Source organism: Paenibacillus sp. Paensp38 (assembly GCF_059491915.1).
Genome location: NZ_CP168516.1, coordinates 1,039,560 through 1,097,230 on the forward strand (window position 1 = coordinate 1,039,560; position 57,671 = coordinate 1,097,230).

Sequence of the window (57,671 nt, forward strand, 5' to 3'; positions counted from 1 at the left end):
ATGTAGTGACGAAGGACTCATATTCGCTAGTTTGGACAATTCCTCAATACGCAACGGCTTATCATAATCCTGCTTAATCCGCTTTATGACTTCTGCAATTCGGTTGGAATGGCTACCGGCCATGACCAGTTGTTTTAAGGATTCCCCCTGATTACCCTGTAAAATCCTATACAGTATCTCACGAATGACTAATGGAGCAAGCACCGGAACATCTTGCGGGTTTTCCAAAAGATGCACTAGCCTTACCACGGCATCCAGCAGTAGTGAGTTGGTTTGACTTACATACAAGCCTCGTCTGGAATCAGGCATGGGGCTTGTGGGAAAAGCAGATTCCTTGATCAGGTCCAAAACCTGATGCGGATCAAAATTGAGCCGGAGGCACAAATAAGGAGCTTCTGATGACGCTTGGATGACCTGCCCCGAGATCGGCAAATCCACCGACACAACAAGGTAGTCGGATGTGCCGTAATGGTAGCTTTCCTCTGCGAGCATCACGACTTTTCTGCCTTGTGCCACAATACATAAGGCAGGTTCATGGACTTGATGTACCGGAACGGTTGTATTTGAACTTCGGACGAAGTGAAGCGAAGGTATGGCTGTAGTGAGAACTCCGTCCTGATTTGAAAATCGTTCTATAAGCCTTGCCAATTCGGCTTGTTTTTCCATGGTAGAACCCTCTATTTTGGTTGCCCCCATCTTGACACATCCCTTCTTTCAACGTAGCCCGTTTTCATTTTCAGTAGTTTATTACATATTAAGGGTCTTTGGAGGATTAGGCAATAATTTGCTCTGATTCTTCTACCAGCCCGATGGACATTCCTCTCATAATAAGATGCAGATACAACACCTAATGAGCAATTGAGAAAAAAATAGAAGTGCAAAGGAGTGGGAGTCATGGAGAGTAACAAAGCGGAAAAAAGTGTACACGCTTCGCAGCATCCCTGTATAGGGATGTGGGTAACTGAAGACGGAAATATCCGTCACGAACTCTTGCCTAATGGCCGTTATGATGAAGCACGGGGTCAAAGGCAAAGTGCCTATACAGGCAGCTATATCATCGTAGAAGATGACTATATCGAGTATGTGGACGACACCGGATTTACGGCAGATGGTGAATTCAAAGATGGTGTCTTGTATCATGCAGGGATGGTTTTTTACAGGGAAGAGAAAAAGTAATCTATTTTATCTTTTTTCAGTGACATTTTAAACTAGAGGAGGAATAAGCATGTTGGATATTAAAGGGAAAGTCGTAGCTATTACGGGGGCAAGCAGTGGGATCGGTGAAGCTACTGCCCGTTTACTTGCTCGCCATGGGGCTCATGTGATATTAGGGGCCAGACGCACAGAGCGACTGGAGGCTCTGACATCCGAGATTCGTTCTAAAGGTGGATCGGCTGATTATCAGCAACTGGATGTGACGAAGAGGGACCAGATGGAAGCGTTCATTAACTACGCGGAAAAAACATTTGGGCGTGTGGATGTCATTTTGAACAATGCGGGAGTGATGCCTCTTTCAAAATTAGAGGCCCTGAAGGTAGAGGAATGGGATCGCATGATTGATGTAAATATACGAGGCGTTCTGCATGGGATTGCGGCAGGGCTTCCGATTATGAAAAAGCAAGGATTTGGTCAGTTTATCAATATCGCCTCTATTGGCGCGTATAGTGTAACCCCGACTGCAGCGGTGTATTGCGCTACAAAGTATGCGGTTCGGGCGATCTCTGAAGGATTGCGCTTGGAGGTGGGGGGAGATATTCGTGTGACGCTGGTATCGCCGGGAGTAACTGAATCTGAGCTTGCTGACAGTATTTCAGATGAAGAGGCCCGGCAAGGAATGAAAGAGTACCGTCGTATTTCGATTTCGCCTGATGCCATAGCCCGTTCCATTCTGTATGCCATGGAGCAGCCAGCGGATGTAGATGTTAATGAAATTATTGTCAGACCCACGGCAAGCCCGAATTAATGCTATGGCATCCATGATTCTCCCTTTACACTCAGATCATTTTTTCCTCCATTCTTTTATGGATGGGGGATTATTTATAAGATGAGAAAGACCATCATTCACACCACAGAGTGTAAAAAGGCAGTGTCTTTAGAAGAAACGGGTTTACTTTTACAAATGTTTGTGATAACTTTATTTCGACAAACATCGAAATTAAGACTGAAACAGAAGGGAGCCGAACAGGGTGAAAGATACAACGGAAATGCAACAAGCTGTAAAAATATATAAAGCACTTGGAGAACCAACTCGTCTCAAGATAGCACTTCTGCTAAAAGAGGAAAGTGGCCAATGCTGCTCTGTGCTGGGCGAGAAGCTGAACAGTGTAGCTATTTCAACGCTATCGCATCATCTGAAGCAAATGGCAGAGTCGGGGCTGCTCACATACCGTAAAGAGGGGACGTTTATCTATTACAGCTTGGATGTGGAAGCAGCGCAGAAATATGCCCCGTTCCTGATGACATAATTTTTTTTAGTCTTAATTTCGATATTTGTAAAAATATAAAAACAATATAAGAAAAGAGGCGTTATTTAAAAATGCAGAGCACGTGGAAAGTGTATATTTTGGCCATTGTTAGTTTTTTGGTAGGCACATCCGAATACATTATCTCAGGCATTTTGGATCAGATTGCGACAACCATGGGGATTACGGTGTCCGCAGCGGGACAGTTGATTACAGTCTTTTCTCTTGCTTACGCGATTGGCACGCCGATTCTGATGGCAGTAACCGCTAAATGGGACAGACGCAAGCTGCTCCTGAGTTCGCTCGGATTATTTGCAGTAGCTAATGCCCTCTCCTTTATTCTGCCGGGTTTTGGAATGTTTATCGCCGCACGTATTCTTATGGCCCTCGGGGCGGGGATGGTTGTGGTTACAGCACTGAGCATTGCTGCGAAGATTGCTCCAGCCGGCAAGCAGGCCAGTTCTATTGCTACAGTTACTATGGGTTTTACAGCCTCGCTGATTATCGGGGTGCCGCTTGGAAGAATGATATCTTCTGCATCATATGGCTGGAAAACCGTATTTCTCGGCATCGCTTTGACAGCGATTATTGCTTTGATCGTTATCGCTATGACAATCCCTCGCTTAAAAGGAGATCAACCGATTCCCTTACTACAGCAATTTGCTCTTCTGAAGAAGCCTGAAGTTGCTTTGGGATTGGCGATTACCTTCTTTTGGGGAGGGGGATATTTCCTCGCGTATACTTACATTTCACCGTACTTGCTGAATGTATCAGGTGTAGGGGATAATATGCTAAGCTCAGTATTACTTGCCTTCGGGATTGCCAGCCTGATCGGGTCGAAAATCGGTGGATACAGCGCAGATAAAAAGGGTATTTCCTTTACATTATTCGGGGGCATGGTGTTGCATGTCTTTTCCTTGCTTTTACTTCCTGCCGCCGCTCATTCCCTGATCGCAGTATTTGCTTTATTGATCCTTTGGTCGTTCGCTGCCTGGACAACTGGACCTACTCAACAATATAACTTGGTCACTCTTGTGCCTGAATCTTCCGGTGTGATGCTGAGTCTCAATCAGTCTACGATGCAGCTTGCCATGGCGGCCGGAGCTGGGATCGGTGGTGTAGTTGTTGGTCAGGTTTCGCTGGCTTCCATCACCTGGTTTGGAGCAGCAGGGGTCGTTATAGCTATTGTGGCTGTATATTTACTTTCACGAAGATCCTCAGTCCACACGGAATTGGGTGTTACGGAGTAAAGCTTATAGATAAGTGAAAAGGAGGCCCAGTGATGAAGGTGACATTGTGGTCTTCTTTGATTTTGAATGAACAATAATATGCTCTCTTGCAGTAGGAGGGCTTATTCAAACGTAATATCAGTGATTTTGCCGGCTTCCTTAAAGCCGATATTTTTATAAACTTGATTGGAAACCGAATTTTTTAAATCTGCATATAGCATGGGTACTAAATGCTCATTTTCCAAAATCGAACATAGCTCGGATACCATTCCGCTGGCAAAACCTTTCTTTCGTAAATTAGGCGGGGTATACACAGCATTAATGCGAGCATGTCTCGGCGAGCGGTGAGCAATATTAGCCATGGACACAGGCATGTTATTTACAATCCAAAGATACAAATTTCCTGTCCCGATGGTCTTCTCCGCAACCGATATTTGACTAACCGGATCAATAAAACTACCTAAAGCTTCTTCTGAAAAACCAGCTAGAAACTGGGCAACTAATTGTACATCCTCTGGGATGGATTGTCGGATCATTCCCTCAACGCCCGAGGGCTTTTTATATTTAGGACAGAAATAAGATTCCATGACCATATGGGTATGTACCTGAGCAGCATGACGACGTTGTGCGTAAGCATTTGCGAACTTCTCGACTGTTTCGGCATCACCACATACACCTGATAGGGTGGTTCCTTTTAAATAACGTAAGAGTTCTCCTATATAGGTCAATTTATGATTATCTGTGATTTGTTGTGAGATCCATAACCAGGCCTTATGTCCGGGTGATTGAGCAAAGACCATATTTTTATCGGACGTTTTGAGGCATGTTGATCCTTCTGACTCACAAATTCGATGGATCAAATGGTATCGAACTTCATCAGCCAAAAATAGATTTTGATTTAATATATCGTCGTTTGGGACTAGTTGCTCAATCATGACTCTGCCTCCTAATGAGCTGTGACCTAAGCACTTGTAAAGTGCTATGAAGCTATGAAGATTCGGTTGTTATATCTACTAGGATTTAAACTTCCGCGCTATACGTTTCTTATTTTTTTGTCGCCAAATCCATCTTTCGATAAAGTTTTTTTCTTTTCTTTCCTGAAGTGTTTCCTTCATACCCTTAATAAGAAATTCGGATCTTCGCTTGTCGTTTCTGCTAATTTCACGTAGTTCCTCAATAAATTTATCGTCCATGTCCGCATCTCCGTTAGTTCAGGATTTTCCAAATTGCTAAGCTAGATTATACAGAACATATGTTCCTTTTTCAAGTCTGCATCGCTCTATTCAATCACATAACCATTTTTAGATGGATGCTGCGAGGCCCGCGCCAATCGGATGGTGAGGCATAAGATAAGTTGAAAGGAGGAATTACAACATGGACAACAAAGCATATGTATCTCAAACGTATCCACGTCTTACAGTTTACAACGAAGAAAATTTTCGGGGTTCCAGGAGAGTATTCAGAGGAAACCTAGGCATTCGTAATACCGATAACATTCTCGACGGCATCGAAAGTCTGCGTTTCTTTTCTACCAGCAGCAATGCTACACTGGTACTCTTTACAGGCACGCGGTTTAGAGGTAACTTCCGTGTGTTTAGAGGCAATCGCAGCATCGCCGACCTGGATGATCTGATTCGTGGGAATGATGTGGAATCTATTATCTCTACCAATCAACGTTTGACGTTGCAACAAATCCGTAATATCCGCAGTAGCGGTAGACTTCCATCTGGCTACCGAATCATCTAACGGCCTTATTTCGACTTCATAACCATTTTACAAGACTGTTTCAGGAGCTTGCAACTTTCGGGCTTTTGGGACAGTCTCTCTATTTGCACACGCGACCCACATATTTGAATGATGAGAGGAACTGTTTGGGAAAATGGACCTTGTTAGTAGTCAACACCAACTCAATATTTATGAAAATAAATAAAGGAGGACATACGATATGCCCTCCTAATGACGTATATTGTATTTACTTCAGTTCCCAATTCGTTGCTTTGATCACGGCTGCATCTGCGTTCTTAAGATCTGTTTCGCCAGAAGCTAAGAGAGAACTCCATTGTTTCACACGATTCTTACCATTGGGAGGTTGGTTATAATCGTTGGTATCGACAACCAATGTACGCTTAGCATAGAAGCTAGTCATGAAATTCTTCTCATTCGTACTACTGCCTGAACGTGAGAGGATTCCTTCAAGACTACCTGAATCACCAGTAGCGCCTTGATTGAGTGCTGTGTCGACAAATGATCCAATCGTTAGAGCAGTATTAAATCCGCGTTTATGTGCTTGCTGTACACTATATTCGATATAGGTGTCATAGAACGTACGCCACATGGCTTCTCTCCAAGCTTCATTGTTTTGGAGAGCGTTGATCTTCTTCTTGATTACACTATCGCTATCGCTGAGCTTTAGAATCGAACCATTCATCTTCCCCTTTAGACCAGCACGTGTTAATCCACCTGCAATGGAAGGGTTGCTAGCTCCACTAGCAGCATCAAAAGCTTTAAATAAGTACGGGCCATCTGGTCCCGTATCATTTGAACCGCCTGTTGTTGCTCCAAAGATACCAATGGTGTACCCACGATTATCGCCGATATCTTCAGCATAGCCATAGAATTCAGTCCATTTCAAAGAATCTTGCTCTGGTTTGTTCACTAGCTTCATAATATTATCCCACTGCTCACCGTCGAGTCCTGTATTAGCCTTCAGGAACTGAAGTGTTGAAGGTGAGAAATTAGCATCATGGTCAATAGCTGTAACCGCTGCTTGGCTAGTAGCTTCTTCGCTAGTAAGGGATAATGGCTGTATACTAGCTTCATTTGAGTTGTCGAAGCCCTCATTTAAATCGATCGTTTTCTGCACCGGAGTCCCATTCTCTTCAGCAAAAGCCTTGCTAGGTGAAGAGCCGGACAAGCTAGAGAAAGAAGCGACTACAGTAAAGCTTAGCAAGATCATAAGGAACTTTATTTTATACATATAACTCCTCCTATAAAATGTAATTGTGAAAGGCTAAAAGCGTAGATTTCCATCTAACTCGAATGGATTTAGCAAGAGTATAGATAAGAAGCATAGGATTGAATAGAGCTTAAATAACCGTTTTTTTCGAAAATTATGATTTATATGTGAATAAATGGACCAAGTTGTTCCTAGATTCCTACAGACCATAAGTGCAAGAATGAGGACGAAACAAAGATAGCCTCTTGATAAAATGAGTTACATCACATATCAGGAGGCTATATTTATGAACAAAATCCAGCAGTTTCATGCACTTCACACATTAGAGGAACTTTTATTTTTAGGGAACGCCTGGGATCTGCTATCTGCGGTGGCTCTGGAGAAAGCAGGTTTTAAGGCGATAGGTACGACGAGTTGGGGGATTGCCAATACGTTTGGATTTTCAGATGGAGAGCTTATTGATTTTGACCAGCACGTAAGTATTATTCGGACGATTGTTGAGCATGTTCAGATTCCAGTGTCGGCAGATATTGAAGCAGGATATGGAGAGGACACGGCAACGATTGTTGAGCATGTTTTAAGGGTAGCCGATGTGGGAGTTGCAGGGATTAATATTGAGGATTCTTTGAAAATGCAAAAGGGACTTCGAGAAGTGGGTCTGCACAGTAACCTATTGTCCAAAATTAGAGCGGCCTTGGATGCGCGTGGGTTTCAAGCGTTTTTTATAAACGCAAGAACGGATACATATTTGCAGATGAATACTCCACTTTCAGAGACCATAGAGCGGGCCAAAGCGTATGAGGATAGTGGTGCGAGCGGAATTTTTGTTCCAGGATTAAAGCGTGATGAAGAGATCAGGGAAGTTGTGTTTAATATACATGCTCCGCTTAATGTTTTATCCCTGCCGGGTCTGACGAATGTCCACCAGCTTCAGCAGTTAGGAGTTAAACGGTTTAGCTTTGGAAATGCATTTTCTGATAAGATAATAGTTGCTTTGCAAAAGAATGCAGAACAGTTGATAGAGCTACAAGATACATCACATTTATATGAGGATTTTGCAAAATCCTTGAGCTAGATGAATATGAACTATAGAAAGGACGGAGCATTCGATCATGGCTAACCTTAGTCTTTCTTTTGAAGAAATGTGGGAGAAAATTATAGCGTGTGATCGTAAGTATGACGGGTTGTTTTTTACCGCTGTGAAAACAACCCACATATACTGCCGACCTTCCTGTCGATCCAAAAAGCCGAAGAAAATAAATGTGGAGTTTTACTTTGATTTGGACAAAGTGGAAAAGGCGGGTTTTCGTGCTTGCAAAAGATGCCAGCCCCATACAGACCATTCGCCGTATATCAGACTTGTGCAGAATGTGGTAACCTTTTTGGTTAATCATTACAAGGAAAAACTTGTATTGCAGGATATTGCGGACCATATCGGAATAAGCTCCTTTTACTTGGATCGGATCTTTAAACAGGAAACCGCCGAAACCCCGCGCACGTATTTGGAAAAAATAAGAGTAGATAAGGCAGCCTATCTTCTTAAAAGTACAAATCTTACGAATCTTGAGATTTGCTATGAGACGGGCTTCCAAAGTCCCTCCCATTTCTATAAGGCGTTTCGTAGCTTGAACCATTGTTCTCCTAGTGAGTATAGAAAGTTGAGCAGGGAATAGAAAAGGAAGGAGGTTGTATCCTTTTATGAGCGAACTATACGTAATGAAGTATGTATCGCCGATTGGAGAGGTAGAGATACAGGGCACAAATGAGGCTGTCTATTCTATTATGTTCTCTAATCGGAATGAGCCCTTAACGAGGGCTATAGAAGAGGTTCCAATCCAAGTATTAGCGGAATGCACTACCCAGCTTGACGAGTATTTTAAAGGTGAGCGCTTTGAGTTTACGTTTCCTTATGCCCTTGAAGGTACGGATTTTCAGCAAAAAGTATGGAATGCGCTGGTGTCCGTGGGGTACGGTAAAACAACAGCTTATAAAGATATTGCTCTTGCTATTGGAAATGAAAAAGCGATCCGAGCCGTAGGCAGTGCTAATGGAAAAAATAAGCTGAGCATTGTGATTCCATGTCACCGAATTATCGGTTCCAATCAGAAACTAACGGGCTATGCAGGAGGGCTATGGAGAAAAGAATGGTTGCTCCAGCATGAAAAGCGTTGTCTGAGGCCCTAAGGAGGGTTCGTAGATGAGAGACATATATTTGAAAGAGTTTAAGCCGGAGAACTGGGCCAACATGGTTCAGGTCTATCAGGAGCGGTATGCACAGGTAGATCCGGCTATAAGAGCAAAAGTGGCCAAAAGTAAAATTCCCAAGGAGATTCAGATTGTGCTGCTGCCCGATATGGGGGAGTATTTGCTGATTTGGATGGATCGAAAAGTCCCCGCACTCGGCAACGAAACACCGTCGGATTATTTGAAAAGCGAAGAAGGGACTAAAGCACTGAAGGCGGCTATATTACGTATGCCACGTTGAAGAAGCGGACCAAGGAGATACATATGAACATTGAACAGAGCGCGAATGATGGAAAAAGTGAGTTCCTATATCCATAACTGTAATCAGATGGAATGAACTTCATCTAACCCTATGCTATGATTTACCGACAAGAATATAGATTTAAAAGGGGAAATAAGAATGAAGCTCAAAAAAATGATGTTCCTACTTTCGTTTTTAACGATATTTGTAGGGTTGATCACTTTGTGCACAGAAAGTGTTCAGGCTGCCAATTCGACAGTATTCAAAGATGGAGATAAGCTTAAGCTTATTCTTGATGATGGTAATGGAGTAAACAGAGTGTTTAAATTTGATCTCCCGTTTACGATTAAGCCTGATACACCAATTCGTCTGTATAGCAACAACATTGAAATTCCTTCTGGTGACTTTACGATCGATTATGCCAACTCCACAATTACGATTGCGGATTCACGACCAGCACCTGGGCCAGGATCAGAAAATCATATAGAACTTCCTATAGCTATAACTATGAAAGGGACTGTGCAGTCAGTCGATGAATCTACAGTAACTCCACTTGCGGAGGAGCCGAAAGTAACGCAGCCTGAGGTGGAGACCAATATAAAAGAGATTCCCACTCCCAGTGAACCCAAAGTTGCTCAACCTGTGGATGAACCGAAAGTAATTGAACCGCAAGTAACCCAGCCGATCGAGGAGCCTAAAGTGGACCAAGCGGTTGATGAGTCACCGGAAATCCCTTTGTCTATCCCATCTGGAGAAAATTTTCCGGGTACATTTACAATCAACTCTTCAAGTACATCATTTTCAGTTCGTTTGAAGATGAAAAATATTCAACCCACGTACACTTCATATGTTATGGTCAAAAATGCGGATGCTCAATTAATTAAACGGATTCAGTTCGATCCGGAAACAACGTTTAGCTACCCTTTGAGTAACCTGAATTTATCTACAGGTGGATATTACTTTTATATCAAAATGATCGATCAGTCGGGAAATTCGGCAGCGTCTGTACCCCAATTTGTTCCTATAAATAATAACAAGGCTCAGCAGGTTGAGGTGTTTATAGACGGTAAACTGCAACAATATGAGCAGCCTGCGACCTCTATTAGCGGAAGTATGCTGGTGCCATTTCGTGCCGTTTTTGAGGCGCTTGGGGCGAAAGTGAAGTGGGATGGAGCTACCAAGACCGTTACTGCAACCAAAGGAAATACAACGATCAAGTTAACTGTAGGCTCCAGGGATGCCTATATCAACGGAAAATTAGTGCGTCTCAATGCGGCGCCAAGACTCATTAACGGCAAAGTAATGGTTCCTATTCGCTTTGTTAGTGAGGCGCTGGGTGCGAAGGTAAAGTGGAATATTGCTGCTCAGAGCGTTGTGATTTTCCTTGCTCCACCGCAGGTTTTGACAACCAGCGAAAGTGAACAATTAATGGAGGAAAATGAAGATGCTTCCTCATCACAATCCAATCCAACGATTCTGAAAAAGATATCCACCACCTTCTCCAAATCTACGGATATTGTGTTCGTCATAGATGTTACGAGTAGTATGACAGGGACGCTGGATTATGTGAGACAGAAGGTGAAAGGCTTTGTTGATTCCGTTCCAGCAGGTTCTCATTTTGCTGTCGTAGCATTTCGGGATATCAATCTGAAGGCAGATAAAGATTTAGAATTTTTGGAGTTTACGACCGATAAAAATAAGTTAAAAGGTAACTTGAATATGCTGCGCCCTTCCGCTGGCGGGGATTTGAAGGAATCGGGATTAGAGGCTATTCAGTTAGCTATAAGTAAATTTCCCAAAAATTCTAATTCCAAAACAATCATATTCATTACAGATGCACCAGTTCATGATAAGAATACAGCCCTGGGTAAAGCCCGTTTTTCTGTGGATGAAATCAACGAGCAATTACAGAAAAATGATGTTATTTTTAATGCAATCGTGCCTGCAAATGGACTAGCCAACAAACAAATGAAAAAGCTTGTAGATTCCAACGAAGGGACTTTGTATGATATCAAGGAGGCCAAGCTGAATTTAGCGAAGTAGGTTTGTCCAAACTCAAATAAAGCCGTTAAAGGGAGCCGATGCCAGGCTCCCTTTTGTTATCACAAGCGACCTGTGATGAAAGAGTTCTAATGGGCTGAAAGCTCACTCTCCGTCACCCATTTATGATTTTTGACAGGCTCTCCCCCTGTAGTCGGCGTATAGTCTACCATATATACGGTCGTTGGCTCGGCGGAATCAATGGTAGCCTTAGCCCCATCCATCCCCTTCATATGATCTGCTGCAAGGATAACCTCTGTGCCCGGTGCATAGGGCTCACTACTTGCATCCTTAATCTCTTCATGAATAACCCACTTATGATTATTCACTTTTTCTCCTCCAGTGGTTGGTGTATAGGAGACTGTATAAGCAGTAGTCGTATAAGCACCCGCAATCGTGGCCGTAGCCCCATTCATGCCGGCCATATGGTCAGCTCGTATAGTCGCTTGACTACCAACTTTGAAGGCTGGATTTTCAGCTTCTTTTAATCCGACAGGAAGCTCACTGGAAGTGGAATGGTTCATCTCCGATGTGTCGTGCTGTTGACTGCTGTTTGCCGTATGCTCCTGGTTCGGCGCGTTACTGTTCCCGCACCCACTCAAAATCATCATGACTGTACCAGCGAGCAAAGCCCATTGCATTCTCATATTTAATAGCTCCTTTAGGGTTTTATTTTCATATTCAATTATACCCCTAGGGGGTATAATTGAAACGGAATAATATTACAAACTTGTGAAGTGTTTTTGCCTACAAGGGGATCGTCTGTGTGATCCCTTATTTGTTATGCAGAAGATGCGTAATTAAATGTTGTTGACAGTGAATAAAAAATCATTGTAATATCTATAAAACGCATCAAGTTACTTGGTATTTTGAGCGACTGTAAACATTCTAACTCACCAAAAGTAGATGATATCAAGGAGCAGGGGGAGACATCAAATGAAGAAACCATGGATTTCATTTATATTGCTGCTGGGAGCAGTCGTGCTTTTTATTTCAGGCTGCGGCAGCAAGAATACGTCGGGCAATGCTGCGGGTGAAGAAAAGAAAACACTGCATATCGGCTTTAATCCTGGTCCATATAGCGATCAGTTTAAGAATGGTGTGGCTCCATATTTGGAGAAGAAAGGATATAAGATTACATATAAAGAGTTTACAGACGGTGTTCAGCCCAATGTAGCCGTGGCTAAGGGGGATATTGATGCTAATGTATTCCAGCATTCGCTCTATCTGGATTCTATGAATAAGCGGGAGAATATTGATCTGATTGGTGCTGTGCAGGTCCCAACTCCTCCAATGGGATTGTACTCCAGCAAGCATACCAGCCTTGACGAAATCAGTGAGGGAGCCCAAATCAACCTGCCCAACGAGCCAGTCAATATGCTGCGTGCGCTGAATATTTTGAAGGAAGTAGGTTGGATTACGTTAAAGGACCATATTGATCCATTACAAACCTCGGTGAACGACATCACCTCTAATCCGCATCATCTGCAATTTGTTGCTACCGATCCGGCACAGGGGCCACGTGTACTGAAGGATGTTGATTTTGCGGCTATACAAGGGAACTTTGCTGTATCGAATGGAATAAAGCTGACCTCGGCATTAAAGCTTGAAAATATGACAGATCCGTTCACGAACGTGGTCGCTGTGGACAGCAAGAATAAGGATAAGCCCTTCGTCAAAGACATTATTGAAGGATATCATTCAGATGAATTCCAAAAGTACATCCAATCGAACCCTGATTATGAAGGCTACAAGTTGCCAAGCTATTTCAAATAATATGGGGTATTATCTTCTGCGGGCTGACGTTGTCAGCCTGTATCTTATGGATAGAAGGTGGATATGAACGTGATTTTTTCATCCTCTGATCTCGTCAAGGCTCTGCCTGACAACTATTTTAGCGCAATAGATGACAAAGTGAATCTGTATAAAAGTAAAGGAATAGATGTAATTAATCTGGCAGCCGGCAACCCGGATCAGCCAACACCGGCGCATATTATCAGCGCTTTGAAGGAAGCGGTTGATCAACCGATCAATCAGGGCTATCCGCCTTTTCATGGAAAAAAAAGCACGCTGGAGGCTGTCGCAGCGTTCTATAAACGGGAGTATCAGGTGAAGCTGGATCCTGACCGGGAGATTGCCATATTCAACGGCTCAGCCATAGGCGTAATGGGGATTCCACAGGCGCTGCTGAATCCCGGTGATTGGTTATTGACCACCGATCCGGCATATCCCCAATATTATTCCGCTGCTGCGCTGGCAAGAGCCCATATTCATACGATTCCGCTTGATGAGAAGCTTGGTTTCTTGCCTGATTATACAACCGTGCCGGAGGAAATCGCAGAGCAGGTCAAATTGCTCATGATTAATTATCCGAACAATCCGACTGGAGCCGTAGCTACTGCAGACTTTCTGACGAAGACGCTGGATTATGCCGCTCGGTATCAGTTTCCAGTTATGAATGATTTTGCTTACGGTGCTCTTGGATTTGACGGACATAAGCCGATTAGTTTATTGCAAATTCCCGGCGGCAAGGAGTATGGCGTCGAGACGTATACAGCTTCCAAAACGTATAACATGGCTGGATGGCGCTTCGGATTTGCGGTTGGAAATGCGTCTGTTATTGGTGCGCTCAAGCATTATCATACGCATGCCTACAGCACTGTTTTTGGCGCGGTACAGGATGCGGGAGCTGTCGCATTGCTGGGCACCCAGGAGCCAGTACAGGAGCTCGCGGCGTTATATGAGCGGCGCCGTGATGTTCTCATTGCAGCGTTACGAGGTATTGGCTGGGATGTAGCTGCTCCCCAAGGGTCTTTTTTTGCCTGGTTCAAGGTGCCGGAGGGGCATACATCGGCTTCCTTTGCAGACTCTTTATTGGACGAGGCGCATGTTGCGGTCGCTCCTGGAGAAGGCTTTGGTCGTGCAGGAGCTTCTTATGTGCGGGTCAGTCTGGTAAACAGTGAGGAAAGGCTGCTGGAGGCGGTGCAGCGCATCGCAGCGACGGGTGTTTTTCAAGTATAAGCCGGAATACAAGGAAGTTATTTTGCTGCAATCAGGAATTGGCAAAGCGAACGCTGCCTCGACTACGGCCCTGCTGATTGAGCGTTTTAGCCCAGAGCTTGTCATTAATACCGGGTCTGCGGGTGGGCTCGATCCAGCGCTGCTTGCTTTTGCGACAGAAGCGCTGGCGGAGACCAGGATTGAGGGGAAGATCGTCAAGGGTTTGATTACGACGGCAGACTCCTTTATCTCCCAGGCTGAGCGCGCCCATTTTATCCGTAGCCAGTTTGGTGTTCCATTTTTGGCTGCGGCTCTTGTAGCCGCATATGATAGAGACAAGCTTTGATATATTCAATGGCACTATTCAGGAACGTTTTTTCTTCGACTTGCCATGCTGGTTAATGAGAGTTCGAAGTTGTTTCCCGGCTTGGTTCAGCTCCATATCGTTCAACACATAGTCGGTGCTGACTTCCCAGGTGCTGTGGTCATTCAGATGAAAAATAAAGGCGGGAAAGCGAGGGCGCAGCCATTTGCGGATGGAGGCCCCTTCGAATTCGACTTTAGTGATTGCAGCCCACGGGACAGTTCGAATACCATCTGAAATGCTGTGCTCGTCAAAGATGAACAGGTAGGTATCCTTACGAAGCGTTCTGCTCAAACAAACCACGAGATAGCTACCGAAAAAAGGAAGTCCGACAATGGCGGACGTAATAAAGAAGAAGATTTGTAGAGCTGAGATATCTTCGTCGATAAAAATGAGCAGTAGCAAAAACAGACAAATAAGCACAAACATCAAGCTGCCCATGGCTTTCCAAAATGCCAAAGATCTTCGATATACAATTTTATCCACGGAATACCGCCTCGTCGGGAACAAACGCCTGAATGAAATAAGTTATTCGTTCTCTCCAGTCAGCTTCGGTCACACTTTCAATTCGCAGACATGGAGTGGCCTGCATATTCAGTTCTGTATTTCTTACAATCCACATATCATTCATTCCTTTAAGAACAAATAGCAGATTTGTAACAGAAGGACCATCTTCATCCGTATCCGTGTATACCATTTGGCTCAAATTATCAAGGCTACACTGATTACGATCAAAATCCTCCCGCCAGTCTTGTATCATTTGTTGAGCCGACTCATGAAGCTTCCACGTTGTCATTTGCTGCATGGTGAAGTTGGATGAGGTTAACTCATTCCACTGTTCTTCGGTCAGATCGACGTATCGGCTGTGCGCATTGAAGTTCGGAGCAGACAGGCCGAACAGTTGATCAATGTCGTGATGCCAGTCTTCTGGAGAAGACCAGCGAAAGAAATGGAGTTCATTGTGACTGGAGAAATGATACAGAAAACGTTCATTTCCATGGTGTATCGTTAACGTATTTTGCTTATCTTGTTGCTCCTTAAAGCCACGTAGCATCTGACGACTTTGTACCAGATGAGCTAAAATTTCAACAATGAACGCATCAAATTCGAGCTGTTGTTGCTCGTCATCCCGTTGTTCCATCAAACCCTTGGATATCAGGCTATGCGTTGCGGCATGAAAAAGTAGTTCCCAGCGATCTTCGGTTAGTTCCCCGTAATAAGATTGGAGCAGACCAGAAGCCATATCTTCTGCGCCCAATGCGGTCAAGGCAAAGCCTAGCTCCTCAAGCGTTAAAATTACCGTTTGTTTGTCCATAGTCAGGCTCCTTCTCCATCTGTTAGGTGTGTATATTATTTGAATAATTTGCTGGCCCAGCGTATCCCTTTTTCGGCAAATTTGGCGACTTTTCCGCCTGCCCAGCTTCCCACTGTACCGCCGACGTATGCCCCGACGGCTGCGCCGACCGGACCACCGATAGCACCGCCTATGGACCCCAAAACGACAGCGCCGCCATAAGTTGCGGCGGTTTTAATCGCTACGTTAGAAGCAGATACAGCTACATCCGTTCCGGTAAGCTTCCCGCTTTTCCATTTTCCAGCCAGACTGATACCCTCGCCCACAATATTCATGGTGGCATTAATAGGGTAGAGCTTTTTGGCAATCATACCGGGAATTTGGCGGGTGGCTATGCCGTAACGTCCTTTTTCCACCCCGGCGATGACGTTCCGTGTCCACTGAGGAAAGCTGTTGGCTTTGTTGAATCCGAGGCCGAGCTTACCCATTTGAAGCTTTCCAGCTAAACGATCGAAGCCCTTTAAACCCTTCATCACAATACCCGGTTTGGCGAATTGGCGGTTTAGGCTTTTGCCTAAATTACGCATAAAAGTATTGTTACCCTTGCCTTTCACCCATGCCGCATTATGTATAACCGCTCGAGTGGGATTCTTCAGACTTCTCTTGAATTCTACTGTTTTGGTGAGCACAAGTGTGGAAGCCAGACCGCTATAGATCGCTGTTCCGGCAAATCCTAGTTGCCCGCGCCATTTGTTGGCCTCTGACAGGCTGTTAATGGCTATATCTGCTGGATCGGGTCCTTTTTTCCCGGAAGTTGCCCCTTCGCTGTTGCTGATCTGTCCGCTGTGATCTCCTTTGGTAATCCCCGTGTCTGCTTGGGTGTCTGTTTCCTTGAATTTTACTGCAATGGAACGCAGCTCTGTGCTGACAGAACTGACAGTTTGAGTGAAAGCATCCATTTGTCCACGAGCTTTATGAAAATCCTGATAAAAGCGCTGCTGTGTTGTTCCTGCCCAGCTATTTTCCAACATCTGAATATGCTGTGACAGTTGTCCGCAAATTTGTGTCCCCAGCTCACGTGCCTGTGCGAACTGCCTGGAAACCGCTTCTAGTTTCTCAGGAGGAACCATAATTTTAGCCATGATGTCCACCTCGGATGATTAAAATAATTACTTATATTTTAGTGAATCCAGTGGGGGTTAGCAAAAAAAGGAGGGGGTTTTAGTGAAAAATAAGTCATTTGTATGAGTTCATGAGGGTGCATAAGGGAGAATAGTAGGAGGTGTATGATCCGAAGTTCTTATAGTCATTCATAACGAAACGAAAAAAGCCACTCTTTTCAAATGGAGCTTTCCATTAGAAAGAGAGGCCTTCTTGCGTAGAGACTAATACATATTTCGCGTCGGTTTAATTACTTAGCGGAATCTGCTTGGACAGCTTTTCAAACTGCTGCAAGTGAGGAGTGACCTTGGCAGTAATACCTTTGAGATACTTAATGGACGCTTGTCTTTGGCGTTCTTTGGTAGCAGTCTCTTCAGGGAACATGGAGTATTCCTTTTGGACAGAGCCATTTTTATAATTTACGGAGAAGAGGTCTCCTTTTTGCCACCTTTGGACCAGATCTTGATTACTGTGTAAGATATTTATTATTTCATTGCTATTTTTATAAGTGAAGCTGTAGTCTGGATCGGCCACAGCGTGGATCACTTGGTAGCCGTTCTGTAATCCATTGTTCTGAAAAGTACCTACTTGGATCTCGTTCGAACGTACGGTTCCATCCGTTTGCGTCACTTTTTCAGTCTGCGTACCCTTGCCGCTCATCGTGTCATTGCTCCATGTTCCGTTGTATACGACTTTATGATTCTGTCCATCTGCATCCGTGTATTGATTTGTATATTTTCCGGTACCTGATCGCTTGCCATTCACAAAATCACCCGAATACTGCTTATATTCGCTCCATTTGATCGTACCACGTCCGTTAGGCTGCCCATTCTCGACCTCTCCATAGTAAGTAGTCTGACCGGATAGCTGAAGCAATTCCTTGGTTGCAGCCGCATTCGCCGCAGGTGTACTTACAGACAGCGCTCCAGATATCAGCGATGCGGACACCATAATAGGCAGTGATAGAGCCTTCCCTTTTTGCCAAAGTTTTTGCATCATGAGTTCTCCCCTTTCGAAGCTTTGAATTTCTAAAAGTTAAGTTCAACAACCCAGCAACGTTTTTATACTATTTTGTGCTTGGTGATTTATAGTTTAATATATATTGAGAATTATAGGAAACTGTAAAGTGAAAACAGCTAGTTAGGAGAGAGATTCATGAATTTACCCGAACATGGGAGTGAGGATGTATCGAGCATCCTTGCCGTGGAGTTGGAACATGAGCCTGTCAAGACCATAAAAGGAATCCATCAAGTGGAGCCTGATGCTAATATCTATTGGCTGATTGATGTGGAATTTAGTGGTTTTACGTTGTCAGATGAGGATATTTTGCAATTGCTCAAAGGATATATCGTGTATGGGCATGTTCATGATTTACAGGTGTGGACTAGTGTGGGGCGCAGACCAGCAGGCGAATGCCATTTTGATAAAATTTGTGTTTGTATAGATATATTCGATAATGTAGAGATGCAGGTTTGTTTGGATGAAGTCAAGGTTGCAGACTTTATGAACACACTGCCAGCGCGTTTTCAGGAGAAGGGAACTGTTCATGTGCTTCCTCGAGAGGATGCTCACCATGCACGTGCAAAGGCGGAAAAACTTAAAGCATTTACAGATCAGGAAGGTGAAAGGGAACACGCTGTCATGCTTAGGCTAGTAGCGGATCAAGGCCAATCTTACCGTGGAGCGGATATCTGGGATGTCATGCTGAGTCTCGGAATGGAGTGGGGAGATATGGACATTTTCCATGCACACCATCACGGGACGGGAGGTTATGATGAACTATTTAGCGTACATACGGGAACCGAGCCTGGCTTTTTTTGGTTGAGTACACTCGCAGAGGATCGCTTTGCAGATTTAATTTTCAGTATGGATGGGGTGCGAACCGCGCAGCCGCAAACGGTGTTTGAGGTGATGTGGAAAAGTGCCGAATATGCACGCACCAGACTCGGTGGGACATTAGTGAATGAACAGGGTCTGCCAGCTGTGCCGGAAGATTATCTACATCAGATTCAAGAGATGGAAGATCGAATAAGAGAGTTTGGATTTAAAGCAGGCGAGGATGTTGTTCTGTTTCTATTCTAGATTAGAAAGGAGTGATTTCGTTGTCCAGCAACGCTATTGAGAAGCTAAGAACGATTCTAAAACGTAAAGCTACGATTTTTCATACAGGGGGTCGTAGACCGTCGGATTCCCTTGAACAAAGCTGGATTGGTAGAGTTACAGTGGCTTTGCCAACGGAGGAACGACCCATTGATGTACAGGGGAATGCTATGGCTCCGATCATGCAATTGTATTTGCCGGCCTTGCCCTTTGTCCCTGAAGCTATGCGTAGCATCAAGCTGTTGACAGTCTTCCTGTCTCCCGATGTACTGGATCATGAGGACATGGAAGGGTATATGTGTATTCGTGAGTATACGTCGGTAGAGGATTTGGTCAAAAAAGATTTTGGTCCGTCATTTATGCAAATCAAAGCATTTCCGCTGTTCCCTGAACTCAAAGAGAATGATTATCCGGTCTGGGACGGTGATGACATCCCTGAGGAATACGGCGATGCCCTTAACCAAATGGACGAGGAGGAACCCGACTATTTTGAGGACATCGTAGAGGAAATATATGCGGTTCACAAAATCGGTGGCTATCCCAGCTTTATTCAATCGGGCATTGACTTTGGCGAGGGCTATGAATTTGTATTTCAGATTGCTTCGGATGCCAAAGCCCAATTGAATATTGTGGATGGAGGCAGCTTTTATTTTGCCAAGCATCAGAATGACGGAGTCTGGCGGGGTTACTTTGATTTTTACTAATAGGCTCATTTAGAGAGCAGTCTGGAACCGATCGTTTTGTAGAGCATGGCAACCCTATATACTCGTAAGTTAGATACTATTGAAGTGGAGTGAAAAGATATGAATGTTTTAGGTCAGCTGGGATCTGCTATCCAGAGTAGTTTATTTATTCAATCCGAACTGAAGAAAGCTCATGCATTTATTCAGGAGCACGATCTGCCTGTAGAGCAGGTAGAACATGATTTTCACAAGCAGATCATCGTGCTGGAGCAATATGCGGGAACTCGCGTTTTTCAGCGAGGGCTTGCCAAATACAAAGTAATCAATGCAATGCTTATGATTATATCAGTGATCATATTGCTGGCAGCAGGCATCGTTGCAGCAATGGAATATTTACAACCCGAACGACATTTGCTGCAAGTGCTGGCGAATGCCATGTTTGACTATTGGGTTCCCTCTATTACTTTGCTCAGTGTTGTATTCGTGGGTGTGATCGTTCTCGCCATCGTTAGAACTGTTTATGCCAAACAATTACATACGAGGGTGCTAGATCGGGCCTGGCAGGCCATTTTCAATCATGTGGACAAATAAGGGCAGAGAGCAACTGTAGGAGATTGGCATAATAGCTGAAGGAGTGGCAGCAATGAATGACTGGGAATCGGGAATCATTCAGGTCGATGGTGAGCGTGCGATTTACTCATCGTTAACGGAAGATCAGTTGTTAGAGGCCGATTGGTATTCGAAATATTTTCATTCTGTAAGAAAGCTAGGAAATGAGTATATCTGGTATCATTTCGATCAGGTTTCTTTGCTGCGTCGGCATTTTTTTGTGTCTGTATGCTTTAAGGATACAAGCCTAGTTGTCGCGGAGATTTCGCTCCAGGGCAATGAATTTCCAACTTCGTGGGATAATTGGTCTGAAGAAGGGGAGAGAAAGCGGCAAAGGGAGCATGATCGTTTGTTACAGCAACATTTGTCCGTAAAGCCAAGCTATCGTCAAACAAAGCCTTACCCCTATATGGAATATAAACTGAACTGGGGGAAAATCTCTTCTTATTTTGACCCCCGATCGGGAAATACGGCCATTGCTTTTAAGTATAAAGATGAATAGTGATCTTACATAAAATACACGACAACCCTTCGCTTTTTGTTGGAAGTGAGGGTGTTGGATGAGTAAGGGAGATATGTTGTGGATAAAAAGGCGAAAAAAATACTGATGAACACATTCTGGTCCTCTAGCGGCTGGAAGCAGGAGCGGGGATCTTTTTCGGGTGAGGATTTTGAATATGCCAAAAGTAAGGGCTTGATGTTCGATCCGATCACCATTACACATAACGAGATTATAAACAGGCTGCATGAGCTGCACCAGCAAAAGGCTACAAAAGAACGAGTGGCAGCAGCATTTTTGCATAGTCTTTCCACGAAAAAGGTTCATTTACGAAGCGCCTTATCGAGCTGGGCATTAACCGCAGGGCTTCCTTTGCACACCTATGGGGAGCGGCCTGTCGTCCTGCCCAATTACAGTAGCTGTGGGGATTGTAATTTTAATAAATTGATGTCCGATAAGGAATACGTCAATAAAGATTTGAATGTGCTAAATTTTGAACGAATCAAATGGGGCGGTATTCGTCTGAACCACCTTCTGTATTGCTGGATGGACCTTGAATTGTTCAGTCAAGAAGAGGATGTTCAGGTTTCCGATGAGGATCTAGCTATACTCCATAACATGCTCGAAGCTGTTCAGAACTGTGATGCTCAAAGCAGTGCACGTCAATTGGAAAAGCGCTGGAAGGATGTGTTTCCATCCAGCAAAAACGAGCGTGATGTCGTCATGGAGGTGTGGGGATATGCCGGACTGCTGGTCCCACAGGACACGCCTCGTAAACGACAGCACGGCAATCATGATTTTTATTCCGTAGCAGCCTGGCAAGGAGATGACGGATACTCACAAGAGGCGTTGGACTATTTCTTTGGTACGTTTTTATAGAGAATGTGAATCGTTATGCACATCTTGATTATGACGGTTGCTCAAACAGCAAACGTTCTTCTTCCCGACTATGAATGGCATTGACAACCAGAAGCGCGTGGAACTGTTGAAGAACTTCAGGCGTAAGCCCTTCTTCACGGATCCCGGCTTTGAGTTCTTTTACAATGATTCGGAGCAGATCATGATCTCGTGTAAGTTTGACGACAGCCTCCTGCAGTTCCGGTTTTTTCTCGACCATTTCCTGATAGAATCCTTCCTCTTCTGCATCAGCATGGCTGAGAATGCGGGTTTCCCAATATTCGATCAAGTGGTCGGCAGCCTGGCGCGCCACCTGGAATTCTTTCGCTTCGAGTAATTCCTCTACTTCTCTCGTCTTATCTAGAGCGCCAGATAGCCCGCCTTGATGAATGGCATGATGAGCATGCAGTTGACGTAAAGAAGGTCCTCCCATAACAGTTCATCCTTTCTTTGTTCCCTTTTTTAGTACAGTATAGCATAAGAAAATAGCGTTATTTTTCCGGTTAGGATTTTCCCCTCTAAGGAAAAGGGAACTCCCTAATTGGTTCAATTTCATATAATACTTAGAATGAAGTTAGAAGATAAAACTCAATCTTGGGGGAATGGATGATGAATCGATTAACCGAAATAACAGACATAAAAAAGATTGTGAAAAAAGGATCAAGGGTTTGAGGGGGATGAGCAGATACATACCCAATCAACATGGAGCCTGGGCTATGCTCATTCTTCCATTTTTATTCGGTTTAGCTGCTTCTCGAGGGGATCTCATTCATATACCCCTATTTGTGTGCTGGTTTTTTATCTACTTATTCAGTTTTCCTGTCCTCCAATGGATCAAAACAGGCAGCAGTGAAAGATACCGCAAACCCGCCGTTGTATACGGAGTGATATTACTTCCTTTGTTAATTTCACTGATATGGTTTGAGCCTGCCTTGATCTGGTATGGAGTTCTTTTATTGCTCTTTTTTATGGCTAATATTTATTTTGCGAGAACGAAAAATGAACGTGCTTTACTCAATGACATTGTTGCAATTCTACTCTTTTGTTCTTTTATATATCCCGTTATTTATATGGGGGGAGGAGAGGATTGGAGGGTAGCAACAGAGCTATTCTTGCTTTTGGTGCTTTACTTTATCGGAACTGCTTTGTATGTCAAAACGATCATTCGTGAAAGAAAAAATATACGTTACCATTATGCTTCCGTTATCTATCATGTGGTGATTTTGTTGTTTGCCATTTGGTTAAAGTTATTTCTGTTTGTTCCTTTTTTAATTTTTTTGATAAGAGCCATATGGCTTCCTAAACTCGGATTAAAGGCAAAACAAGTTGGCATGGCGGAAATTGGATTTTCAATGATGCTCTATGTTTTTGTGTTGTTTTTATATTTCTAAAAGGAGAGACATCAATGATATCTTTAAAAACGCCGCGTGATTATCATACTGACCCGTTTATAGTCATCTGGGAGGTTACACGAGCTTGTGCTTTAAAGTGCCTTCACTGTAGAGCGGAAGCTCAGTACAAACCTGATCCTCGCCAACTGACACTAGAAGAAGGTAAGAAGCTAATAGATCAAATCGCTGAAATGAATCATCCGTTGCTTGTATTCACAGGCGGAGATCCTTTAATGCGTCCTGATCTGTTTGAACTGGCTCAATATGCAATTGAAGAGAAAAATCTGTCGGTTTCAATGACCCCCAGTGCCACTCCTAAAGTGACACGAACAGCGGTAGAAAAAGCAAAGCAAGTTGGATTATCGCGGTGGGCATTTAGTCTGGACGGTTCATGTGCCGAGATTCACGATCATTTTCGGGGTACAGCGGGTTCTTACGATACGACCATGCGAGGAATTGGTTATTTAAAGGAACTGAACATCCCTATTCAAGTGAACACTACGGTATCCCGGTACAATCTTCATGATCTGGAGCAAATTGCAGAAAGAGTAAAGGAAATGCAGGCCGTGTTATGGAGTTTATTTTTCCTTGTTCCAACTGGACGTGGCATGGAGAAAGATATGATTACTCCTGATGAGCATGAAGCCGTAATGAAATGGTTGTATCAAATACAGCAACAGATGCCGTACGGAGTGAAGGCTACAGAAGCTCCTCACTACCGGAGGGTCGTGCTGCAGCAAAAGCACAGCGCAGGTGAGAACAGTGTAGCAGACGGACAAAAGAGGGCAGATGTTTTAGGACGTGCTCCTAAAGGCGTAAATGACGGAGATGGATTTGTTTTTATTAGTCATATCGGCGAAGTATACCCGAGTGGTTTCCTGCCTCTTATGTGCGGGAATGTACGAAAGGATAGCTTGGCAGACATTTATCGCAACTCTCCGATCATGATGAATCTTAGAGATAAGTCCCTACTTAAAGGTAAATGTGGAGTCTGTGAATTCAAGGCTGTCTGTGGGGGCTCCAGAGCAAGGGCTTTTGCAATAACAGGAGACTATTTGGAGAGTGACCCTTATTGCGCTTATATACCCGGGGTTGGAGAGGAAAAGTGTTTTCATGAAGAAAAGTTCTAAAAAAGTCGTTATTCTCGGTGGAGGAATAAGCGGTTTAAGTGCTGCCTTTTATGTGAAAAAGCTGGCTGAGGATCGGCAACTTGAAGTGGAGATTACACTGGTGGAGAAAAGTGAACGTCTAGGAGGAAAGCTGCAAACCGTTCGCCAAAACGATTTTATGATCGAAAAAGGACCGGATGCTTTCTTGGCCAGAAAGACGGCAATATTGGATTTGACTATGGAGTTGGGGCTGGAAGCAGATCTGGTATCGACAAACCCGAAAGCCAAATCTGCTAGTATTTTGCATAAGGGCAAACTTCATACGATGCCGATGGGCTTCATTCTGGGCATTCCAACAAAGCTCACTCCCTTCATTCGGACAGGACTTATTTCTCCGCTGGGAAAAGCACGGGCAGCCCTGGATTTAATCATTCCGGCAAAGAAAGGTGATGCAGACGAATCTCTAGGTGATTTTATCAAACGGCGTCTCGGCAAAGAAGTTCTGGACCAGATTACGGAACCTCTGCTGTCTGGAATTTACGCTGGGGATACACATTCCCTGAGCCTCATGTCAACCTTCCCTCAATTTAAACTAATGGAACAAAAGCATGGAAGTCTGATTAAGGGTATGTCTAAAGGGGCGGGGAGAAAGCCAGCAGTACAAGACAACCTGCCGGATATCGCTAAGAAAAGTATGTTTCTTTCTTATCGGCTAGGATTATCTTCGATCGTGGAGCGGCTAAAGGAAAGGCTGGATACCGTACGTTTTGTTATGGGGCAAGGTGTAGTTGAAGTAAGGAAAGAAAGCGGTTATCAGGTCATTTTAGAACATGGACAAAAAATAGATGCGGATGCGGTGATCTGCGCTGTTCCAGCTTTTGAAGCGGCTACATTATTCTCCGGCGTTGCAAGCGCTAGCTGGTTACACAAGATTCACTATGTTTCCGTAGCCAATATTGCTCTTGCTTATAAAAACACAGATCTTAATCTTAATTTTGAGGGAACGGGATTTTTAGTACCCCGCAAAGAAGGCAAAAAGATTACAGCATGTACTTGGTCTTCGACGAAGTGGAGCCATACTGCTCCTGAAGGATATACGCTTTTACGGACCTACATTGGACATGCAGGTGCACAGGAGTGGATTCAGATGACAGACGATCAACTTGTGGATGCCGCGCGTAAAGATTTGAAAGATTTAATGGGCCTGGAAGCGGAACCGGAATTCACCGAAGTCAGTAGGTGTGATCGATCAATGCCGCAATATCCGATTGGACACAAAGAGCATATGGCGAAGATTAGACAGGACTTCGCACAGGATTTACCGGGTGTTTTTCTATGTGGTGCCGGCTATGGGGGCGTTGGAATTCCAGATTGCATCGCTCAAGGGAAAGAAGCGGCTGAACAGTTGCTTTCTGATTTTTTATAATCAGGCTCTTTCCACGAATGAAAGAGGGAACCCCCTGATTGGTTCAGCTTTAAGGGAGACGTAGAATGAAAGGTAAGTATAAAATCGAAGTAAGATGGAGGAATGGAAGATGAGCCAGTTAACGGAAGAAACATGGGTGGCGGACATTGTGAAAGCAGTACCCAAAACGGGAGATCTGTTCCGCAAACTGAGGATTGATTTCTGCTGTGGAGGGAAAATATCGCTCCGTGAAGCAGCAGCCAATCAAGGTCTCCACGCTGGTGAACTGCTGAAGCAGATACATGAAGTGGAAGAAAAGCAGGCACAGCATAAGCAAATGCAACCTCCTTCACTCGAACCCAAAGAACTAATCGCCTATATTCAAAATGAGTATCATACGAAGCTTCGGGAAGAACTATCGGCGTTAACGCCGTATGTAACCAAACTAACGCGGGTTCATGGCGAACGTTATCCGCATCTAAAGCGAGTTAATGAACTGTTCACCTTGCTTAAACAGGAAATATCGGAACATATTCAATATGAGGAGGACCTTGTGTTTCCGATGATTGAAGCATTTTTACAAGAATCAACAATGGAACGAGCAGATGAGTTAAATCCAATTTTGTCCAAGTTGCAAAACGAACATCAAACGGTGGTGGAATTCCTGAAGGAAATGCGCTTGATCACAAATGGCTTTGAGCCGATGCAGGAAGCTTGTGGTACGCACCGACTCGTATTGAAGCGGTTAGAAGACCTGGAAGCAGATATTTTCAATCATATTCTTCTTGAAAATTGTACATTGATCGAACGTACGAAACAGGCACAGCTAATAGCGAAACCCATTAATTAATGATGAACTAACATGAGGAGCCGAACCAATTGCATAAATTAATTAAAAGTAGCACTGTTTTCGTTTTGGTTATTTCCATCATTTTCGAAGAAAAACTTGAAGTCTCTCGTAGATCAACAGTTAATAGAGAGTAATAAACAAAAAACATGGCTGACGAATGAATTGGTCGCGGTTATCCCAGCAGATGGGACGATGGACATTGCGAGTGTAACCGATTTAACAAAAAGAGAAGTGAAGAAAGTTGCGATCGGAATTCCTGAAAGTGTTCCTGCAGGCAACTACGCACAGGAAGCGCTGACGAAAGCGAAGCTTTGGGACACGTTACAGAGCAAGCTGGTTCAAGCAAAAGACGTTAGACAAGTGCTGCAATATGTGGAAACTGGGAATGCTGATGTCGGATTTGTATATAAAACAGATGCATTGACTTCACAAAAGGCAAAAATCGCCTTTGAGGTGGATCCCAAAGCCTATTCACCTGTTGAGTATCCAATCGGAATTATCAAAGGTTCAAAGCACATTCAAGAAGCCGAAGACTTTTATGCATACCTACAATCACAAGAATCTCTGAATATTATGGCTAAGTATGGATTTACCATACCGAAGTGAGCATGCAAGATATAGATTGGAATGAATATTGGCCTCCTATCCGCTTATCGTTGCAGGTTGCACTGTTATCCAGCGTTCTAGTAATCATATTAGGTTTGCTTGTGGCATGGTCCATGTCACGGTTAGGTTTATTTAAAGGGAAAACGGTTGTTGAAACTGTGCTTATGCTGCCCTTGGTACTCCCACCGACGGTTGTTGGTTTTTTACTACTAATATTACTAGGACGAAAAAGCGGGTTCGGACGTTTTGTGGAGCAATGGTTTGGAGAACCTATTATATTCTCGTGGTGGGCTGGGGTTATAGCAGCGGTGGTAGTGGCTTTTCCTCTTGTCTATCGGACACTGAAAATGGGATTGTCTTCTGTTGACCAGGACTTGGAAAACGCGGGACGTTCGATGGGTGCAAGTGAATGGCAGGTTTTCCGGTATATCACCTTTCCTTTAATTTTCCCTTCTTTTAAAGCTGCCTTTATACTCGGTTTTGCCCGCGGTCTGGGCGAATTTGGTGCTACGTTGATGCTTGCCGGAAATATTCCGGGTAAAACACAAACGATTCCGACGGCCATTTATATTGCGGTGGATTCTGGGCATCTTCCTATGGCCTGGGCCTGGACGTGCTCTATCATACTCATTTCTTTTATCATGCTCCTGTTAACGGGCCAAAAGAACAATTAATCTCTTCATATAAGCTTCCTTTAGCAGAGGGAGGCTTTTTTGTATCTTTCGATAGAACGAGGGATTTCCTGTAGCGCTATAGGACATTCCCTAATGGGAACAGCGATGAATGAATTACATAATGAGAGTAAGCGAATGAACCTTCCCATGGAACTTGCGTTGGGATGATTTATTCTAAAAAGGAGTGTTGGTCATCGATGAAAAAAAAATACAACCTCAACTTTTTTAAACCGATCGAAAGCTATTCGGGAAATTGGTCAATCCTTGAGGAAAAAAATAGAGAATGGGAAAACGTGTACCGACAGCGTTGGTCTCACGACAAAGTGGTTCGGACGACTCACGGAGTGAACTGCACGGGTTCCTGTAGTTGGAAGGTTTTTGTGAAAAACGGCATCATTACCTGGGAAAATCAACAGATCGATTATCCTTCCTGCGGTGTAGATATGCCAGAATTTGAACCGCGAGGATGCCCGCGTGGCGCTACATTTTCCTGGTATGAATACAGTCCATTACGTGTGAAATACCCTTATATGCGCGGTAAGCTGTTGCGGCTTTGGCAGGCTGCCATCCAGGAACATGCCAATCCGGTGGAAGCATGGGCAAGCATTGTGGAAGATCCGGAGAAAGCCAAGCTCTACAAAGCAGCTCGCGGAAAAGGCGGTCATGTCCGTGTCGCTTGGGATGATGTCCTGCGTCTGATCTCGGCGCAACTCATCTATACCATTCGTAAGTATGGTCCTGACCGGATCGCGGGCTTTACGCCAATACCGGCGATGTCAATGATAAGCTACGCTTCAGGAGCCAGATTCATTTCGCTTCTTGGTGGACAGATGTTGAGTTTCTATGACTGGTATGCCGACCTTCCGCCTTCATCTCCTCAAATTTGGGGTGAGCAGACGGATGTACCGGAATCTTCTGATTGGTACAATGCGGGTTACCTGATCATGTGGGGATCGAATGTACCACTTACCCGGACGCCAGACGCTCATTTTATGACGGAAGTACGTTATAAGGGGACAAAAGTTGTATCAGTGGCTCCCGACTTGGCGGAGAATGTGAAGTTCGCTGACAACTGGCTTGCACCACATCCGGGTACAGATGCTGCTGTAGCCCAGGCTATGACACATGTTATTCTGGATGAGTTTTACAAAGAGCGCCAAGAACCGATGTTCATTAACTATGCCAAACAATATACAGATATGCCGTTTATGATTCTGCTTGATCCGCACGAGGGAGCCTGGAAAGGTGGACGTTTCCTACGGGCGAGTGACCTTGGAGATGCTTCGCAGCATGCGGACTGGAAGCCAGTCATATATGACGAAGCAGCGGGGGAAATGCTGGTTCCGAACGGTACGATGGGACAGCGCTGGGAGCAGGATAAGAAATGGAACCTGATTCTGGAGCGGGAAGACGGAACAAAGGTTGAGCCCGCACTCACTGTGGAAGGTCATGGCGAGCAATGGGAAGAAATCGTATTCCCTTATTTTGATAACGCAGGTAATGGAACGTTCAAACGTGTAATTCCAGTCAAAAAAGTACGCTTGGCAGATGGCTCGGAACGTTACGTAGCAACCGTGTACGATTTGATGATGAGCCAGTACGGTGTCGCACGCAATGACAGCTCTCATAACGCCAAGAATTATTACGACGAAGCTTCGCATTATACCCCTGCCTGGCAGGAGAAGATCACAGGTGTGAAGGCGTCTGTTGTGGTACAGATTGCTCGGGAATTTGCCCAAAATGCTATCGATACCAAAGGGCGCTCCATGATTATTATGGGTGCGGGTATCAACCACTGGTTCAATAGTGACACCATCTATCGGTCCATCTTGAACCTTGTCGTGTTGACGGCTTCCCAAGGTGTAAACGGGGGAGGCTGGGCGCATTATGTGGGTCAAGAAAAGCTCCGCCCAATCGAAGGCTGGTCAACGATTGCCTTTGCAAAAGACTGGCAAGGGGCGGCTCGACAGCAAAATGCTACATCGTTTTTCTACTTTGCAACAGAGCAGTGGCGTTACGAAGAAAGTGGAACAGACACCTTGAAGTCACCGACTGGCGGGGATGTCAGTTACAGACATCCAGCAGACTACAACGTGCTCGCAGCGCGTCTGGGTTGGCTGCCTTCTTATCCACAGTTTAATAAAAATAGTCTGTTGTTCGCCGAAGAGGCAGCGCAATTAGGCAAAAAGTCCAACGAGGAAATCATTAATCATTCTGTGGAAGAGATTAAATCACGTAAGACACGCTTCGCTGTAGAAGATCCTGGGGCAGCCGAGAACTTCCCGCGTTCACTCTTTGTTTGGCGATCCAATCTGATTTCCAGTTCGGCGAAGGGGCAAGAGTATTTCATGAAGCATTTACTCGGAGCATCTGATGCCCTGCTTGCCCGGCCGAACGAGGAGCAGAAACCGGAGGAAATCGTCTGGAGAGAAGATGTAGAAGGAAAGCTTGATCTGATGGTTGCACTTGATTTCCGGATGACGACAACCCCATTGTACGCGGATATCGTGCTTCCGGCGGCAACCTGGTACGAGAAAACGGATTTGTCGTCCACCGATATGCATCCTTTCGTACACCCGTTTAATCCGGCCGTTAATCCACTGTGGGAATCCCGTGCGGACTGGGATATTTACCGCCAGCTTTCCGAAGTCTTTTCTGATATGGCGAAAGAGTACCTGCCAGGTATATATAAAGACCTTGTGACCGCGCCGCTTGCACACGACAGTGTGGGTGAAATTTCACAGCCGATGGGTCTTGTAAAGGATTGGACGAAGGGTGAGATTGAAGCGACCCCGGGTAAAACCATGCCGAATTTCAGCATCATCGAACGTGACTATACTAAAATTCACGATAAATTTATCTCACTCGGTCCGAATTTGACTACTGGGAAAGCAGGTGCGCATGGCGTCAGCTTCTCCGTAGCAGAAGAATATGAGGAAATGAAAAAGTTGAACGGAGTTTATTACGATGAGTCCATTAAAGACGGACTGCCAAAAATCCAGACAGCTCGCCAAGTGGCCAATGCAATTCTTCATCTTTCATCCGCGACTAATGGACGGGTGTCGCAAAAGGCTTATGAGCAGGCAGAAGAGCTTCACGGTGTTGAACTTAAAGACATCTCGGCTGATCGGGCAGCGGAAAGAATCACTTTCCAAAGTATCACGGCACAGCCTCGGGAAGTTATACCGACACCAGTATTCACTGGATCGAACAAGAAGGGACGCCGCTATTCACCATTTACAACGAATATTGAACGTCTCGTTCCGTTTCGTACTTTGACGGGAAGACAGCATTTCTATATTGATCATGAGATTTTCCAACAATTTGGAGAATCATTGCCGATCTACAAACCGACGTTGCCACCGATGGTGTTCGGTCCTCGGGATCGGGAAATAAAAGGCGGACAAGATTCACTCGTGCTTCGCTATCTGACACCGCACGGTAAATGGAATATTCACTCCACCTACCAGGATAACCAGCACATGCTTACGCTGTTTCGTGGAGGTCCTACCGTATGGATCAACAATGAAGACGCAGAGGCGCACGATCTTGCTGACAATGACTGGGTAGAGGTATACAACCGTAATGGCGTCGTAACCGCCCGGGCCGTTGTCAGCCATCGGATGCCAAGAGGGACTATGTTCATGTACCATGCTCAGGATAAGCACATTCAAGTGCCAGGCTCTGAAATCACGGATACACGCGGCGGTAGTCATAACGCACCAACAAGAATTCATCTCAAACCAACCCAGATGGTCGGTGGATATGCTCAGCTTAGTTATGGATTCAACTATTATGGTCCAATCGGCAACCAGCGTGATGTGTACGTTGCGGTACGTAAAATGAAGGAGGTTAACTGGCTTGAAGATTAAAGCTCAAATTGCCATGGTCATGAACCTGGATAAATGTATTGGCTGCCATACGTGCAGCGTGACATGTAAAACAACCTGGACGAACCGCAAAGGTGCGGAATATATGTGGTTTAACAATGTGGAGACTAAACCCGGTATCGGTTATCCGAAGCGCTGGGAAGACCAGGAATTATATAAAGGCGGCTGGCAGCTCCGCAAAGGGAAATTGGAATTGAAGTCAGGCAACAAGCTGTCCAAGATAGCACTGGGTAAGATTTTTTACAATCCAGACATGCCGGAAATGAAAGATTATTATGAGCCCTGGACTTACAATTACGAGCAACTGACCAACGCTGGTGAACAGAAGCATTCACCTGTGGCACGCGCGCACTCTGCGGTAACGGGTGAAAAAATGGATTTGGAGTGGGGTCCAAACTGGGAAGATGACCTGGCGGGTGCGCATGTAACTGGTCCGCTTGATCCAAATATTCAGAAAATCGAAGAAGAGATTAAATTTAACTTTGAGAAGTCGTTCATGGTTTATCTCCCACGGCTTTGCGAACATTGTTTAAATCCGAGCTGTGTCGCGTCCTGTCCTTCAGGTGCTATGTACAAACGGGACGAGGACGGAATTGTGCTCGTGGATCAGGAAGCATGTCGCGGCTGGCGGTATTGCATGACGGGCTGTCCATACAAAAAAGTGTACTTTAACTGGCAGACGAACAAAGCGGAAAAATGTACCTTCTGTTTCCCACGTGTGGAAGCAGGCCTGCCGACAGTCTGCTCCGAGACATGTACAGGACGAATTCGCTACCTCGGTGTTATGCTGTATGACGCGGATCGGGTGCTTGAGGCCGCTTCTACGCAGGACGAGAAAGAGCTTTATAAGGCGCAGTGTGACCTGTTCATGGATCCTAGTGATCCGGCAGTGATCGCTCAAGCGAGAAAAGACGGCATCTCGGAGGACTGGATTGAAGCAGCGCAGAACTCGCCGGTCTACAAGCTTGCCATTGAGCACAAGCTGGCATTCCCGCTTCATCCGGAATATCGTACATTACCTATGGTCTGGTATGTTCCACCACTTAGCCCGATCATGAATTACTTTGAAGGGAAAGACTCGATTGAGAATCCCGATATGATTTTTCCGGCTATCGAAGAAATGCGTACCCCTATTCAGTACCTTGCCAATATGCTGACGGCGGGCGACACCCAAACCGTGAAGGAATCCTTGCAAAGAATGGCTATGATGCGCTCCTATATGCGTGCTCAATCCACAGGACAATCTTTTGATGAAAGCCGTCTTGAGCGCATTGGCATGACACCTCGGCAGACTGAGCAGATGTATCGGCTTCTGGCGATTGCCAAGTATGAGGATCGTTTCGTCATTCCAACGTCGCATAAAGAAGGATATTCGAATCCGTACCGGGCTCAAGGATCTGCGGGTTACGGCGATACCATGGGAAATATGGGTTCAGGATCTGGATGTGACGGCTGTAGTATGGCAAGTTCAATGGGGATGGAAGAGCCTTTGAAAACGGGAAAAGAAATGTATGAAGAAAACTTCTACGGGGGTATTTGGCGTGATTAATGTAGCGAAGCTGTATGAATGCAAGCCATCATTCGGGTTTTTCGCCCAACAACTCATGTACCCGGAAAAGCTGGATTTTCATCCGGCTTTTCTGGAAGCATCGTTTGATCCAAACCATCCGGCATATACGTATGCGAACACCTACTGGTCCCTTATGCAAGAGTTCAGTATGGAAGAGATTCAGGAAATGTATACAGAAACCTTTGATTTTCAAAAAAATTGTGCACTATATATGACTTACTTCAAATTCGAAGATGCAAAAGAACGGGGACAAATGTTGGTCAAGTTAAAGGTGCTATACGAGATGTATGGTCTTGAAATGCCAGATGGTGAGCTGCCAGATTACCTTCCGCTCATGTGTGAATTTCTGTATGCCGCCGAATGGTCGCAAGATCCGAAGACGACAGAAAACTTCCGCATGCCAATCGCGATCCTGGAAGACGGCACATATCATTTACTTAAAGCGCTGGAGAAAATGGAAAGCCCGTATTTTCATCTGGTCAAGGGACTGCGCGAAACGCTTAAAGCATGCGTAGAACAGGAGGCAGCTGCGCAATGATGATGCTAGAGCAGTTTTTATGGGTTATTTTCCCTTATATGTGTGTGGTCGTCTTTATTGTAGGGCATATTTTCCGCTACAGAAATGATCAGTTCAATTGGACAGCGAAATCAAGTGAGTTTATTGAAAAGAAACAATTGATGATCGGAAGTCTCTTATTCCACCTGGGTATTATCCCGGTTATTATGGGTCATGTATCCGGTCTGGGCATACCCAAAACCTGGATGCATGCACTGGGTGTAAACGATCATCTATATCATATTGGAGCAGTTTATATTGGTGGAATATTTGGAGCGATGACGTTCCTCGGTATGTTGATTCTTACCTCTCGTCGATTTACAATACGCAATGTGCGCCATTTAAGTACGGCGTCTGATTTGATAGTAAACGTATTGCTTTTGGCCATTGTATGCATGGGGATGTTTGCGACTCTCGTAACGAATGCGGTACAGCCAGAATTCGATTATCGAGAGACGATCTCAATCTGGTTCCGCGGTTTATTCGTATTCCGTGTCGACCCGACACTGATGAGAGACGTACCGATGTCCTTCAAGCTTCATATTCTTATGGCCTTTGCGATTTTTGCATTCTGGCCGTTTACCCGGCTTGTACATGTGTGGAGTGTTCCGTTGAATTATGTGCGCAGAAGTTATATCCTTTACAGAAGACATAAATCGAATTAGGAAAGCGGGCTCTGCCTTCTTTCCTAATTCTATTAGGAGAGAGCGATGAATAATAGGATGGATTATCAAAGGGAGCTTGAGCGAATACGCGAACATTTCGGTTATGATTTCATGGCGCTTGCTCTGGTTGAACCGGCCGAATATCAATACGTAATTAAATGGAAAAATGCAGCCGGTAATTTAAATGATCGCTTTAAGCGAATTGTACTGCAATCCGGAAAGGGCATAGCAGGAGTCGTGTTCAAAACTGGGAAATCCGTTTTCATTCCATCTGTTCATCAATATGTGGGGGCAGACAACCTGTTTAACTACCCGATCGTTCAATCCGAGAAACTCAAGAGTCTCGGGGCTGTTCCCCTATGGAATGATGCTCGCGTCGCGGGCGTACTGCTTGGTGGATTTCGGGAAGAACTGCTGATGACCGCAGCCATGATGCGTGATTTGGAAGCTTTGGCGCATAGGGGATTTGGAGAGTTGAACGGGAAGGAAGTGATGTAATTGACATTATCTGTAGGGACTGGCTCTTTGAATGCGCTAATGGTGAAGTTGTTTGAGAACAGTACAGAAGCCATTTTCTTTTTTGATGGGCAAGGGAACACCCTAGCTATGAACCCGGCAGCGGAGGAGATTGTGAGCGATGACGTCCTCATTCAACTCTATGAAGGGAAGGAAAAAGCTTTGTGTGGAACATGCAGGGGCTATACAAGCGAAACGGAGCCCCGTACCTGCCTTGATTGTTATTTCAATATGCCAGAATCCAAGGATTTCGCTTCTTTTCAGGTATATCTGGAAACAAAGAGCAACGGAATGATCCCCTATGCCGCTTCTTTTCACACCATTGATTCTGAACATGGAACAAGGGTGTTGATGTTGAGGGACTTGACTCCGCAATTTCAGACGCAGGAAAAATTGTATCAAAACAAAATGATGAAGCATGTCATTGAAGCGCAGGAAAATGAGCGTAAACGGCTTTCCAGGGAACTGCACGACAGCGTCGCCCAGGAATTGATGAGTGCGGTTGTTGAGCTGCGGGTGTTAAAATACATGACGAATGATGAACAGCTCATCAAAAACATGAAGCAGACTGAAGCATCCATGACGCGATTGCTGGATGATATCCGCAACCTGTCTGTGGAACTACGCCCCGCCACACTTGATGATTTTGGGCTTGAAGCGGCATTTCGTTCCCACTTTAAGAGGGTTGAACAAAGCTTTGGTCTTGTCGTTGAATTTGTGTCGGATCTTCCCCAAAAGCGATACGGAAGTGAAAAGGAAACGGTCATTTACCGTGTCTGCCAAGAGGCTGTTCTCAATGCCTTAAAATATGCCCAGGTAGACATGGTTAAAGTTTCTTTGACTGAGCACGATCATACGCTTCGTTTGACTGTAGAGGACGATGGAATTGGCTTTGAAAAGGGGAGCCAGCCTATTGGAACGGGATTAGGTTTATATGGCATGCAGGAGCGAGCAGAGCTGGTAGGCGGAAGTTTTGGCGTCCTATCAAATGTGGGTCAGGGAACCAAAGTCTTTTTGCAAATTCCGATTGGCCAAGAGGAGGAATAGAGACTTGATCAAAATTGTGTTAGCGGATGACCATGCTATTGTACGAAGCGGATTTTCCATGATTTTGAACTTCCAATCGGATATGGAGGTTGTCGGAACGGCTGCGGATGGCATTGAAGCGTATACGATGGTAGCTAAATATCGTCCGGATATTCTAATCATGGACCTCAGCATGCCCCCAGGCGAAAGTGGATTGATCGCCACAGGCAAGATTAAAGAAGACCACCCTGATACTAAAATTCTGATTTTGACCATGCATGACGATGAAGAATATCTTTTTCATATTTTAAAGAATGGTGCTTCAGGATACGTTTTGAAAAATGCTCCAGATGAGGAGCTATTACTTGCCATACGAACCATTCATGGGGGTGGGACTTATATCCATCCTAAAATGGCTACTTCTCTCGTTCGTGAGTTCATCAAAAAAGATACAACGTCACAATCAGAAGATCCTTATGAGATCCTGTCCAAGCGGGAACTGGAGATTCTGCCTCTGGTCGCAAAAGGTTACGGTAACAAGGAAGTTGCGGAAAAGCTGTTCATCTCTGTCAAGACGGTGGAAGCAAATAAAGCGAAGATCATGGAAAAATTGAATTTAAGAAGCCGGCCTGAACTGGTCCAATATGCATTAAAGAAAAAAATGCTGGATTTTTAGCCGATGAATGGAGGAAATCCGCGTGCTGGAAAATGAGAAACTGCGCTTTTCCAAACCTGCCATGCGTATTCTTGAAAATGAGCATCGATATCTAACATATCTGATGGATGAATGGCATGCCATTGTATTGTGGTTTGAGCAGCACAGAATACTAGATTTGGAAGAAGGCCGCAAGCAACTGGAAAAACTGAGAATGCAGATTCTCGACTTTAGGGTACCCCTCAAGAAACATACCGAAAAGGAAGAAGAACACTTCTTTTCTATGCTAGGAACCTACATTGGTTTTGAGCAGGGACCGCTCGTCGGTATACAGGAGGAGCACCGTGAAATAGAGGGCTATATCGATCATTTTCTTCATCAGACGGAGGGCGATTTGAGTTTGCTCACGCTTGATGACATTCAAGAGGCAGCCAAGAACGCGGGAGAGGCCTTTGAAGTGCTGACTGTACATTTTATAAAAGAAGAAACTGTACTTTTTCCTATGGCAGAGCAACAGATCAATCGGAATGATCTAACCAAGTTATGTGACAAATTAAATACACTTATCTCTTAAAAAGACCAAGCCGCTTCCTATAGAAGCGGCTTTTTTATATTTTCAGGGAGTCCCCTGTCGGGTAAAGGGGAGTCCCCTATATTCGAACAGATCGGCTAGCGGCTACAATGGGGACAGAAATTCAATTTAATAATTCGACAGAAAAAACGTTGAAAAGGTGAGTTAAATGATTAGAAAAATGCAGTTACCGTTACAAACATTGAACTTGATTCTTGGATTCATGGTATGGGTTATCATTTCTTCGCTTATGCCGTTCATTACGGAGGATATTGCTATTCCGCCCGGAAAATTGGCCATGGTCACGGCGATTCCGGTCGTGCTTGGTTCGATTCTGCGCATCCCGCTTGGTTATTATGCCAACATCTTCGGAGCAAGAATCGTTTTTCTCGTTAGCTTTATTTTGCTTTTGTTTCCCGTCTACTATATCAGTGAAGCTTCTACGATGACGGATTTAATTATTGGTGGCTTGTTCCTTGGGATTGGAGGAGCTGTGTTCTCGGTTGGGGTGACTTCGCTGCCGAAGTATTATCCAAAGGAAAAGCATGGGTTTGTAAATGGAATGTATGGTATAGGAAACTTGGGAACAGCCGTCACTACCTTCTCGGCCCCTATTGTGGCTACCCAAATCGGCTGGGCCCCTACAGTGAAGCTGTATCTCATTCTGCTGCTTGTTTTTATCGTTTTGAATTTCTTCTTTGGGGATCGTCATGAAGCTAAAGTGAAGACGCCCATTATGGAGCAGATCAAAGGGGTTTATAAAAATGAGAAGCTTTGGTTTTTCTCGCTCTTTTATTTTATTACATTTGGCTCATTTGTAGCGTTCACGGTGTACTTGCCGAATTTCCTGGTATCAAATTTTGAACTGACCAAAGTGGATGCAGGGATGCGTACAGCTGGCTTTATTGCGATTGCTACTTTCTTCCGCCCTATCGGTGGCTGGCTGGCGGATCGGTTTCAGCCTCTGTTCCTGCTGGTAGGCACGTTCTCTGTTTATACGGTCGCTGCGATTCTTTTGGCTTTTTCACCAGGGATCACCCTTTATACAGTAGGCTGCTTGGCGATCGCTGTATGTGCTGGAGTAGGGAATGGCGTCATCTTCAAGCTAGTTCCATTTTATTTTAATAAACAAGCAGGTATAGTTAACGGAATTGTATCCATGATGGGCGGTCTCGGTGGCTTTTTCCCTCCGATCTTGTTGTCGACGATTCATGCCGCTACTGGCCATTACTCCATTGGATTCATGCTGCTCTCCCAAGTGGCGCTGGCTAGCCTGATCCTCGTCATATGGCTGTATTATCAAGGGACACAATCTAATGAATGAGCGTTATTCCAGACAGATCTTATTTAGACCCATTGGTGGCGAAGGGCAGCGTAATCTATCCGCTGCTGTCGTCACCATTATCGGTTGCGGGGCACTGGGTTCTGCCATTGCCGAAACACTGGTAAGAGCGGGCGTTGGGGAGCTCCATCTTGTTGACAGGGATTACGTAGAGATGTCGAATCTGCAACGTCAGCAGCTGTTCACGGAGCAGGACGCCGCGGAAATGCAGCCCAAGGTTATGGCAGCCGAAAAAAGGCTGAAAGCCATACGAGAAGACGTGCGCTTGCACACATATCTCGATAATTTAGATGCTGAGCTTGTTCTAGAACTTGCCAGCAAGAGTATATTACTGATGGATGCTACGGACAATTTCGAAACTCGTCTGCTGATCAACGATGCTGCACTGAAGGCAGGAATTCCATGGATTTATGGAGCCTGTGTTGGAAGCACAGGCGTTGTTTTTCCATTCGTGCCGGGCGAGTCAGCTTGTTTACGCTGCCTTCTGCCATCGCTGCCTGCGATCAATCAGACCTGCGATACGGCTGGAATCATCTCACCCGCAGTCCAGGTGACAGCCGCCCTCCAATGTGCAGAAGCCATGAAGTGGCTGAGCGGCGGACGTGATAAGATGCGTCGCAAGGTTCATCTATTTGATCTATGGGAGAACACGCAGATGGACATAGGGATTTCCCGCATCCGTAACCAAGATTGTCCAGCCTGTGGAGAACATCCTACGTTTCCTGCACTGACAGCATCACGTCGCTCGGCGTATGCTGCTCTGTGCGGACGGAACGTGGTACAGGTTCTTCCAGACCCACAACGTCCGATCACGCTCGATGATGCAGAAAAAATGGGCAGGCTTATAGCAGATCGTGTAAAAAGAACCCCTTATTTCGTTGAATTTTATGCTTTTAAGCATCGAATGATTTTATTCAAAAACGGAAGGCTTCTCATACACGGTGTACGGAGTGTTGCCAACGGTCAAAAACTATATCATCAGCTGTTCGGTTAAATGAGATATAGATACAAAAAGCAGAAATATTTAAAGAGTCTGTCACCGGAGAGTGGATTGTCCGGGGGCTGGAAGGTGGAAAAGATGAGTGTATTTGAAATCGTGACGGAGCCCATTATCCCGCAGGGTTATGCGGATTATGTCCTAAGGCCGGAAGCAGGAGCGGTGACTATTTTTACAGGGCACGTACGAGAATGGACTCAAGGCGTACGGACCTTATACCTTGCTTATGAGGCCTATGTCCCCATGGCCCAAAAAAAACTCACAGAGATTGGTCGCGAAATCGAACAGAAATGGGAAGGGACGCGAGTGGCAATCGCGCACCGCATTGGCGAGCTTAAAATCGGTGATATCGCCGTTGTCATTGCCGTTTCTTCACCTCACCGTTCGGATGCGTATAAGGCAAATGAATACGCGATCGAACGAATTAAAGAAATAGTTCCTATTTGGAAACGAGAGATTTGGGAAGGTGGAACGCAGTGGGTCGGAGATCAAAAGAAAAAGCCGGGGGAGATCAGTCATGATTAAGCTGTACTACTTTGCGGGACTCCGTGAGGTGACGGGAAAAACAGAAGAATTGGCAGATTTGGCGGGCCAAACGGTAGGCGATTTATCCAATTGGATAACAGATCAATATCCAGATATGCCGATCGAGTCTGTGCGAATTGCGATAAACGAGGAGTATGCGTTGTCTACGGATGTATTACAGGATGGAGACATTGCAGCCTTCATTCCCCCAGTCAACGGTGGCTAATAATAACGATGCTAAACAACTAGAAAGGAGAGGGCGTATGAATTTTTATCCACTGAAAGACACGTTGCAGCGGCCAATTCGTGACCTGCGTATATCGGTTACGGACCGCTGCAATTTCCGTTGTTCCTATTGCATGCCCAAAGAAATATTCGGTGACGATTACGCCTTTCTTCCTCAAAATGAATGTCTGTCGTTTGAAGAGATACACCGGCTAACGAAGCTCTTTGTATCCCTGGGTGTAAAAAAGATCCGACTCACGGGCGGCGAACCATTAATGCGCAGGAATCTATCCGACCTGGTCTCCCAAATCCTGTCCATTGACGGAGTGGAAGATATCGGCTTGACCACCAATGGTGTGCTGCTAGGACAGCAGGCTAAGCCTCTCTATGACGCGGGGCTACGACGGCTTAATGTCAGTCTGGACGCTCTGGACCCTGAGCTATTTGGGCGATTGAATGGGCGGGGGATTAAGCCTGATTTTATTTTGAAGCAGATCGAATATGCAAGAGAAATCGGCTTTGAAATCAAGGTCAATATGGTCGTTCAAAAAGGCGTTAATGACTCGGAGATTTTGCCGATGGCCGCTTATTTTAAGGAGCAGGGAATAACCCTTCGCTTTATCGAGTTTATGGATGTAGGGAATGACAACGGATGGAGCTTCAAAAAGGTACTAACCAAAAAACAAATTGTTGAACGACTTAAGAATGCGTACGAGCTGGAGCCGATGGATCGGGATTACTTTGGAGAAGTGGCAAAACGTTACCGTTATAAAGACAGCGACGCACAGATTGGTTTTATTACTTCGGTTTCTGAATCATTTTGTTCGTCTTGTACACGCGCCCGCTTATCGTGCGATGGCAAGTTTTATACATGTTTGTTTGCTTCAGGCGGATTCGATTTACGCCAGATGCTTCGTAATGAAGCGGATGACCAGGAACTACTCGATGTGATTACTTCAGTATGGGAACAACGTACAGACCGGTATTCCGATGAACGTACGGAGCAGACAGCTAACAACAAAAAAAAGATTAACATGTCCTACATTGGCGGATGACATTTTATACCATGATAGTGTGTTGTATTTGATGTGGTTGCTCCGAAAAAGAAAGCGCAAACATTTTTGTTGGCAAAACTTAAATTCGATGTTATTATGATTTTGGGATTGTTACTGAAAAGGCAAAACCCGAGGCATGGAATTCAATTTCCATGTGTTGGGTTTTGCCTTTTCTTTTTAGAATACATGCTTTGCGATATCCTGCATGATATGAAAATCTGCCCAGCCATAACGCAGAAAGGTGAGTGATATAAAGCCTTACAAGTGCTGAACAACAAAGATGATGACGTCGACCAACGAATCGACATCCGAAAAATGATGTCATGGGACGTGGTTAACCGACTATATCCATTTTCAGAACGGAATATCAGATCGGTTTGGGAGCACTCAAGATCAATGATGGAAAACGTAAGGCTTTGTCTCTTATTACGAATGCGTTTTCATAACACGGAATTGTAAATCAATACATTTGAATTTGATTTACGACGAAGATTTGATCGGCTATTACCGTCTTGTGACCTATCTGAAATTTCGCCCAGCATCTAAATCCTTTTTTAAATTTGATGGGATAAGGGGGGCAGTTAGATGATCATAACGAAGATCTTTAATAACAACGCCATAATAGCCAAAGATCAAAAAAGAGATGAATTTGTTGTTATGGGTCGTGGTATTGCATTCAAAAAGAATGCAGGCGAACAAGTAGAAGAGCATCTAATTGAAAAGGTCTTTGTGCTTAAACATAAAGATGCTTCAGAGAAATTTAAGTTATTGTTAGAGGATGTTCCATCAGAATATGTTTCGTTATGCTATGACATCATTGAATATGGAAAAAGCATATTAGAAGTACAATTGAGCGATTATATATATGTTTCGCTTACGGATCACATGAACAATGCATTTAAAATGTTTGATGAAGGGTTTAAAAATGCAAATCCGTTAATTTGGGAGATCAAAAAATTTTATCCCAAAGAATTTGCGGTTGGCTTAAAAGCGCTGGAGTTTATTGAAGACGAAACAGGCAAACGATTGTCAGAAGATGAAGCAGGTAATATTGCTCTTCATTTAATCAATGCTCAAGTAAACAGCTCCTACAACAAGGTAGCAAATGTTGCTCAGCAAACTCAAAAAATACACGACATCTTGAATATTATTAAATACTCTTATAATACCAACATAGATGAACACTCGATCAGTTATGAGCGATTTATTACACATTTAAGATTCTTCTTTCAGCGATTAAATAAAAAAGAAAAAGTAGAACTGGAAGACGATTTTTTATGGAGGCAAGTGAAAGCAAAGTACAAAAAGGCTTATGGCTGCATGCTGAAGATTGAGAAATACTTGGATATGGTATTGTCAGATGAGGAAAAGCTGTATATCACGATTCATATTCAGCGTGTGACCCAAAGACAAAATTGAATAACTCTTGGATTGTTACTGGTAATGCAGGCGAAACCAACCTAGATCGAATTTGATCTATTTTGGTTTCGCCTTTTTTTATAAATACAATTAAAGGGGAAATTACAATGAAGTATGAGACATTAGCAAAAGACATCATCAGAAATGTCGGCGGCAAAGAAAATGTGAATAGTCTAACTCATTGTATTACACGCTTGCGCTTCAAACTAAAAGATGAAAGTAAAGCCAATACAGAGGTTTTGAAAAATATGGATGGTGTTGTCACTGTGGTAAAGAGTGGCGGGCAATACCAGGTTGTTATAGGTAACCATGTACCTGAGGTTTATGCTGATGTTACTGCTGTGGGTGGTTTTCAGACAGGAGATTCAGAAGAAGCATCAGGTGAAAAAATGAGTTTGTTCAATAGATTCATTGATACTATTTCAGGTGTATTTACACCCACGTTAGGTGTCTTAAGTGCCACAGGTATGATTAAGGGCTTCACTGCCCTATTTGTAGCTTTGGGCTGGCTGACCACTACATCGGGTACCTATCAAATTCTCAATGCTTTAGGTGATTGTTTATTTTACTTCTTTCCTATTTTCCTGGGGTATACGTCAGCTAAAAAGTTCAATGCCAACATTTTCATAGGTATGGCTATAGGTGCATCCCTTGTGTACCCAACATTTAGCACGATAACAGCCTCGGGCAAACCACTATACACTCTATTTAGCGGTACTATATTTGAGTCACCGGTATATATCACCTTCTTAGGCATTCCGGTCATTCTGATGAGTTATGCGTCAACCGTTCTTCCAATTATCATATCCACCTATGTAGGCTCAAAAATAGAAAACTTCTTTAAAAAGGTAATCCCTAGCGTAGTGAGAACATTTTTGGTTCCGTTTTTCACATTGTTAGTTATTGTACCCTTAGCATTGATTGTGATTGGACCTCTCTCGACTTGGGCAGGTCAACTGCTTGGGGCAGCAACCCTCTTTGTGTATAACTTAAGTCCAATGATTGAAGGCATAATCATGGGCGCTTTCTGGCAAGTGTTTGTTATCTTTGGATTACACTGGGGACTTGTTCCTATCGCTATGAACAACTTAGCCGTTCTTAAATTCGATCCGATTCTTGCGGCTACGCTGGGAGCTTCCTTTGCTCAGACGGGCGTCGTACTGGCAATTTTGTTTAAAACCAAAAATGTAAAACTGAGATCACTTTCCATTCCAGCTGTCATCTCCGGGATTTTTGGTGTGACAGAACCAGCGATTTACGGGATTACATTACCACGTAAGAAACCATTTATTTTAAGCTGCATAGCATCTGCAGTAGGCGGCGGTATTATAGGAATGATGGGAACGAAAGGTTATATCATTGGTGGATTGGGTATTTTTGCTATCCCGAGCTATATCAGTCCGGCAGGAATAGACAGCGGATTTTATGGGGCTGTTATCGGTATCCTGGTAAGCTTTGTATTAGGCTTCTTGCTTATGTTCTTTGGCGGATTTAAAGATGATGAAGTGAAAGAAGCTAAAAAGGAAGATAACACCTCGGGAGCAGCTAAAGGAGAAGTTTTAGTAAAACAAGAGACGGTGATGAGTCCATTAAAAGGTGAAGTGAAGTCTTTATCTGAAGTAACAGATGAAGCCTTTTCGACAGGTGCCTTGGGTAAAGGGATTGCCATTGAACCTTCTGAAGGTAAGGTCGTTTCACCTGTAGATGGTGTATTAACATCATTATTTTCGTCAGGTCATGCGATTGGCATTACAAGTGATCACGGTGTTGAAGTCCTCATCCATGTAGGCAAAGATACGGTCAAATTAAAAGGCAAACACTTCTATCCTAAAGTAAAACAGGGGGATGCTGTTAAAAAAGGCGAGCTGCTTATGGAGTTTGATATGGAAGCTATAAAAGAGGCTGGGTATGTTTTGACCACACCTGTTATCGTTGCCAATACTACGAATTACCTGGATGTCATTGAAACAGAGAAAAAGGCAATTGAGTATCAAGAGGACTTATTGACCGTCGTAGTCTAATCCTAATTAATGTTGAGGAGGAATTAAACAATGAAAAATACAACTACATTGGAATTTCCACAAGGATTTTTATGGGGAGGTGCAACGGCTGCCAACCAATTTGAAGGTGGATATAATGAAGAAGGTAAAGGCTTAAGCACTGCTGATGTGATTACGGCTGGAACGCATACGACTTCCCGAAGAATTACACCTATGCTGGAAGAAGGAGTGAACTACCCGAGTCACGAGGCTATTGATTTTTTCCACCGCTATCAAGAGGATATCCGCTTATTTGCAGAGATGGGATTCAAGGTCTTTAGGATGTCCATTGCGTGGTCAAGAATATTTCCTAACGGAGATGATGCAGAGCCGAATGAGCAAGGCTTGCAGTTCTATGATCGTGTATTCGCAGAATTGAAAAAGTACAATATTGAGCCTTTGGTTACAATCTCACATTATGAAGCACCGTTTCATTTGACCCAAAAATATAATGGTTGGTCAGATCGCAGAGTCGTAGATTTTTATGTGAGATATTGTGAAGTGCTTTTTAACAGATACAAAAATGTCGTAAAATACTGGTTAACCTTTAATGAAATCAATATTTTAACCTTGTCATTTGGAGCATTCATGGCTGGAGCTATGATGCCGGAGGGGAATGGAGAGCTAGCCCATGCTATAGTGAAGGATGAGCAGGTTCTGTATCAGGCGTTGCATCATCAATTTATTGCCAGTGCAAAGGCTGTAAAGCTGGGTCATGAAATCAACAAGGACTTTAAAATCGGTTGTATGATTGCTTATATGTGTTCCTACCCACTTACATGTCATCCTGATGATATTCTGCTGGCTCAACAAAAGGATAACTTAAGTAATTTCCTATGCTCAGATGTCCAAGTAAGAGGAGCTTATCCGGGATTTGCCAAACGCTATTTTAGAGATCATAATATTCAGATCACAATGCAAGAAGGAGATGAGGACATCTTAAAAGAAGGCTGCGTAGATTTCTATACTTTCAGCTATTATTCTTCTACTTGTGTCAGTGCCGATCCTAACCAGGAGAAGGTGGGAGGGAATTTATCTATGGGCTTAAAGAATCCTCATTTAAAAGCAAGTGCCTGGGATTGGCAGATCGATCCACAGGGATTGAGATGGTCCCTCAATAATATTTATAACCGATATGAAATCCCGTTAATGGTTGTTGAAAATGGTCTTGGCGCCGTAGATACAGTGGAAGAAGATGGCTCCATTCACGATGATTATCGAATTGATTATCTGAAGCAACACATTGAGCAAATGAAAGAAGCAATTGCTGATGGAGTGGACCTAATAGGGTATACGCCATGGGGATGTATTGATCTGGTCAGTGCGGGAACCGGAGAAATGAAAAAGCGTTATGGGTTTATATACGTCGATAAGGATAATGAAGGCAAAGGGACACTTGCCAGATCCAGAAAGAAGAGCTTTTATTGGTATAAGAATGTGATCGAAACCAATGGAGAGCAGTTGGATTAAACCTTAGTACCTGTTTCATAAAAGTCATACCATCAGCGCGTGCCAATTTTAATCGGTACGCGCTGCTTCACTAAATACATGGGGTGAAAATGACGAAATAGAGGGTAGGGCTGATATCAAAATTTGAGGAAGTGGATACATATTACCTGCTTGGATTAAATGCTGGATTGAAGCTGCTCGGGTGGGTGACGCAGGAGCAGGTTTTGGGGTTGTCGCTACAGAAATCCGCAAAATGTCTACGGGCACCAAGGAAGCAACAGGGCGTATTGAACAATCCTTGCAAGCCGTCAGACAACCAGTGTATAAGATGGGTGGTTACATGTATGAATTTGAATGAGTTGAATGAACAGAGTTACACAGAACTAGAGGATTATTGGGTGCGTGTATTTCTAAATGTAGTACAAGATCAGGATAAGGAGAACTGGGTGATTCCTTATTACAATACATCCTTTTCTAATGGTCAGAAAGTCATGGATATGAACCCCATTTTTTCGGCTAAATCAAAAATAAGTCATAAATCCATCAGAATCATTCAAGAAACGGTTAATGAAGAGGATGACGTTCACTATTGGTTAGATACAAATGGGAAAAACGAATTGGTTATTATTTGTTCCTTATCACAGCAACATGTGCACAAGGTAAAAGGGATCATTGAACGCTGGATTTATGAATGAGAGTCATTATCCATAATCGAAACTTTTCCGATATAATAGGGAAGAGAAGCCATAGAACAGATACTACCTCAGAGAGGTGATTTACGTTGACCGTTGATATTCTCCTACGTAATAATATAAAAGTGCTGGGCACAGGCAGCCAGACGATTGTATTTGCTCACGGCTTTGGATGCGATCAGGATATGTGGCGTTATATCGTCCCTAGCTTTATCGACAACTACCAAATCGTCTTATTTGATTATGTTGGTTCCGGAGATTCCCAAATAAAATACTATGATTCCCAAAAATACAGTGACTTGCAAGGATATGCCCAAGATGTGCTGGATATTATGGAAGCGTTAGACTTACGAAATACCATATTCGTTGGACACTCCGTTAGCAGCATGATCGGAATGCTCGCCTCCATCCGCAGCCCTCAATATTTTGAACGCATTGTCATGCTCGGTCCTTCTCCACGCTATGTGAATGACCTGCCTTCTTATTATGGGGGCTTCGATAAGAGTGATATTGATGAATTACTGGATATGATGCAAATGAACTTTATTGGCTGGGCTAGTTACATGGCGCCCATTGCTATGCAGAATCCCGAGCGAGGGGACTTAACCGAAGAATTGGAAAAGGCATTTTGTTCAAGAGATCCTCATATTGCACGGCAATTCGCAGAGGTTACATTTTTTTCAGATTGCCGTGTTGATCTTCAGCATGCTTCGGTTCCTACACTTATACTCCAGTGCTCAGATGATAGTATTGCTCCGATTGAGGTAGGGGACTATTTACACACCCATCTTAGAAATAGCAGACTTCAGCAGATGAGAGCAAAGGGGCATTATCCTCATTTAAGCCAACCAGGAGAAACGAGCGATTTAATCAAAGAATATTTAGCTAGTGTGTAATATCGAAAGAAAGGCAGTCATTTAATGGATATTCAATTAGATAAAGCTCCCTGTGGATACTTTTCAATTTCGGACGCTGGGATCATTCAATCGGTAAACCAAACGTTATTGGACATGCTTCTTTATGAACGCGATCAATTGCTCGGATGGCCGATTGAAATGACAATGTCTGTTACCAACAAGCTATTTTTTCATACTTATTTTTATCCATACATCCAGTTGTACGGGCGTGTCGATGAGATGTACTTTTCGTTTCGCACAAGTGATCGACAGGATGTGCCTGTACTTCTAAACGGAATTCGCCAGGAACGAAATGGAGAAGCAGTGATTGACTGTGTAGTGCTTGTGATGCGTAAGCGTATTGAACACGAAAAAGATATACTACAGACCAAAACCAAGCTTCAGGAATTATATCAGGCGACGAATGAAGCCAACCAGAAGCTTGAACGGTTGCACGAAGAATATGAAATCAAGCAGCAGGAATTAGTGAGGATCAATCTCCAGCTAGAAACGATGGCATCAACCGACCCGTTAACTGGGCTAAAGAATAGAAGATATTTCCAAGATCAATTACTAGCTAGCCTCGCGTCCTTTCATGAGAGCGGAATATCTTTTTCGCTGCTTATCATTGATATTGATCGTTTCAAAAGTATTAACGATACTTATGGTCATCCGGTGGGCGATCTGGTGCTTACGAATCTGGCAGAATTACTGCAATCCATGTCACGGGAGATGGATATTGTCGCTCGTTATGGTGGCGAGGAGTTTGTCATTATTCTTCCGGGCAACGATCAAGAGGAAGCCATTCGTACGGCAGAAAAATATCGTTCCATGACGGCCTCAAGGGATTGGGGAGAATACAGCATTACTGTGAGTATTGGCGTGGCAACGGTTACGCAAGCGGATACGGAACAAACAATTGTTCATCAAGCGGATTTAGCTCTGTATGCTTCCAAAAGTGGCGGGAGAAACCGGGTCACGCATGCAGCAAGTCTCGTAAAGAAATAAATGAGGCTTCAATAACCGCATGAAGAGTTGGGGAGGATAAACATGGGGGAAGCGTACAAGCTGGACTGTGATACCTGTGCTTATACTAAGAACATATTTGTGGGGTTTGGTTTATTATATATGAGTTTGGAATCCATTGCTTCGTTTGTACAGGATACTGTCCTTAAACGACGTATTGGGGAATTCATAGGCAACCCTTCGACGAGATATGATGCTTATGACGCGATATATGTATGTCCGGTCTGTCAGGCCATCCGCAATGAACTGTTTATTGAGATGATATCGGACTCATCACAGTATAAAATTTCTTATGCTTGTCCTAGATGCGCGAGTGTTATGGAGCAGGAACACATTGAAAACAATGTGCCTGTTCATTTAAGTTGCCCAGCATGTGAAAAGGGGAAATTGAAAGCAACGTTTTATATGGATTGGGATTAATAGATTCCCCGAATATCACTACAGCATACTCCAATAAGTCTGGTCAAACCATTCAAATTCAGCTAATATTAATGATAATGATTCTCATTTGAATCATCAAAATTAATGAAAACTTTTGAGGTGACGCTTGTGAATTCAAATTCGTTATCATTAATATATCAGCATTATTTAGAAAAAACTCCGTTTAGAAAACAAAACGAGCATACCTATATGATGTTACCAGAAGCGGGTAACGGACATATTTACCGAGTTACAACTTACAGCGGAATCGAGATTGTGTATTCGCACATTCAATATCACGAGCCTTACCCGACGAACTTTGCTTCCAGAGGACAAATGATTGAACTTCAATTTGCACTTTCGGGGCAACGTCATGTGAATATAGCTGGTCTGGACTATACACTCCCATCGGGGCGGGGGGCTCTTATTTTTTTACAGGATTTCAAAGCACGCTTCCATCCTCCGGTTAACGAACAATACCAATCATTTGCACTTGGCATTCCTGTTTCGTTGTTTAATTATGCGGCTTCACAGTTGGCGGCTCGTCGACAGGTAGCTATTGAATTTAATCAAATTCTGAAGGGGGCTGCATTCCATCACTTTGGTTTTGAACTGGATCACAGAAGTATAGTGCTGATTGAACATTTGATCAAAGACTTGAAAAGTGTGCATAGATCGCCTTTATTAATGGAAGCAGCAGCACTAGAGATTTTAAATCGACTTATGATTCAATTATTTGATTTAACCCCCATGCCCGAAGGATTATCTAAAGAAGATGTCAGAAAGTTGCATATGGCTCGGCAAATCCTTGAATCCAGCATGATTGATCCTCCTTCACTGATCGCATTATCCAAAAAAGTAGGATTAAACGATTTTAAATTAAAAAAAGGATTCAAAGCATGTTTTGGAACGACTGTATTTGAATATTTGCGCCAAATTCGTCTCGATTATGCGATGAAGCTGCTTCGAAGCCAGGAGAGCAATGTAACAGAAGCTGCGATGGCTGTAGGATACAGTAATGTGAGTGCATTTTCAGAGCAATTTTTTCGGGAATACGGAGTGAAACCATCATCTTTGAAGAAAGTATTTTAAAAATTCTGTTTTGACCATTTTAAAAAAATATCAAGGTAACAAAAAGCTGGAACCCTGTATAGATAGGATTCCAGCCTTTTTATTTGGTGCTTATTTCACGAAAGTTTCAATGCCATCTGTATTGATGGTTGACGTATGGGTACGAGACGCTTCTTCAATATTTTTGAATGCCCAGTAATCTGTTGGTACATCCTTCCATGTAGCCTGAATGGTTCCTTCCAGGGGTCCTCGTTTTAAGATCGTGTTCAAAATGGTAACCGTTTCTACTCGTGTTATATATTTATTGGGTTGGAAGCTGTTATCGTTATAGCCGGTAATCCATCCTGCATTAGCTAACGCTACAATGGAATCCCTTGCCCAATGCTTTTCGATATCGGTATAAGGAGACGCTGTGGTTTGCGTTCCTTTAAGCTGCTTCCAGGATGCGAGTATTGCTGCCATTTCTGCACGGGTAATGGGTTGCTCTGGTCGAAATGTTCCATCTGCATATCCATTCATAAGGTGCTGTGTCGTAAGTGCTATAATCGAATCCTTTGCCCAATACGTGCTAGGTACATCTTTGTATGTCGTTGAGCCTTCTTTTGTCTCCAACTTCATAATCCTAGCCATCATCGCGGCGGTTTCAGCTCGTGTAATTGACTGGTCCGGTCGGAATGTACCATCCTGATAACCCGTTATATATTTTTCATGCGCAACCTCGGATTGCTCTACTGGCATGATTTCCGCAGTCGGTAAAACCGTTGAAGAAGCCGATGGTGATGAAGATGCGGTTGTTTCACTTGAAGAAGATGAATCACTGCTATCCGCGTTATCCTTCTTATCTTTTTTATTGCTACTGCTGCTGTCGTTATTGCTAATATCACCCGTGCCTGCATTTCCATTTACAACCTGTATATACGCTTCAGATGTACTCGGAGCAAATCGAGCATCCCCACTGTATATAGCAGTAATTGCGTGACTTCCCACACTTAAGTTGCTTGTAGTGTAGTACGCATTGGCATAGCCATTCGAAATGCCCACTGGCTCCATCGTCAGCGTATCTAATATATTCGTGCCGTCCATAAGGATGACCGTTCCGGTTAAATCACCCGAAGTTTGTGGGTTTGAGGTTGTCCTCAAGCTAAACCTTACTTCCTGACCTTGATTAGACGGATTCAGCGAACTCAATATTGTAGTTACTGTAGGTCTCAGTGAAGGTGTAGGCGCAGATGCATTTACGACCTGAATGTATGGCTCAGATGTACTGGGGGCAAATCGAGCATCCCCACTATATATAGCAGTAATTGGGTGACTTCCCACACTTAAATCGCTTGTGGTGTAGGTCGCAGTGGCATATCCATTCGCAATGCCATTTGGTCTCATCGTCAGCGTATCTAATATATCCGTACCGTCCATAAGGATAACCGAGCCGGTTAAATCTTTCGTAATTTGTGGGGTTGAGATGGTTTTGATGCTAAACGTTACGGATTGACCTTGTTTAGAAGGATTTGTCCAACTCGTTACCGTGGTTTCAGTAGCATACACCGCATCCGTTACACTAGGTGCTGGTGAGGAGGTTGCATACACAGTACTCTCGGAAAAACTCCATGTCCAGGTTCCAAATAAGACGATAACAGCAAGATAAGATAAACAAAAAGACTTGATTTTACTCATAAATTTCCTCCATAAAATTCCGGTGTCACGATGAACTGACTAAATCCTCCATGATGACTAACCTACTAATATAATTTTCTTTCTTACATTACTGATTTACTATACTAAATGCCTCTGAACCAATTCTGAACCAAATCGACAAAAACCGCGTGCTCAATTCACATCGCTAGAAGGGGATCACGATTTGCGAGCTTTTCCGTAATTTCTCAGAGCAAATGCGAAAAGGGTCAACCAGAAAAAACTGGTTGACCTCATAATATGAATGACAGTTTAGCGTGATATTTTGGAAAGAATTATTCCGTTAGTATTTAAATTTGACCGTCAGATCCTGTAATTTCTGTGACATATCCGACAAGGTCGTTGCCAGGCTGGTGATCTGCTGCATCGAAGCTAGCTGCTCCTCTGCAGACGCTGCAATATTCTGCGAGTTGTCCGCCGCTTGAAGCGCCAGACTCGATACGTTTTCTCCGCTTGCTGAAATTTCCTGGACACTTGCGGTTATTTGCTCCGTGATGCTCGCGAGCTCTTCCGTTTGCTGTGCGATATGATTGGTGGACGTCACAATTTTGTTAAACTGCTGCTCCGTCTCATTAGCAATTTTAATGCCGGAGTCGACATCCTGTTTTACGCGTTCCATGGTCCGAAGCGAATGCTCCATATCTTTGCGCATATTCTGAATCAACTCAGAAATCTGCCCAGAAGACTGGTTCGATTGTTCGGCCAGTTTTCTTACCTCTGAAGCAACTACGGAGAAACCGCGGCCTTCTTCGCCTGCACGGGCAGCCTCAATCGAAGCATTTAAGGCAAGCAGATTGGTCTGCTGTGCGATATCCGTAATGGCATGCAGCATCGTGTCGATCTGTTGAGTACGTTCATCCAGCATCCTCATAACCGCATCGGTTTCATTGACGGAATGGTTAATCAAGTCCATTTGCTTCACCGTATGTTGTACAGCAGTACCGCCAAGGCTCGCCATTTCCATCGCGTCTGCAGACGATTCAGCAATAGTCAAGGAGCTATCCGTGATCCGCTGCATGCCTATTGAAATTTCTTCAAGCGAGCTGGTTGTCTTCTGGAGCATCAGTTGCTGCTCCTTCGCACCGGCCGCCGATTCTTGAATCGCGATGGTGATATGCTCGGTTGCCTGCCCAGTATGCTCTGCACCAAGGGTTAATTCTTTCGAGGAAGCTGCTACCTGCTTTGTGGACAGGTTTACTTCACCGATCAAATATCTAATATTTTTAATCATATGATTGAAATCCTGTGCCAGCTCGCCAACCTCATCTTTTGAATTCATTTTGACTTCTTCGACCGTTAAATCACCGTCCGCAACTGAGTTAAGCCGCTTTGCAATCATGATAATAGGCTTCGTAAAACGTCCCGAAACAAAGCTTACGATAATTGCTCCCAGAATAACTGCAATAGTCGTAATAATCAGGACAATATAAAGGACCTTGGTCGCCCCGCTGTTAAATTCGTTAAAATATGCTCCAGAACCGATGATCCATCCCCAATAAGGATCCCTTTCAACGTACGAAATTTTCGTCTCCACTTGATCTGTACCAGGTAAAGCCCATTTATAAGTGACGAATCCACCGCCGTTTGTACCGGCTTCTACAAACTCTTTTCCCACATGCACACCGTCTTCCGATACGGCATTTATTAAATCCTGGCCTTCATTTGAAGGGTTCATCACTGAAACGGCATCTTGGTTGACTGCCCACGGATAACCTGTTTTACCTACAGTATATTTAATCTTTACCGGTCTTTTGTTATTAGCATCTTTTACACCGAGCAGCTCGATGCGCAGTTTTTCCTGTGCTTCTTCCAATGTTAAATTACCGGCTTCGACTTGCCCATTGAGGAAACTAATCATACCAATTACCATTTGCACACTATTCTTAAGTGCTACTTTGCCTGATTCATTCATTTCATTCTTGGAAACAACATAAGAACTGATTCCAATCACGAATGTGGGTACAATTAAAATAATCAAGCACATTATGGTTAACTTCGTTCTTAACGATCTTACCTTCATGATTGATCCTATTTTTGTTTTCACTGAGATTTCCCCCTTAGACATCGATATACAGACTCAACCCACAGCTACGCTAATTACTAAAGGCAAAAGACTGTACATCATATATCGTAATAACATGCCAGGAAATGAAGCCCTTCCATCCAGTCAGCGATGAAGAGACCGATGTAGTTCATTTCACAACGAAAGAGCGACTCTATAATTAACGACGCCCATTGGGCCATAGAATGCAGGCCATTTTTTACTGTCTGAAGACTGGCTGCTGTTTTATACGCAAAATTAAATCCGTTTAACCGCAAATTTATCCGTCTATAGGCAGTAGCGTTTTGGTATGCTCCGTATACTTCTGCATAGAGAGAATCTTTAACAGAGGAGTGTGCGAGGATGAATAGAATAAAAGGGAGCATCTTTTTCAGTGTATTTGTGGCTATGCTAGGGCTCATGCTCATTGCTCCAATTATGCCGCCCCTTATTCGTGAATTAGGCTTAAGAGAAAGCCATTCCGGATTAATTATATCGCTTGGTTCTATAACGATGGCCTTAATGGCTCCAGTATGGGGAAATCTAAGTGATGCAAAGGGACGCAAGCCGGTGATTCTGCTTGGTTTCATAGGGATGTGTGTAAGCTGCCTGTTGTTTACACTTACTCTTTTTGCAGGATTAAATGGTTGGCTCAGTGGGGGGCTGCTGTTAGTCCTGCTGATTGTTACACGCGGCTTAATTGGCGGCTTTATCCCGGCGGTGTTGTCATCGTCCCAAGCTTATATGGGAGATGTAACGGAAGGAGAAGAGCGTGGAAGTGGTATGGCTATTATTAGTGCGGCGAATGGGCTTGGGCTGGTATTTGGTCCCGCGATTGCAGGTGCCTTTACTTTAATAGGGCTGTTATGGCCCTTATATTTTGGAATTGTCATTGCCGCTGTTGCATTCGTGGTGTCTCTGCTGGCGATTCCGGCGGCCCAGCCCGTTATTCAGCAAAAACCCGCTCGAATTAACCCCCTCCAGCCAGGTCTAAGAATGTATTTGTTTGCAGGCTTGGTTACGATGATAAGTATTGTGACTATTCAGGTTATAGGTGGTTTTTATTTTCAAGATCAGTTAGGTCTTACATCCGAAGAAACAGCAAGAGTCGTGTCCTTTGGACTTATGTTCTCCGGGGCAGCGATGCTGATTGTGCAGATCATCCAGATGAAATGGCTTAAATGGCAGCCTAAGCCGATGATTTTACTTGGTTCTCTATTCCTGATTGCTGGAATGGCATTATTTCTGATTTCAGCCAGCTTGGTCGTTTACTATGCAGCGTTCTTTATGTTTGGCATAGGCACAGGCTTACTGATGCCCGGTTTTATGGCAGGTGCTTCGCTTTCAGTCAGTCAAGAGCAGCAAGGGGGAGCAGCGGGGCTGGTAGCTGCGGTACAGGGAATTTCCGCGATCATTGCTCCTATTTTGACGACCACCTTGTATCGAGTGGACAAATATATTCCCTTTACGCTTATAGCAGTCTTGGTAGCTGTTATGGCTGTTATTATGTGGGTAGTGAGAAAAAGAAACGGGAATAGTGAGCCTGTTCCTCATAAGGCAAAATAAATAAAAGATTGGTTAGATGAATCCATAGGCTTCCGGGGTATACTCACCGGAAGCCTATATCTATTATAATAAGTTATAAGAAATTTCAGGAAAATCAGAAGGAAGTGGGGGGCTTATGGAAATCCAGCAAAAATGGGTGGCACTAAACAAAAGATATAGTTTGTACGCACCCAGTACCGAGGCTGTACAACCATGTACCAATTGAAGGAAGAGCTTGAGGGCTTAGAAAGCGAGCAGGCTGCCAGAATTTTGACAGAGTTGTATCTTCACCTGCATCAATACGAAGAGGCGCTAGAGGTTTTTATGTCCGTCATGAACCGGAAAAATAAAGCAGATTTGAAGAAACAGTGGAGTATTCAAGAGATGATTAATAGCCCGATTCGACTGCCGGTGATTAAGCCTTTAATCAAAGTAGCCAAGCGCAAGAAAACTTCCGATCTCCCTGTGTTTACTTATCATCAAGACCCTGTACGCACTCAGATCCTTAAATCAGGCTTTTTGAAAACGTGTTTCTGTTGTGGACGGCAGACCGATATCTGGTACGCGGGTCCCTTTTATACAGCATTATCTTATGAGGCGATCTGTCCTTGGTGTATTGCGAATGGTAGCGCTGCGAGCATGCTACAGGGAACATTTCATGACCCTGCTTGCTGTGCACAATTGGAGGAACCAAAGCTGGATGAGCTACTGCATCGGACTCCCGGTTATGAGGCATGGCAGACCGCCGCGTGGCTGGATCACTGTGATGACTACTGTGTTTTTATAGATTTTGTGGGCTGGTAGGAGCTTGTCAGTAGAGGGATAGAAAATGATGTCAACCTGATGTTTATGCCTATTCTGGCTTTGTATAATGAAGAAGAGGCTAAGAGTCGAATACGGGAAAGCATGGAACGTGACGGATCGTTCCGGGGTTATTTATTTCAGTGCAGGCATTGTAAGGAATACCTCTTATATGCGGACTATGACTGAATCCAAGTGAATTTCCTGAGGTGAATGAGAAGGTGAAACCCAATTTAGGGGTGGTTCTAATTAAGGAGGAGTTCATAAAATTGGAGGAATGCAGATGGGTTGGGAGTATGGGATTAAGGTCGCAGATGTTAAGGATATTAAAGCGCTAATGGAACGCTTAGCTGAAGCATTGCCTAGGATTGAGGGATATCGGATGCAAAGGGATGAGGATGGTTTTGTTCTGCTTCAGAATAATTCTGATTGGCCTGAAGCGCTTCAGATTTCAGTGGAAGAGGCAAGAAATATTGAAGGGTTAGAAGATGATGAACCTTATATCTATTGTCTATTTCATATTGGCGGCGGAGATGCGATAAGGTTGAGGGAAGGAATGTGTAGGGCACTGGAAGAAGAGAAATGCGCTGCGGATTGGTTCGAGTTGTAGCCGAAGAGAGGAGTAAGAGAGAGTGACTAAGAAAGGAAAAACAGAGATTCAGACACTAATCTATCGCTATAGTGGTCCAAGAGCCAATATTGGATATACTTTTGAACCGCTGCGCTATGGGGATACAGATGAGCCAAAGCTGGAGGAGATGATCTTCATCTACGCAGATGACTTTGATATCGTGCTGTCTGTGTTAAAGTCCATATATCCACTTGTCGATCCTGACACGGGGGAAAGGTATGAGGCTTTTGATGCCTGCTGGGATAATCCGATTCAGGCGTCGGTATGGCATGAAATATTAACAGAATTGGATGCTTGGCCTGCCAAGGAGCCAGAATTACGCATATTTATCGATTCCTTTACAGCATGGGTCAGAGCGCATTTGAAGCAAGCAGATGGTATTATCGTGACCGGAAATCTGTAGAGGAAGGCAATGCACTGCAATCCGTATTTTCGCTGCCCCTCGCTTCGAGGGGCAACTGGAAAGCGAGCTGCTGGGTCAAATGCCTCGTTCTTTACATTGCATGCGACAGGCTCCTTATGGCAACTGGATTATTGACGTT

At 44.1% G+C, this 57,671-nt stretch carries 59 protein-coding genes and 3 pseudogenes (2 of these 62 cut by a window edge); 50 read left to right on the forward strand and 12 right to left on the reverse strand.

Annotated elements, in window-relative coordinates; all coding sequences use genetic code 11:
• Positions 1-696 carry the 5' portion of an AraC family transcriptional regulator gene (locus ACEN8J_RS04605; RefSeq protein WP_029515547.1) on the reverse strand. The gene continues 234 nt to the left of window position 1, outside the view, so the window shows 696 of its 930 coding nt (coding positions 1-696); the start codon lies at positions 694-696; the stop codon falls past the left edge of the window.
• A 198-nt stretch (positions 697-894) separates the two neighbouring features.
• On the opposite strand from ACEN8J_RS04605, the gene ACEN8J_RS04610 reads away from it, so the two are divergent.
• From ACEN8J_RS04610 to ACEN8J_RS04625, 4 genes are all read left to right on the forward strand, one after another.
• Entirely contained in the window at positions 895-1,176 is a 282-nt protein-coding gene (locus ACEN8J_RS04610) for an Atu4866 domain-containing protein (protein ID WP_029515546.1), read from the forward strand.
• 49 nt (positions 1,177-1,225) lie between these two features.
• A complete protein-coding gene (locus ACEN8J_RS04615; protein WP_209949805.1) occupies positions 1,226-1,963 on the forward strand; it encodes an SDR family oxidoreductase in 738 nt (245 codons plus the stop codon).
• Between the two features lie 223 nt (positions 1,964-2,186).
• Positions 2,187-2,465 (forward strand): ArsR/SmtB family transcription factor, encoded by a 279-nt coding sequence (locus ACEN8J_RS04620; RefSeq protein ID WP_029515545.1) that lies wholly within the window; start codon positions 2,187-2,189, stop codon positions 2,463-2,465.
• 71 nt (positions 2,466-2,536) lie between these two features.
• Positions 2,537-3,712 carry an MFS transporter gene (locus ACEN8J_RS04625; RefSeq protein WP_029515544.1) on the forward strand — a complete coding sequence of 392 codons (1,176 nt, stop codon included), beginning with the start codon at positions 2,537-2,539 and terminating at the stop codon, positions 3,710-3,712.
• A gap of 101 nt (positions 3,713-3,813) precedes the next feature.
• On the opposite strand, the gene ACEN8J_RS04630 is transcribed toward ACEN8J_RS04625, so the two are convergent.
• Positions 3,814-4,626 (reverse strand): GNAT family N-acetyltransferase, encoded by an 813-nt coding sequence (locus tag ACEN8J_RS04630; protein ID WP_029515543.1) that lies wholly within the window; start codon positions 4,624-4,626, stop codon positions 3,814-3,816.
• A 439-nt stretch (positions 4,627-5,065) separates the two neighbouring features.
• Between ACEN8J_RS04630 and ACEN8J_RS04635 the strand changes: the two genes are divergently transcribed.
• Positions 5,066-5,437: a hypothetical protein gene (locus tag ACEN8J_RS04635; protein WP_029515541.1), complete on the forward strand. Its 372-nt coding sequence runs from the start codon at positions 5,066-5,068 to the stop codon at positions 5,435-5,437.
• Positions 5,438-5,663: 226 nt separating this feature from the next.
• On the opposite strand, the gene ACEN8J_RS04640 is transcribed toward ACEN8J_RS04635, so the two are convergent.
• Entirely contained in the window at positions 5,664-6,668 is a 1,005-nt protein-coding gene (locus tag ACEN8J_RS04640; protein WP_029515540.1) for a chitosanase, read from the reverse strand.
• A gap of 265 nt (positions 6,669-6,933) precedes the next feature.
• On the opposite strand from ACEN8J_RS04640, the gene ACEN8J_RS04645 reads away from it, so the two are divergent.
• The 5 genes from ACEN8J_RS04645 (at position 6,934) to ACEN8J_RS04665 (ending at position 11,175) form a co-directional block, all read left to right on the forward strand.
• Positions 6,934-7,722 (forward strand): isocitrate lyase/PEP mutase family protein, encoded by a 789-nt coding sequence (locus ACEN8J_RS04645; protein WP_495594275.1) that lies wholly within the window; start codon positions 6,934-6,936, stop codon positions 7,720-7,722.
• Between the two features lie 37 nt (positions 7,723-7,759).
• Positions 7,760-8,320, forward strand: coding sequence for a bifunctional transcriptional activator/DNA repair enzyme AdaA (locus ACEN8J_RS04650; RefSeq protein ID WP_029515538.1), 561 nt, complete (start codon positions 7,760-7,762; stop codon positions 8,318-8,320).
• A 25-nt stretch (positions 8,321-8,345) separates the two neighbouring features.
• Entirely contained in the window at positions 8,346-8,831 is a 486-nt protein-coding gene (locus ACEN8J_RS04655) for a methylated-DNA--[protein]-cysteine S-methyltransferase (protein WP_341039761.1), read from the forward strand.
• A 13-nt stretch (positions 8,832-8,844) separates the two neighbouring features.
• Positions 8,845-9,132: an antitoxin Xre/MbcA/ParS toxin-binding domain-containing protein gene (locus ACEN8J_RS04660; RefSeq protein WP_039274373.1), complete on the forward strand. Its 288-nt coding sequence runs from the start codon at positions 8,845-8,847 to the stop codon at positions 9,130-9,132.
• 159 nt (positions 9,133-9,291) lie between these two features.
• On the forward strand, positions 9,292-11,175 hold the full coding sequence (locus ACEN8J_RS04665) for a stalk domain-containing protein (protein WP_495594276.1): 1,884 nt from the start codon (positions 9,292-9,294) through the stop codon (positions 11,173-11,175).
• Between the two features lie 86 nt (positions 11,176-11,261).
• On the opposite strand, the gene ACEN8J_RS04670 is transcribed toward ACEN8J_RS04665, so the two are convergent.
• Positions 11,262-11,819 (reverse strand): YdhK family protein, encoded by a 558-nt coding sequence (locus ACEN8J_RS04670; protein ID WP_342425086.1) that lies wholly within the window; start codon positions 11,817-11,819, stop codon positions 11,262-11,264.
• A gap of 289 nt (positions 11,820-12,108) precedes the next feature.
• Between ACEN8J_RS04670 and ACEN8J_RS04675 the strand changes: the two genes are divergently transcribed.
• The 3 genes from ACEN8J_RS04675 (at position 12,109) to ACEN8J_RS04685 (ending at position 14,518) form a co-directional block, all read left to right on the forward strand.
• Positions 12,109-12,948, forward strand: a complete 840-nt coding sequence (locus ACEN8J_RS04675; protein ID WP_495594277.1) for a MetQ/NlpA family ABC transporter substrate-binding protein — start codon at positions 12,109-12,111, stop codon at positions 12,946-12,948.
• A gap of 69 nt (positions 12,949-13,017) precedes the next feature.
• Positions 13,018-14,193 carry an aminotransferase class I/II-fold pyridoxal phosphate-dependent enzyme gene (locus ACEN8J_RS04680; protein ID WP_495594537.1) on the forward strand — a complete coding sequence of 392 codons (1,176 nt, stop codon included), beginning with the start codon at positions 13,018-13,020 and terminating at the stop codon, positions 14,191-14,193.
• A 22-nt stretch (positions 14,194-14,215) separates the two neighbouring features.
• On the forward strand, positions 14,216-14,518 hold the full coding sequence (locus ACEN8J_RS04685) for a phosphorylase family protein (protein WP_495594278.1): 303 nt from the start codon (positions 14,216-14,218) through the stop codon (positions 14,516-14,518).
• An 18-nt stretch (positions 14,519-14,536) separates the two neighbouring features.
• Here the strand turns inward: ACEN8J_RS04685 and ACEN8J_RS04690 are convergent, their stop codons facing one another.
• The 4 genes from ACEN8J_RS04690 to ACEN8J_RS04705 form a co-directional block, all read right to left on the reverse strand.
• Positions 14,537-15,022, reverse strand: coding sequence for a DUF5381 family protein (locus tag ACEN8J_RS04690; protein ID WP_029515531.1), 486 nt, complete (start codon positions 15,020-15,022; stop codon positions 14,537-14,539).
• On the reverse strand, positions 15,015-15,851 hold the full coding sequence (locus ACEN8J_RS04695) for a YfjC family protein (RefSeq protein WP_495594279.1): 837 nt from the start codon (positions 15,849-15,851) through the stop codon (positions 15,015-15,017). Before ACEN8J_RS04695 ends, ACEN8J_RS04690 begins: the two co-directional genes overlap by 8 nt.
• Before the next feature lie 35 nt (positions 15,852-15,886).
• Positions 15,887-16,972 (reverse strand): WXG100 family type VII secretion target, encoded by a 1,086-nt coding sequence (locus ACEN8J_RS04700; RefSeq protein ID WP_495594280.1) that lies wholly within the window; start codon positions 16,970-16,972, stop codon positions 15,887-15,889.
• 265 nt (positions 16,973-17,237) lie between these two features.
• The gene (locus ACEN8J_RS04705; protein ID WP_495594538.1) at positions 17,238-17,987 is read right to left on the reverse strand and encodes an MORN repeat-containing protein; all 750 of its coding nucleotides are present in this window, start codon (positions 17,985-17,987) and stop codon (positions 17,238-17,240) included.
• A gap of 159 nt (positions 17,988-18,146) precedes the next feature.
• Between ACEN8J_RS04705 and ACEN8J_RS04710 the strand changes: the two genes are divergently transcribed.
• The 5 genes from ACEN8J_RS04710 (at position 18,147) to ACEN8J_RS04730 (ending at position 21,761) form a co-directional block, all read left to right on the forward strand.
• The gene (locus ACEN8J_RS04710) at positions 18,147-19,073 is read left to right on the forward strand and encodes a cell division protein ZipA C-terminal FtsZ-binding domain-containing protein (protein WP_318627442.1); all 927 of its coding nucleotides are present in this window, start codon (positions 18,147-18,149) and stop codon (positions 19,071-19,073) included.
• A 20-nt stretch (positions 19,074-19,093) separates the two neighbouring features.
• Positions 19,094-19,795 (forward strand): DUF1963 domain-containing protein, encoded by a 702-nt coding sequence (locus tag ACEN8J_RS04715; protein WP_495594281.1) that lies wholly within the window; start codon positions 19,094-19,096, stop codon positions 19,793-19,795.
• Positions 19,796-19,894: 99 nt separating this feature from the next.
• Positions 19,895-20,365 carry a DUF6097 family protein gene (locus tag ACEN8J_RS04720; RefSeq protein ID WP_029515525.1) on the forward strand — a complete coding sequence of 157 codons (471 nt, stop codon included), beginning with the start codon at positions 19,895-19,897 and terminating at the stop codon, positions 20,363-20,365.
• A gap of 52 nt (positions 20,366-20,417) precedes the next feature.
• A complete protein-coding gene (locus tag ACEN8J_RS04725) occupies positions 20,418-20,885 on the forward strand; it encodes a hypothetical protein (protein WP_495594282.1) in 468 nt (155 codons plus the stop codon).
• 78 nt (positions 20,886-20,963) lie between these two features.
• Positions 20,964-21,761, forward strand: coding sequence for a hypothetical protein (locus ACEN8J_RS04730; protein WP_069010496.1), 798 nt, complete (start codon positions 20,964-20,966; stop codon positions 21,759-21,761).
• A gap of 28 nt (positions 21,762-21,789) precedes the next feature.
• On the opposite strand, the gene ACEN8J_RS04735 is transcribed toward ACEN8J_RS04730, so the two are convergent.
• On the reverse strand, positions 21,790-22,212 hold the full coding sequence (locus ACEN8J_RS04735; protein WP_029515522.1) for a hemerythrin domain-containing protein: 423 nt from the start codon (positions 22,210-22,212) through the stop codon (positions 21,790-21,792).
• A gap of 169 nt (positions 22,213-22,381) precedes the next feature.
• On the opposite strand from ACEN8J_RS04735, the gene ACEN8J_RS04740 reads away from it, so the two are divergent.
• The 28 genes and pseudogenes from ACEN8J_RS04740 (at position 22,382) to ACEN8J_RS04875 (ending at position 50,440) form a co-directional block, all read left to right on the forward strand.
• On the forward strand, positions 22,382-23,170 hold the full coding sequence (locus ACEN8J_RS04740; RefSeq protein WP_049816889.1) for a YwiC-like family protein: 789 nt from the start codon (positions 22,382-22,384) through the stop codon (positions 23,168-23,170).
• A 14-nt stretch (positions 23,171-23,184) separates the two neighbouring features.
• Positions 23,185-24,300, forward strand: coding sequence for a TIGR04053 family radical SAM/SPASM domain-containing protein (locus ACEN8J_RS04745; protein WP_069010498.1), 1,116 nt, complete (start codon positions 23,185-23,187; stop codon positions 24,298-24,300).
• Positions 24,284-25,705 carry a protoporphyrinogen oxidase gene (gene hemG / locus ACEN8J_RS04750; RefSeq protein WP_029515519.1) on the forward strand — a complete coding sequence of 474 codons (1,422 nt, stop codon included), beginning with the start codon at positions 24,284-24,286 and terminating at the stop codon, positions 25,703-25,705. The genes ACEN8J_RS04745 and hemG overlap by 17 nt, the downstream gene beginning before the upstream one ends.
• Before the next feature lie 109 nt (positions 25,706-25,814).
• Positions 25,815-26,534, forward strand: a complete 720-nt coding sequence (ric, locus tag ACEN8J_RS04755) for an iron-sulfur cluster repair di-iron protein (RefSeq protein WP_209949808.1) — start codon at positions 25,815-25,817, stop codon at positions 26,532-26,534.
• Positions 26,535-26,603: 69 nt separating this feature from the next.
• Positions 26,604-27,140: pseudogene (gene modA / locus ACEN8J_RS04760) on the forward strand (molybdate ABC transporter substrate-binding protein); the annotation flags it as partial.
• A complete protein-coding gene (gene modB, locus ACEN8J_RS04765; protein ID WP_029515516.1) occupies positions 27,137-27,814 on the forward strand; it encodes a molybdate ABC transporter permease subunit in 678 nt (225 codons plus the stop codon). The pseudogene modA and the gene modB, both read left to right, overlap by 4 nt.
• Before the next feature lie 197 nt (positions 27,815-28,011).
• Positions 28,012-31,686 (forward strand): nitrate reductase subunit alpha, encoded by a 3,675-nt coding sequence (locus ACEN8J_RS04770; protein WP_029515515.1) that lies wholly within the window; start codon positions 28,012-28,014, stop codon positions 31,684-31,686.
• The gene (gene narH / locus ACEN8J_RS04775; RefSeq protein WP_028542275.1) at positions 31,676-33,253 is read left to right on the forward strand and encodes a nitrate reductase subunit beta; all 1,578 of its coding nucleotides are present in this window, start codon (positions 31,676-31,678) and stop codon (positions 33,251-33,253) included. Before ACEN8J_RS04770 ends, narH begins: the two co-directional genes overlap by 11 nt.
• Positions 33,246-33,812: a nitrate reductase molybdenum cofactor assembly chaperone gene (narJ, locus tag ACEN8J_RS04780; RefSeq protein WP_029515514.1), complete on the forward strand. Its 567-nt coding sequence runs from the start codon at positions 33,246-33,248 to the stop codon at positions 33,810-33,812. Before narH ends, narJ begins: the two co-directional genes overlap by 8 nt.
• A complete protein-coding gene (gene narI, locus ACEN8J_RS04785; RefSeq protein WP_029515513.1) occupies positions 33,812-34,495 on the forward strand; it encodes a respiratory nitrate reductase subunit gamma in 684 nt (227 codons plus the stop codon). The genes narJ and narI overlap by 1 nt, the downstream gene beginning before the upstream one ends.
• Positions 34,496-34,540: 45 nt before the next feature.
• A complete protein-coding gene (locus ACEN8J_RS04790) occupies positions 34,541-34,993 on the forward strand; it encodes a GAF domain-containing protein (protein ID WP_029515512.1) in 453 nt (150 codons plus the stop codon).
• Positions 34,994-36,058 (forward strand): PAS domain-containing sensor histidine kinase, encoded by a 1,065-nt coding sequence (locus tag ACEN8J_RS04795; protein ID WP_029515511.1) that lies wholly within the window; start codon positions 34,994-34,996, stop codon positions 36,056-36,058.
• 7 nt (positions 36,059-36,065) lie between these two features.
• Positions 36,066-36,713, forward strand: a complete 648-nt coding sequence (locus ACEN8J_RS04800; protein WP_023989699.1) for a response regulator transcription factor — start codon at positions 36,066-36,068, stop codon at positions 36,711-36,713.
• A 22-nt stretch (positions 36,714-36,735) separates the two neighbouring features.
• Positions 36,736-37,266 (forward strand): hemerythrin domain-containing protein, encoded by a 531-nt coding sequence (locus tag ACEN8J_RS04805; protein ID WP_029515510.1) that lies wholly within the window; start codon positions 36,736-36,738, stop codon positions 37,264-37,266.
• A gap of 166 nt (positions 37,267-37,432) precedes the next feature.
• Positions 37,433-38,587, forward strand: a complete 1,155-nt coding sequence (locus ACEN8J_RS04810) for a nitrate/nitrite transporter (protein ID WP_029515509.1) — start codon at positions 37,433-37,435, stop codon at positions 38,585-38,587.
• A complete protein-coding gene (locus tag ACEN8J_RS04815; RefSeq protein WP_069010503.1) occupies positions 38,580-39,599 on the forward strand; it encodes a ThiF family adenylyltransferase in 1,020 nt (339 codons plus the stop codon). The genes ACEN8J_RS04810 and ACEN8J_RS04815 overlap by 8 nt, the downstream gene beginning before the upstream one ends.
• Before the next feature lie 84 nt (positions 39,600-39,683).
• Positions 39,684-40,127, forward strand: coding sequence for a molybdenum cofactor biosynthesis protein MoaE (locus ACEN8J_RS04820; RefSeq protein ID WP_069010504.1), 444 nt, complete (start codon positions 39,684-39,686; stop codon positions 40,125-40,127).
• Positions 40,120-40,353 (forward strand): MoaD/ThiS family protein, encoded by a 234-nt coding sequence (locus tag ACEN8J_RS04825; protein ID WP_495594283.1) that lies wholly within the window; start codon positions 40,120-40,122, stop codon positions 40,351-40,353. The genes ACEN8J_RS04820 and ACEN8J_RS04825 overlap by 8 nt, the downstream gene beginning before the upstream one ends.
• Positions 40,354-40,390: 37 nt before the next feature.
• On the forward strand, positions 40,391-41,407 hold the full coding sequence (gene moaA, locus ACEN8J_RS04830) for a GTP 3',8-cyclase MoaA (RefSeq protein ID WP_029515505.1): 1,017 nt from the start codon (positions 40,391-40,393) through the stop codon (positions 41,405-41,407).
• 585 nt (positions 41,408-41,992) lie between these two features.
• A complete protein-coding gene (licT, locus tag ACEN8J_RS04835; protein WP_495594284.1) occupies positions 41,993-42,826 on the forward strand; it encodes a BglG family transcription antiterminator LicT in 834 nt (277 codons plus the stop codon).
• 107 nt (positions 42,827-42,933) lie between these two features.
• Complete coding sequence (locus ACEN8J_RS04840) at positions 42,934-44,847, forward strand: beta-glucoside-specific PTS transporter subunit IIABC (protein WP_029515503.1); 1,914 nt, start codon at positions 42,934-42,936, stop codon at positions 44,845-44,847.
• A gap of 30 nt (positions 44,848-44,877) precedes the next feature.
• Positions 44,878-46,335, forward strand: coding sequence for a glycoside hydrolase family 1 protein (locus tag ACEN8J_RS04845; protein ID WP_495594285.1), 1,458 nt, complete (start codon positions 44,878-44,880; stop codon positions 46,333-46,335).
• A 146-nt stretch (positions 46,336-46,481) separates the two neighbouring features.
• Positions 46,482-46,645: pseudogene (locus ACEN8J_RS04850) on the forward strand (methyl-accepting chemotaxis protein); the annotation flags it as partial.
• 13 nt (positions 46,646-46,658) lie between these two features.
• Positions 46,659-47,009 (forward strand): hypothetical protein, encoded by a 351-nt coding sequence (locus ACEN8J_RS04855; protein ID WP_029515501.1) that lies wholly within the window; start codon positions 46,659-46,661, stop codon positions 47,007-47,009.
• An 86-nt stretch (positions 47,010-47,095) separates the two neighbouring features.
• Positions 47,096-47,902 (forward strand): alpha/beta fold hydrolase, encoded by an 807-nt coding sequence (locus ACEN8J_RS04860; RefSeq protein ID WP_069010507.1) that lies wholly within the window; start codon positions 47,096-47,098, stop codon positions 47,900-47,902.
• Positions 47,903-47,926: 24 nt separating this feature from the next.
• A complete protein-coding gene (locus tag ACEN8J_RS04865) occupies positions 47,927-48,910 on the forward strand; it encodes a sensor domain-containing diguanylate cyclase (protein WP_495594286.1) in 984 nt (327 codons plus the stop codon).
• 42 nt (positions 48,911-48,952) lie between these two features.
• The gene (locus tag ACEN8J_RS04870; RefSeq protein WP_029515498.1) at positions 48,953-49,348 is read left to right on the forward strand and encodes a hypothetical protein; all 396 of its coding nucleotides are present in this window, start codon (positions 48,953-48,955) and stop codon (positions 49,346-49,348) included.
• A gap of 129 nt (positions 49,349-49,477) precedes the next feature.
• Positions 49,478-50,440: a helix-turn-helix domain-containing protein gene (locus ACEN8J_RS04875; protein ID WP_495594287.1), complete on the forward strand. Its 963-nt coding sequence runs from the start codon at positions 49,478-49,480 to the stop codon at positions 50,438-50,440.
• Between the two features lie 90 nt (positions 50,441-50,530).
• Here the strand turns inward: ACEN8J_RS04875 and ACEN8J_RS04880 are convergent, their stop codons facing one another.
• Positions 50,531-52,093, reverse strand: coding sequence for an S-layer homology domain-containing protein (locus tag ACEN8J_RS04880; RefSeq protein ID WP_029515496.1), 1,563 nt, complete (start codon positions 52,091-52,093; stop codon positions 50,531-50,533).
• Positions 52,094-52,394: 301 nt separating this feature from the next.
• On the reverse strand, positions 52,395-54,155 hold the full coding sequence (locus ACEN8J_RS04885) for a methyl-accepting chemotaxis protein (RefSeq protein ID WP_029515495.1): 1,761 nt from the start codon (positions 54,153-54,155) through the stop codon (positions 52,395-52,397).
• A 360-nt stretch (positions 54,156-54,515) separates the two neighbouring features.
• Here ACEN8J_RS04885 and ACEN8J_RS04890 point away from each other — a divergent pair, with 360 nt between their 5' ends.
• From ACEN8J_RS04890 to ACEN8J_RS04905, 4 genes and pseudogenes are all read left to right on the forward strand, one after another.
• On the forward strand, positions 54,516-55,718 hold the full coding sequence (locus ACEN8J_RS04890; RefSeq protein ID WP_029515494.1) for an MFS transporter: 1,203 nt from the start codon (positions 54,516-54,518) through the stop codon (positions 55,716-55,718).
• A gap of 363 nt (positions 55,719-56,081) precedes the next feature.
• Positions 56,082-56,687, forward strand: a pseudogene (locus ACEN8J_RS04895) (CbrC family protein).
• Positions 56,688-56,781: 94 nt separating this feature from the next.
• Positions 56,782-57,108, forward strand: a complete 327-nt coding sequence (locus ACEN8J_RS04900) for a hypothetical protein (RefSeq protein ID WP_165149765.1) — start codon at positions 56,782-56,784, stop codon at positions 57,106-57,108.
• A 22-nt stretch (positions 57,109-57,130) separates the two neighbouring features.
• Positions 57,131-57,532 carry a hypothetical protein gene (locus ACEN8J_RS04905; protein ID WP_069010514.1) on the forward strand — a complete coding sequence of 134 codons (402 nt, stop codon included), beginning with the start codon at positions 57,131-57,133 and terminating at the stop codon, positions 57,530-57,532.
• 128 nt (positions 57,533-57,660) lie between these two features.
• Here ACEN8J_RS04905 and ACEN8J_RS04910 read toward each other — a convergent pair whose 3' ends face one another.
• On the reverse strand, positions 57,661-57,671 hold the 3' portion of the coding sequence (locus ACEN8J_RS04910; RefSeq protein ID WP_029515490.1) for a hypothetical protein. Its footprint extends 994 nt past the window's final position; the window shows 11 of its 1,005 coding nt (coding positions 995-1,005); its start codon lies beyond the right edge, outside the window — the gene reads right to left on this strand; its stop codon occupies positions 57,661-57,663.

Excerpts from the sequence above, each read along its gene's own strand:
- ACEN8J_RS04610 (WP_029515546.1), top strand. The coding sequence starts at position 895 with ATGGAGAGTAACAAAGCGGAAAAAAGTGTACACGCTTCGCAGCATCCC.
- ACEN8J_RS04615 (WP_209949805.1), top strand. The coding sequence starts at position 1,226 with ATGTTGGATATTAAAGGGAAAGTCGTAGCTATTACGGGGGCAAGCAGT.
- ACEN8J_RS04625 (WP_029515544.1), top strand. The coding sequence starts at position 2,537 with ATGCAGAGCACGTGGAAAGTGTATATTTTGGCCATTGTTAGTTTTTTG.
- ACEN8J_RS04630 (WP_029515543.1), bottom strand. The coding sequence starts at position 4,626 with ATGATTGAGCAACTAGTCCCAAACGACGATATATTAAATCAAAATCTA.
- ACEN8J_RS04635 (WP_029515541.1), top strand. The coding sequence starts at position 5,066 with ATGGACAACAAAGCATATGTATCTCAAACGTATCCACGTCTTACAGTT.
- ACEN8J_RS04640 (WP_029515540.1), bottom strand. The coding sequence starts at position 6,668 with ATGTATAAAATAAAGTTCCTTATGATCTTGCTAAGCTTTACTGTAGTC.
- ACEN8J_RS04645 (WP_495594275.1), top strand. The coding sequence starts at position 6,934 with ATGAACAAAATCCAGCAGTTTCATGCACTTCACACATTAGAGGAACTT.
- ACEN8J_RS04650 (WP_029515538.1), top strand. The coding sequence starts at position 7,760 with ATGGCTAACCTTAGTCTTTCTTTTGAAGAAATGTGGGAGAAAATTATA.
- ACEN8J_RS04655 (WP_341039761.1), top strand. The coding sequence starts at position 8,346 with ATGAGCGAACTATACGTAATGAAGTATGTATCGCCGATTGGAGAGGTA.
- ACEN8J_RS04660 (WP_039274373.1), top strand. The coding sequence starts at position 8,845 with ATGAGAGACATATATTTGAAAGAGTTTAAGCCGGAGAACTGGGCCAAC.
- ACEN8J_RS04665 (WP_495594276.1), top strand. The coding sequence starts at position 9,292 with ATGAAGCTCAAAAAAATGATGTTCCTACTTTCGTTTTTAACGATATTT.
- ACEN8J_RS04670 (WP_342425086.1), bottom strand. The coding sequence starts at position 11,819 with ATGAGAATGCAATGGGCTTTGCTCGCTGGTACAGTCATGATGATTTTG.
- ACEN8J_RS04675 (WP_495594277.1), top strand. The coding sequence starts at position 12,109 with ATGAAGAAACCATGGATTTCATTTATATTGCTGCTGGGAGCAGTCGTG.
- ACEN8J_RS04695 (WP_495594279.1), bottom strand. The coding sequence starts at position 15,851 with ATGGACAAACAAACGGTAATTTTAACGCTTGAGGAGCTAGGCTTTGCC.
- ACEN8J_RS04700 (WP_495594280.1), bottom strand. The coding sequence starts at position 16,972 with ATGGCTAAAATTATGGTTCCTCCTGAGAAACTAGAAGCGGTTTCCAGG.
- ACEN8J_RS04705 (WP_495594538.1), bottom strand. The coding sequence starts at position 17,987 with ATGCAAAAACTTTGGCAAAAAGGGAAGGCTCTATCACTGCCTATTATG.
- ACEN8J_RS04710 (WP_318627442.1), top strand. The coding sequence starts at position 18,147 with ATGAATTTACCCGAACATGGGAGTGAGGATGTATCGAGCATCCTTGCC.
- ACEN8J_RS04720 (WP_029515525.1), top strand. The coding sequence starts at position 19,895 with ATGAATGTTTTAGGTCAGCTGGGATCTGCTATCCAGAGTAGTTTATTT.
- ACEN8J_RS04725 (WP_495594282.1), top strand. The coding sequence starts at position 20,418 with ATGAATGACTGGGAATCGGGAATCATTCAGGTCGATGGTGAGCGTGCG.
- ACEN8J_RS04735 (WP_029515522.1), bottom strand. The coding sequence starts at position 22,212 with ATGGGAGGACCTTCTTTACGTCAACTGCATGCTCATCATGCCATTCAT.
- ACEN8J_RS04740 (WP_049816889.1), top strand. The coding sequence starts at position 22,382 with ATGGATGATGAATCGATTAACCGAAATAACAGACATAAAAAAGATTGT.
- ACEN8J_RS04745 (WP_069010498.1), top strand. The coding sequence starts at position 23,185 with ATGATATCTTTAAAAACGCCGCGTGATTATCATACTGACCCGTTTATA.
- hemG (WP_029515519.1), top strand. The coding sequence starts at position 24,284 with ATGAAGAAAAGTTCTAAAAAAGTCGTTATTCTCGGTGGAGGAATAAGC.
- ric (WP_209949808.1), top strand. The coding sequence starts at position 25,815 with ATGAGCCAGTTAACGGAAGAAACATGGGTGGCGGACATTGTGAAAGCA.
- ACEN8J_RS04770 (WP_029515515.1), top strand. The coding sequence starts at position 28,012 with ATGAAAAAAAAATACAACCTCAACTTTTTTAAACCGATCGAAAGCTAT.
- narI (WP_029515513.1), top strand. The coding sequence starts at position 33,812 with ATGATGCTAGAGCAGTTTTTATGGGTTATTTTCCCTTATATGTGTGTG.
- ACEN8J_RS04790 (WP_029515512.1), top strand. The coding sequence starts at position 34,541 with ATGAATAATAGGATGGATTATCAAAGGGAGCTTGAGCGAATACGCGAA.
- ACEN8J_RS04810 (WP_029515509.1), top strand. The coding sequence starts at position 37,433 with ATGATTAGAAAAATGCAGTTACCGTTACAAACATTGAACTTGATTCTT.
- ACEN8J_RS04815 (WP_069010503.1), top strand. The coding sequence starts at position 38,580 with ATGAATGAGCGTTATTCCAGACAGATCTTATTTAGACCCATTGGTGGC.
- ACEN8J_RS04820 (WP_069010504.1), top strand. The coding sequence starts at position 39,684 with ATGAGTGTATTTGAAATCGTGACGGAGCCCATTATCCCGCAGGGTTAT.
- ACEN8J_RS04825 (WP_495594283.1), top strand. The coding sequence starts at position 40,120 with ATGATTAAGCTGTACTACTTTGCGGGACTCCGTGAGGTGACGGGAAAA.
- moaA (WP_029515505.1), top strand. The coding sequence starts at position 40,391 with ATGAATTTTTATCCACTGAAAGACACGTTGCAGCGGCCAATTCGTGAC.
- licT (WP_495594284.1), top strand. The coding sequence starts at position 41,993 with ATGATCATAACGAAGATCTTTAATAACAACGCCATAATAGCCAAAGAT.
- ACEN8J_RS04840 (WP_029515503.1), top strand. The coding sequence starts at position 42,934 with ATGAAGTATGAGACATTAGCAAAAGACATCATCAGAAATGTCGGCGGC.
- ACEN8J_RS04845 (WP_495594285.1), top strand. The coding sequence starts at position 44,878 with ATGAAAAATACAACTACATTGGAATTTCCACAAGGATTTTTATGGGGA.
- ACEN8J_RS04855 (WP_029515501.1), top strand. The coding sequence starts at position 46,659 with ATGAATTTGAATGAGTTGAATGAACAGAGTTACACAGAACTAGAGGAT.
- ACEN8J_RS04865 (WP_495594286.1), top strand. The coding sequence starts at position 47,927 with ATGGATATTCAATTAGATAAAGCTCCCTGTGGATACTTTTCAATTTCG.
- ACEN8J_RS04870 (WP_029515498.1), top strand. The coding sequence starts at position 48,953 with ATGGGGGAAGCGTACAAGCTGGACTGTGATACCTGTGCTTATACTAAG.
- ACEN8J_RS04880 (WP_029515496.1), bottom strand. The coding sequence starts at position 52,093 with ATGAGTAAAATCAAGTCTTTTTGTTTATCTTATCTTGCTGTTATCGTC.
- ACEN8J_RS04890 (WP_029515494.1), top strand. The coding sequence starts at position 54,516 with ATGAATAGAATAAAAGGGAGCATCTTTTTCAGTGTATTTGTGGCTATG.
- ACEN8J_RS04900 (WP_165149765.1), top strand. The coding sequence starts at position 56,782 with ATGGGTTGGGAGTATGGGATTAAGGTCGCAGATGTTAAGGATATTAAA.